This window comes from Burkholderia lata (assembly GCF_902499025.1).
GTDB lineage: Bacteria > Pseudomonadota > Gammaproteobacteria > Burkholderiales > Burkholderiaceae > Burkholderia > Burkholderia lata_C.
Window position 1 is genome coordinate 1 of record NZ_CABVPW010000043.1, and the last position, 56,769, is coordinate 56,769.

54 protein-coding genes are annotated in these 56,769 nt (G+C 65.1%); 13 read left to right on the top strand and 41 right to left on the bottom strand.

Features of this window, described 5'->3' with window-relative positions:
• Positions 1–111: 111 nt before the first annotated feature.
• The 9 genes from BDI24065_RS32900 to BDI24065_RS32940 all read right to left on the bottom strand — a co-directional run bounded on the left by BDI24065_RS32900 (position 112) and on the right by BDI24065_RS32940 (position 7,843).
• Positions 112–1,044 (bottom strand): family 2A encapsulin nanocompartment shell protein, encoded by a 933-nt coding sequence (locus BDI24065_RS32900; protein ID WP_006479760.1) that lies wholly within the window; start codon positions 1,042–1,044, stop codon positions 112–114.
• 136 nt (positions 1,045–1,180) lie between these two features.
• Positions 1,181–1,402, bottom strand: coding sequence for a helix-turn-helix domain-containing protein (locus tag BDI24065_RS32905; RefSeq protein WP_011356215.1), 222 nt, complete (start codon positions 1,400–1,402; stop codon positions 1,181–1,183).
• Positions 1,403–1,410: 8 nt separating this feature from the next.
• Entirely contained in the window at positions 1,411–2,349 is a 939-nt protein-coding gene (gene epsC, locus BDI24065_RS32910; protein ID WP_175034719.1) for a serine O-acetyltransferase EpsC, read from the bottom strand.
• Between the two features lie 28 nt (positions 2,350–2,377).
• Positions 2,378–2,848 carry a rhodanese-like domain-containing protein gene (locus BDI24065_RS32915; protein ID WP_175034720.1) on the bottom strand — a complete coding sequence of 157 codons (471 nt, stop codon included), beginning with the start codon at positions 2,846–2,848 and terminating at the stop codon, positions 2,378–2,380.
• Positions 2,849–3,274: 426 nt separating this feature from the next.
• A complete protein-coding gene (locus tag BDI24065_RS32920; protein WP_175034721.1) occupies positions 3,275–4,675 on the bottom strand; it encodes an amidase family protein in 1,401 nt (466 codons plus the stop codon).
• 76 nt (positions 4,676–4,751) lie between these two features.
• A complete protein-coding gene (locus tag BDI24065_RS32925; RefSeq protein ID WP_175034722.1) occupies positions 4,752–5,543 on the bottom strand; it encodes an alpha/beta fold hydrolase in 792 nt (263 codons plus the stop codon).
• Positions 5,544–5,627: 84 nt separating this feature from the next.
• Positions 5,628–5,954: a DUF4148 domain-containing protein gene (locus tag BDI24065_RS32930; protein ID WP_175034723.1), complete on the bottom strand. Its 327-nt coding sequence runs from the start codon at positions 5,952–5,954 to the stop codon at positions 5,628–5,630.
• Positions 5,955–6,257: 303 nt separating this feature from the next.
• The gene (locus BDI24065_RS32935) at positions 6,258–6,800 is read right to left on the bottom strand and encodes a cytochrome P460 family protein (protein WP_175034724.1); all 543 of its coding nucleotides are present in this window, start codon (positions 6,798–6,800) and stop codon (positions 6,258–6,260) included.
• Entirely contained in the window at positions 6,800–7,843 is a 1,044-nt protein-coding gene (locus tag BDI24065_RS32940; RefSeq protein ID WP_175034725.1) for an alpha/beta fold hydrolase, read from the bottom strand. Before BDI24065_RS32940 ends, BDI24065_RS32935 begins: the two co-directional genes overlap by 1 nt.
• 348 nt (positions 7,844–8,191) lie before the next feature.
• Here BDI24065_RS32940 and BDI24065_RS32945 point away from each other — a divergent pair, with 348 nt between their 5' ends.
• Positions 8,192–8,587, top strand: a complete 396-nt coding sequence (locus BDI24065_RS32945) for a hypothetical protein (RefSeq protein WP_175034726.1) — start codon at positions 8,192–8,194, stop codon at positions 8,585–8,587.
• Positions 8,588–8,606: 19 nt separating this feature from the next.
• On the opposite strand, the gene BDI24065_RS32950 is transcribed toward BDI24065_RS32945, so the two are convergent.
• The 7 genes from BDI24065_RS32950 to BDI24065_RS32980 all read right to left on the bottom strand — a co-directional run bounded on the left by BDI24065_RS32950 (position 8,607) and on the right by BDI24065_RS32980 (position 16,768).
• Positions 8,607–8,861: an RNA-binding protein gene (locus BDI24065_RS32950; protein ID WP_175034727.1), complete on the bottom strand. Its 255-nt coding sequence runs from the start codon at positions 8,859–8,861 to the stop codon at positions 8,607–8,609.
• Positions 8,862–8,890: 29 nt separating this feature from the next.
• Complete coding sequence (locus BDI24065_RS32955; RefSeq protein ID WP_175034728.1) at positions 8,891–10,069, bottom strand: acetate/propionate family kinase; 1,179 nt, start codon at positions 10,067–10,069, stop codon at positions 8,891–8,893.
• A 4-nt stretch (positions 10,070–10,073) separates the two neighbouring features.
• Positions 10,074–11,012, bottom strand: coding sequence for a phosphate acetyltransferase (locus BDI24065_RS32960; protein WP_175034729.1), 939 nt, complete (start codon positions 11,010–11,012; stop codon positions 10,074–10,076).
• Between the two features lie 19 nt (positions 11,013–11,031).
• Positions 11,032–13,380, bottom strand: coding sequence for a DUF3141 domain-containing protein (locus BDI24065_RS32965; RefSeq protein ID WP_175034730.1), 2,349 nt, complete (start codon positions 13,378–13,380; stop codon positions 11,032–11,034).
• 61 nt (positions 13,381–13,441) lie between these two features.
• A complete protein-coding gene (gene fabI / locus BDI24065_RS32970; protein WP_438820042.1) occupies positions 13,442–14,251 on the bottom strand; it encodes an enoyl-ACP reductase FabI in 810 nt (269 codons plus the stop codon).
• Between the two features lie 331 nt (positions 14,252–14,582).
• Positions 14,583–15,860, bottom strand: coding sequence for an epoxide hydrolase family protein (locus BDI24065_RS32975; protein ID WP_175034731.1), 1,278 nt, complete (start codon positions 15,858–15,860; stop codon positions 14,583–14,585).
• 203 nt (positions 15,861–16,063) lie between these two features.
• Entirely contained in the window at positions 16,064–16,768 is a 705-nt protein-coding gene (locus BDI24065_RS32980) for an SDR family oxidoreductase (protein ID WP_175034732.1), read from the bottom strand.
• 134 nt (positions 16,769–16,902) lie between these two features.
• On the opposite strand from BDI24065_RS32980, the gene gcvA reads away from it, so the two are divergent.
• Positions 16,903–17,796, top strand: coding sequence for a transcriptional regulator GcvA (gene gcvA, locus BDI24065_RS32985; protein ID WP_175034733.1), 894 nt, complete (start codon positions 16,903–16,905; stop codon positions 17,794–17,796).
• 16 nt (positions 17,797–17,812) lie between these two features.
• Here gcvA and BDI24065_RS32990 read toward each other — a convergent pair whose 3' ends face one another.
• The 6 genes from BDI24065_RS32990 to BDI24065_RS33015 all read right to left on the bottom strand — a co-directional run bounded on the left by BDI24065_RS32990 (position 17,813) and on the right by BDI24065_RS33015 (position 23,268).
• Complete coding sequence (locus BDI24065_RS32990) at positions 17,813–18,400, bottom strand: pyridoxamine 5'-phosphate oxidase family protein (protein ID WP_175034734.1); 588 nt, start codon at positions 18,398–18,400, stop codon at positions 17,813–17,815.
• A gap of 97 nt (positions 18,401–18,497) precedes the next feature.
• Positions 18,498–18,689 carry a hypothetical protein gene (locus tag BDI24065_RS32995; RefSeq protein WP_175034735.1) on the bottom strand — a complete coding sequence of 64 codons (192 nt, stop codon included), beginning with the start codon at positions 18,687–18,689 and terminating at the stop codon, positions 18,498–18,500.
• 12 nt (positions 18,690–18,701) lie between these two features.
• A complete protein-coding gene (locus BDI24065_RS33000) occupies positions 18,702–19,901 on the bottom strand; it encodes a PLP-dependent aminotransferase family protein (RefSeq protein WP_175034736.1) in 1,200 nt (399 codons plus the stop codon).
• A 318-nt stretch (positions 19,902–20,219) separates the two neighbouring features.
• Positions 20,220–21,188: a hypothetical protein gene (locus BDI24065_RS33005; protein ID WP_175034782.1), complete on the bottom strand. Its 969-nt coding sequence runs from the start codon at positions 21,186–21,188 to the stop codon at positions 20,220–20,222.
• Positions 21,189–21,294: 106 nt separating this feature from the next.
• Positions 21,295–22,938 carry a DUF2334 domain-containing protein gene (locus BDI24065_RS33010; protein ID WP_175034737.1) on the bottom strand — a complete coding sequence of 548 codons (1,644 nt, stop codon included), beginning with the start codon at positions 22,936–22,938 and terminating at the stop codon, positions 21,295–21,297.
• Positions 22,939–22,950: 12 nt separating this feature from the next.
• A complete protein-coding gene (locus BDI24065_RS33015) occupies positions 22,951–23,268 on the bottom strand; it encodes a hypothetical protein (protein ID WP_175034738.1) in 318 nt (105 codons plus the stop codon).
• A 976-nt stretch (positions 23,269–24,244) separates the two neighbouring features.
• Between BDI24065_RS33015 and BDI24065_RS33020 the strand changes: the two genes are divergently transcribed.
• Together BDI24065_RS33020 and BDI24065_RS33025 are read left to right on the top strand one after the other, a co-directional pair.
• Entirely contained in the window at positions 24,245–26,203 is a 1,959-nt protein-coding gene (locus tag BDI24065_RS33020) for a glycosyl transferase family protein (protein WP_254609905.1), read from the top strand.
• Entirely contained in the window at positions 26,200–27,894 is a 1,695-nt protein-coding gene (locus tag BDI24065_RS33025; RefSeq protein WP_175034739.1) for an NfrA family protein, read from the top strand. The genes BDI24065_RS33020 and BDI24065_RS33025 overlap by 4 nt, the downstream gene beginning before the upstream one ends.
• 38 nt (positions 27,895–27,932) lie before the next feature.
• On the opposite strand, the gene BDI24065_RS33030 is transcribed toward BDI24065_RS33025, so the two are convergent.
• Positions 27,933–28,901, bottom strand: a complete 969-nt coding sequence (locus tag BDI24065_RS33030; protein ID WP_175034740.1) for a hypothetical protein — start codon at positions 28,899–28,901, stop codon at positions 27,933–27,935.
• A 419-nt stretch (positions 28,902–29,320) separates the two neighbouring features.
• The gene (locus BDI24065_RS33035) at positions 29,321–31,621 is read right to left on the bottom strand and encodes an NADP-dependent malic enzyme (RefSeq protein WP_175034741.1); all 2,301 of its coding nucleotides are present in this window, start codon (positions 31,619–31,621) and stop codon (positions 29,321–29,323) included.
• 135 nt (positions 31,622–31,756) lie between these two features.
• Between BDI24065_RS33035 and BDI24065_RS33040 the strand changes: the two genes are divergently transcribed.
• Entirely contained in the window at positions 31,757–32,728 is a 972-nt protein-coding gene (locus BDI24065_RS33040; RefSeq protein ID WP_175034742.1) for a LysR substrate-binding domain-containing protein, read from the top strand.
• A gap of 87 nt (positions 32,729–32,815) precedes the next feature.
• On the opposite strand, the gene BDI24065_RS33045 is transcribed toward BDI24065_RS33040, so the two are convergent.
• From BDI24065_RS33045 to BDI24065_RS33080, 8 genes are all read right to left on the bottom strand, one after another.
• Complete coding sequence (locus tag BDI24065_RS33045) at positions 32,816–33,496, bottom strand: hypothetical protein (RefSeq protein ID WP_175034743.1); 681 nt, start codon at positions 33,494–33,496, stop codon at positions 32,816–32,818.
• A gap of 106 nt (positions 33,497–33,602) precedes the next feature.
• Complete coding sequence (locus tag BDI24065_RS33050) at positions 33,603–35,495, bottom strand: SAM-dependent methyltransferase (RefSeq protein WP_175034744.1); 1,893 nt, start codon at positions 35,493–35,495, stop codon at positions 33,603–33,605.
• A 123-nt stretch (positions 35,496–35,618) separates the two neighbouring features.
• Positions 35,619–36,113 (bottom strand): GNAT family N-acetyltransferase, encoded by a 495-nt coding sequence (locus tag BDI24065_RS33055; protein WP_175034745.1) that lies wholly within the window; start codon positions 36,111–36,113, stop codon positions 35,619–35,621.
• 189 nt (positions 36,114–36,302) lie between these two features.
• Entirely contained in the window at positions 36,303–36,509 is a 207-nt protein-coding gene (locus BDI24065_RS33060) for a hypothetical protein (protein ID WP_175034746.1), read from the bottom strand.
• A 75-nt stretch (positions 36,510–36,584) separates the two neighbouring features.
• Positions 36,585–36,959 carry a VOC family protein gene (locus BDI24065_RS33065; RefSeq protein ID WP_175034747.1) on the bottom strand — a complete coding sequence of 125 codons (375 nt, stop codon included), beginning with the start codon at positions 36,957–36,959 and terminating at the stop codon, positions 36,585–36,587.
• Between the two features lie 282 nt (positions 36,960–37,241).
• Positions 37,242–37,628, bottom strand: a complete 387-nt coding sequence (locus tag BDI24065_RS33070) for a hypothetical protein (RefSeq protein ID WP_175034748.1) — start codon at positions 37,626–37,628, stop codon at positions 37,242–37,244.
• A gap of 423 nt (positions 37,629–38,051) precedes the next feature.
• Positions 38,052–38,966: an alpha/beta hydrolase gene (locus tag BDI24065_RS33075; protein ID WP_175034749.1), complete on the bottom strand. Its 915-nt coding sequence runs from the start codon at positions 38,964–38,966 to the stop codon at positions 38,052–38,054.
• An 87-nt stretch (positions 38,967–39,053) separates the two neighbouring features.
• Positions 39,054–39,920, bottom strand: coding sequence for an AraC family transcriptional regulator (locus tag BDI24065_RS33080; RefSeq protein WP_175034750.1), 867 nt, complete (start codon positions 39,918–39,920; stop codon positions 39,054–39,056).
• A 269-nt stretch (positions 39,921–40,189) separates the two neighbouring features.
• On the opposite strand from BDI24065_RS33080, the gene BDI24065_RS33085 reads away from it, so the two are divergent.
• Positions 40,190–40,648, top strand: a complete 459-nt coding sequence (locus tag BDI24065_RS33085; protein WP_175034751.1) for a GNAT family N-acetyltransferase — start codon at positions 40,190–40,192, stop codon at positions 40,646–40,648.
• A 124-nt stretch (positions 40,649–40,772) separates the two neighbouring features.
• On the opposite strand, the gene BDI24065_RS33090 is transcribed toward BDI24065_RS33085, so the two are convergent.
• On the bottom strand, positions 40,773–42,797 hold the full coding sequence (locus BDI24065_RS33090) for an SMI1/KNR4 family protein (protein WP_175034752.1): 2,025 nt from the start codon (positions 42,795–42,797) through the stop codon (positions 40,773–40,775).
• A gap of 77 nt (positions 42,798–42,874) precedes the next feature.
• Positions 42,875–43,981, bottom strand: coding sequence for a NucA/NucB deoxyribonuclease domain-containing protein (locus BDI24065_RS33095; RefSeq protein ID WP_254609906.1), 1,107 nt, complete (start codon positions 43,979–43,981; stop codon positions 42,875–42,877).
• A 547-nt stretch (positions 43,982–44,528) separates the two neighbouring features.
• Between BDI24065_RS33095 and BDI24065_RS33100 the strand changes: the two genes are divergently transcribed.
• Complete coding sequence (locus BDI24065_RS33100; RefSeq protein ID WP_175034785.1) at positions 44,529–45,758, top strand: peptidoglycan DD-metalloendopeptidase family protein; 1,230 nt, start codon at positions 44,529–44,531, stop codon at positions 45,756–45,758.
• Between the two features lie 61 nt (positions 45,759–45,819).
• Here BDI24065_RS33100 and BDI24065_RS33105 read toward each other — a convergent pair whose 3' ends face one another.
• Complete coding sequence (locus tag BDI24065_RS33105; protein WP_175034753.1) at positions 45,820–46,230, bottom strand: GNAT family N-acetyltransferase; 411 nt, start codon at positions 46,228–46,230, stop codon at positions 45,820–45,822.
• A 184-nt stretch (positions 46,231–46,414) separates the two neighbouring features.
• Entirely contained in the window at positions 46,415–47,542 is a 1,128-nt protein-coding gene (locus tag BDI24065_RS33110; RefSeq protein WP_175034754.1) for an aminotransferase class V-fold PLP-dependent enzyme, read from the bottom strand.
• A 365-nt stretch (positions 47,543–47,907) separates the two neighbouring features.
• On the opposite strand from BDI24065_RS33110, the gene BDI24065_RS33115 reads away from it, so the two are divergent.
• Complete coding sequence (locus BDI24065_RS33115) at positions 47,908–49,089, top strand: serine hydrolase domain-containing protein (protein ID WP_175034755.1); 1,182 nt, start codon at positions 47,908–47,910, stop codon at positions 49,087–49,089.
• 103 nt (positions 49,090–49,192) lie between these two features.
• Here the strand turns inward: BDI24065_RS33115 and BDI24065_RS33120 are convergent, their stop codons facing one another.
• The 4 genes from BDI24065_RS33120 to BDI24065_RS33135 form a co-directional block, all read right to left on the bottom strand.
• Complete coding sequence (locus tag BDI24065_RS33120; protein ID WP_175034756.1) at positions 49,193–50,365, bottom strand: NAD(P)/FAD-dependent oxidoreductase; 1,173 nt, start codon at positions 50,363–50,365, stop codon at positions 49,193–49,195.
• Positions 50,366–50,558: 193 nt separating this feature from the next.
• On the bottom strand, positions 50,559–51,710 hold the full coding sequence (locus tag BDI24065_RS33125) for a branched-chain amino acid ABC transporter substrate-binding protein (RefSeq protein ID WP_175034757.1): 1,152 nt from the start codon (positions 51,708–51,710) through the stop codon (positions 50,559–50,561).
• A 419-nt stretch (positions 51,711–52,129) separates the two neighbouring features.
• Complete coding sequence (locus tag BDI24065_RS33130) at positions 52,130–52,321, bottom strand: CsbD family protein (RefSeq protein WP_174915753.1); 192 nt, start codon at positions 52,319–52,321, stop codon at positions 52,130–52,132.
• A gap of 140 nt (positions 52,322–52,461) precedes the next feature.
• Positions 52,462–53,994 carry a helix-turn-helix transcriptional regulator gene (locus tag BDI24065_RS33135; RefSeq protein ID WP_175034758.1) on the bottom strand — a complete coding sequence of 511 codons (1,533 nt, stop codon included), beginning with the start codon at positions 53,992–53,994 and terminating at the stop codon, positions 52,462–52,464.
• A gap of 371 nt (positions 53,995–54,365) precedes the next feature.
• Between BDI24065_RS33135 and BDI24065_RS33140 the strand changes: the two genes are divergently transcribed.
• From BDI24065_RS33140 to BDI24065_RS33155, 5 genes are read left to right on the top strand one after another with little or no spacing between them, the layout of a single operon-like run.
• Positions 54,366–54,530, top strand: a complete 165-nt coding sequence (locus BDI24065_RS33140) for a hypothetical protein (RefSeq protein WP_175034759.1) — start codon at positions 54,366–54,368, stop codon at positions 54,528–54,530.
• Positions 54,531–54,585: 55 nt separating this feature from the next.
• Complete coding sequence (locus BDI24065_RS33145) at positions 54,586–54,936, top strand: BON domain-containing protein (protein WP_175034760.1); 351 nt, start codon at positions 54,586–54,588, stop codon at positions 54,934–54,936.
• Positions 54,937–54,993: 57 nt separating this feature from the next.
• Positions 54,994–55,191 (top strand): CsbD family protein, encoded by a 198-nt coding sequence (locus tag BDI24065_RS33150; RefSeq protein ID WP_175034761.1) that lies wholly within the window; start codon positions 54,994–54,996, stop codon positions 55,189–55,191.
• A 15-nt stretch (positions 55,192–55,206) separates the two neighbouring features.
• A complete protein-coding gene (locus BDI24065_RS41420) occupies positions 55,207–55,338 on the top strand; it encodes a hypothetical protein (protein WP_277396316.1) in 132 nt (43 codons plus the stop codon).
• A gap of 55 nt (positions 55,339–55,393) precedes the next feature.
• Positions 55,394–55,615, top strand: a complete 222-nt coding sequence (locus BDI24065_RS33155; RefSeq protein ID WP_175034762.1) for a hypothetical protein — start codon at positions 55,394–55,396, stop codon at positions 55,613–55,615.
• A 40-nt stretch (positions 55,616–55,655) separates the two neighbouring features.
• On the opposite strand, the gene BDI24065_RS33160 is transcribed toward BDI24065_RS33155, so the two are convergent.
• Positions 55,656–55,961: a hypothetical protein gene (locus BDI24065_RS33160; RefSeq protein ID WP_175034763.1), complete on the bottom strand. Its 306-nt coding sequence runs from the start codon at positions 55,959–55,961 to the stop codon at positions 55,656–55,658.
• Between the last annotated feature and the right edge of the window lie 808 nt (positions 55,962–56,769).

Below are 56,769 nucleotides of genomic sequence, written 5' to 3' on the forward strand. Positions count from 1 at the left end.
GGCGTCGCGAAGAACTCGGACGCGAGCCGCGCGAGCGTCGCCGGGTCGGGCAAGCCGGCCGGCAGCGGCGCATGCGGCAGCGCGTGCACGTCGCCGCCGGCCAGGCCGGGATTAACGGTAGGTGTCGGGATAGTCATGGAACTTGGCGATTTCGACGTCATCGAGGACAGCCAGCGCATCCGGCGAATGGACCGCAAGCGAGCAATACAGCGAGATCAGGTACGACGCGATCGCCTGGTTGTTGATCCCCATGAAGCGCACCGACAGGCCCGGGCCCTGCTCGCCCGCCACGCCCGGCTGATACAGGCCGACCACGCCCTGGCGCTTGTCGCCGACGCGCAGCAGCAGGATCTTGGTCTTGCCGTCCGCGACCGGCACCTTGTCCGACGGGATCAGCGGAATGCCGCGCCACGTGAGGAACTGCGAGCCGAACAGGCTGACCGTCGGCGGCGGCACACCGCGACGCGTGCATTCGCGGCCGAACGCGGCGATCGCGAGCGGGTGCGTGAGGAAGAACGCGGGTTCCTTCCACACCTTGGTCAGCAGCTCGTCGAGATCGTCCGGCGTCGGCGCGCCGGTCAGCGGGAAAATCCGCTGCTCATCGGTCACGTTGGCCAGCAGCCCGTAGTCGGGGTTGTTGATCAGCTGGCTTTCCTGCAGCTCCTTGATCGTCTCGATCGTCAGGCGCAGCTGTTCCTTGATCTGGTCGTGAGGACTGCTGTAAAGATCGGAGATCCGCGTATGCACGTCGAGCACCGTGCTCACCGCGTTCAGGAAGTATTCGCGCGGCTGTTCCTCGTAGGGCACGAAGGTCTGCGGCAGCACGCTTTCGTCCTCGAGCTGCGTGCAGGCGGCACGCACGGCTTCCGGGTTCTTCACCTGGTTGAGCCGATAGATGCCGGCCTCGACCGGCACCCATTGCAGCAGGTGGGTCAACCAGCGCGGGGTGATCGTGGAAAGCTGGGGGACGGTCTTGGTAGCGTTCGCTAGTTGGCGGGCGGCGTGATCGCTCAGCGCGGCCGTGCCGCTTGCAACGGTCGACATGTGTGGCTCCGGGTTCTTAAGATGAAAAACGGGATTGCTTATGACGCTCGGTGATTATCGGAAGCACGCACCTGCCGGCTCAACATGCTATAGCCGTCATGTCGCGTGCAACCGAAAGGGAAACGGAACGGGGGCCTCAGGTGACGTACGCGCCCGGCAGCAGCGTCGAGATCGACACGTCGAACGCGCGCGCGATCTTGTCGGCCGTGACGATCGACGCGATCGCCTCGCCGCGCTCGATCTCGCCGACATACGAGCGGTTCAGCCCCGCATGCTCGGCCAGCTGCTCCTGCGACCACGTGCGCGCTTCGCGCAGCTTGCGCACGTTGGCGCCGAAGTGATGGATGAGGTCGCTCATCGCGCCTCCTAGGCGACGCGCGCCGCCGCGCGCGGCGCGGCGTTCGCTTCGCTGCGCAGCACGGCCTGCGTGACGTTCGCACCGGCCGGCACGTCCTGTGTGAGCCACACGTTGCCGCCGATCACCGCACCGCGCCCGATCGTCACGCGGCCGAGGATCGTTGCGCCCGCATAGATCACGACGTCGTCCTCGACGATCGGATGGCGTGCGAGCCCCTTCTCCAGATGGCCGGCCGCGTCGCGCGGAAAACGCTTCGCACCGAGCGTGACGGCCTGGTACACGCGCACGCGTTCGCCGATGATCGCCGTCTCGCCGATCACGACACCCGTGCCGTGGTCGATGAAGAAGCCCGCGCCGATGCGCGCGCCCGGATGAATGTCGATGCCCGTCTCCGCGTGTGCCTGCTCGGCAATGATCCGCGCGAGCAGCGGCAGGCCGAGCCCGTACAGCTCGTGCGCGAGCCGGTGGTGGATCATCGCGAGGATGCCGGGGTAGCACAGCAGCACCTCGTCGACACTGCCGGCCGCCGGATCGCCATGGAATGCGGCCAGCACATCGCTGTCGAGCAACCGGCGAATCTCCGGAAGCCGCGTGGCAAAGGACTGCACGGCCGACGAAGCGACGACGTCGACGGTATCGACCGGCCCGTCGGTGTGACGCTGGCGCGCCGCATAGCGCAATTCGAGCGTCACCTGCGCGAGCAGCGCGTTCAGCGCCGCGTCGAGCGCATGGGCCACGTGAAAGTTTTCGCTCTCCTGGCGCAGGTCCGGCGGCCCGAGCCGCATCGGGAACAGCACGCCCTTCAGCGCGCCGATGATCTGCGCGAGCGCCTCGCGCGCCGGCAGGTCGCGCCCGCCCGGTTCGAGCGAGCGCCGCTGCTTCTCGCGCCACGCGCGGCGCACGGTCTGCAGCGATTGAACGATGTCGTCGATGTCGAATGCGGCCATGCTGCTTTCTCCCCGTAACGGCCGTGAATCAGTCCTGCGCCCACGGCAGGCCGCGAAAACGCCAGCCATTGCTGCCGCCGCGATGCTGCCGTTCGTCGAGGTCGCCCTCGAACCCTTCGAGCACGTTGAATACCTGCGTAAAGCCCCCTTTCGTCGCAGCCTCGGCCGCCTGCGCCGAGCGGTTGCCGCTGCGGCACAACAGCAACACGACGGCCGTCTTGCCCGTCTTCGCTTCCAGTTCCCGCACGAAGCGCGGGTTGCGCGTCAGGCTCGTACCGGTCGCCCACGGCACATGCAGCGACGCCGGCACGTGGCCGACGAATTTCCGTTCCTCGGCCGTGCGCACGTCCACCAGCAACGCATCGCCGGACGAGAACAGCGCCCACGCCGCTTCCGGCGCGACGCCGCCCGCGTAGGGCGTGCCGGCCGCTGCGGCCGCTGCGCGCGCGTCTTCGAGCGCCTGCTGCGCAGCGGTTCGTTCTTCCAATGCAACCGTCATGACACTTCCTTGCTTTCGTTGATTCGTATGATCAAAGACACCGGGAATGCGGCCGTTGCAGCTTGCGTGCTGTCTATAGCCGTCAGCGCCACTATGCGAGCGCGGCCGGGCAAGCAGAACCAATAAAAATTCATTTCCTAATCAGCGGCGCGAGGAATGCAATAGCAGACGCGCGCTATTCGCGCGGGTACGCTGGCGAGCAAGACGGGAGGATTAACGACCGTTCGATGTCACGCATCGAAGGACTATGAAAGGTGTTGCAGGAATCGATCAACGCGGAAGGCGACGCGTTGCAACGGAATCCGAAATGGAATGCATGCGCGGGCGCGCATGCATGGTCGACTCACGAAATCAGGCTGGTTGTCGGCATGCATCGGCACGATGCCGGATAGGCATCGCCGATGCATTCGCTGGTCCGTCCACCGGTCACACCACCGGATCAACCGGCGCGACCGGCACGCCGCGCGCTTCGATATCGCGCCCCGCGAGCAGGCACAGGTCCTCGCGATGAGGCGCGGCGACCACCTGCACACCGACCGGTATGCCGTTCACGAGCGAAGTCGTGACAGCGAGCCCCGGCAGCCCCATCGCCGGCAGCGCACGCAACGTGAGCTGCGCCTCCCACACGCGATCGAACGCGCCCTGCCCTTGCCTGTCGAGATCGTCGGGAAATGGCAGTTCCGATGAAACAGGCAGCAGCACCGCCGCATACTCGTCGAGAAACAGCCGCCACTGCCGCGTCAGCGTCGTGCGCCGGACGAGCGCGCGGCTGATCACGTCGGCCGGCAAATCGCGCACCTTGCCGCGCACCGCCTCGACCACCGCAGCCGCACCCGGATCGCCGTCTTTCACGACCGCGCCCGTCAACGCGTCGAATCCATCGCCGAGCCAGAGCTGCTCCTGCAACAGTGCGGCCTCGCGCATCGGCGGCGTATCGTCGATTTCGTCGACGGTCCAGCCGGCATCGATCAACCGCCGTGCGGCATCGCGCAATGCAGCCTCGACCTCGGGCACGACCTGCAAGCCGCCCGGCCGCACGCACAGCGCCGCGCGCTTCGGCACCTCGCGCCCGTCGAACGGCACCGCCACCTGCCACGGGTCGCGCGGGTCCGGCGCGGCAAACGCACGCAGCGCGAGCGAGAGATCGTCGATCGTGCGTGCAATCGGCCCCGCGGTCGACATCAGCTGCGCACCGATCGCGCGCTCGGGTGACGATGCATTGAACGCCGGCACACGACCGAGCGACGGCCGGATGCCGTGCACACCGCACGCGTAGGCCGGGTAACGCACCGAGCCGCCGATGTCGGTGCCGACCGCAAGCGGGCCGATCCCGGCGGCCACGGCTGCCGCCGCGCCGCCGCTCGATCCGCCCGGCGTCAGCGACGGGTTGCGCGGATTGCGCGTGTGGCCATGCACGAGATTCGACGTGAACCAGCGCAACGCGAATGTCGGCGAATTGGTGCGGCCGAGCAGGATTCCGCCGGCCTTTCTGATGTTGCCGACCACCGGGCTGTCCGCGTGCGCGATCAGGTTCTCCTGCAGGCGCGTGCCGTTGGTCGTCGCGAATTCCGCCTGGTCGACGTTGATCTTCACGGTGACGGGCACGCCCGCGAGCGGCCCCGGATCGTCGCCGCGCGCGATGGTGCGATCGACTTCGTCTGCCTGCCGCCGCACGTCGTCGGGCCGATGCTCGATCACCGCGTTGATCGCCGGATTGACCGCGTCGAGGCGATCGAGCACCGCGTCGGCCACTTCGCGCGCGGATACTTCACGATGCCGCACGCGTTTCGCGAGTTCAGTTGCCGGCAGTTGCCAGAGTTGCGTCATGACTTCTCCTTGTGGAAGGACATCACAATCACTCATCGCGCCGCGCTTCCCTGCGAGCGCGCGGCGCCGCGTTCACTCACTGCGTATCCTGCTTTGCGCGTTCGGCGGCCGCGATGATCGCGTCGGCCACGGCCTTCGGCTGGCTCAGCATCGACACATGGCTGCCGTTCACGCGCGTGACCGTTGCGCCGATCCGCTTCGCCATCGCTTCCTGCAGCTTCGGATCGATCATCCGGTCCTGCGTCGCGACGACGAACGACGACGGCTTCGCATGCCACGCGGCCTGCATGACCTTCTCCGAGATGCAACCGCTATACCACGGCCCCTGGGTCGCCGCAACGATGCGCTGCTGCGCGGGCGGCAGGTCCGGCGCGAAATCCTGCGCGATCGCCTTGTCCGACAGCGTCGCGAAACCGCCCGCGTCCTTGCGCAGTTCGCCGGCCCACGCAGGCGCCGGCAGCCCCTGCGTGACGTCGGCGATCGACTGGCCGTTGTCCGGTGCGAACGCGGCGACGTACACGAGCGACTTCACCTTGTCGTCGTTGCCCGCATCGCTGATCACGACGCCGGCCCACGAATGGCCGACCAGCACGACCGGCCCCTTCTGCGCATCGATCGTGCGCTTCGTCGCGGCCGCATCGTCGGCGAGCGAGCTCAACGGATTCTGCACCGACACCACGTGCAGCCCGCGCGCCTCGAGCAGCGGAATCACGCGGTTCCAGCTCGACCCGTCGGCGAACGCGCCGTGCACGAGCACGACGTTCGTGCCCTTCAGGTCGTCCTGCGGCGCAGCCTGCGCCGCGACCGCACCGAACAGTCCGCCGACCACCGCGGCGGATACCAGAACGCGTTTCATCAAACCGGCCATCGTCATGCTCCTATTTGTGTCGTGTTATTCAAATGAAGTGCTGCATGGGCGACCGCGCCTCCAGGCAGCAGGCGCGGCACCGGATCACGAATGCGCGTACAGGTCGTCCGCAGCGTTCCGCGCGGAGCGCGACTGGGCCGCGTCGCGATGGCTGGCCGGCGTCGACGCATCGGCCACGTTGTCGCCTTGCGACTTCGACGGGCCGTTCTGGTCGGAGCGCGCCACCTGCAGCGCGGCGGCGATGTCTTCCGGGTAATGCGGTTCGCTGCGTGCCGGGTTGTAGCCGGCCTGTTCCAGGCGGACGAGTTCGGCGCGAACGTCGGCACGCGTGAGACCGTGGCCGGTATCGGCGAACGACAACGCGGGGATGGCGGCGAGTGCGGCGACGGCGAGGATTCGAGCGGCTTTCATGAGGGTTCTCCTTGAAGGAAGGTGGTCAGTCGATCATTCGGCATCCGATCCAGTTCGTCTGGCATCGAACGTTTCCTGCATGTCGACAGTAGAACCCGCGCACGTATCTGCCATGTTTCCGTAACCGGGGCTTTCTGCATGCCAGTTTTTCAGGAACGGCCGCAGATACAGTGCGATACAAACCGGGCCGCCGCATCGTTCACAGCCCCATCTGCCGATGTGCTCCCCCCAAGCCCACCCACCATGAAAAAAGGCGTGCCACACCTGGCACGCCTTTCCGTCGAACACATCGAACCGCATACGTCACGGCGCGAGCCGCGTGAACACGTAGTCGTGGTTCTTCACACGCGCCTGGTGGCACGCAAAGCACGTCTGATGCTGGCCGATATCGGCGGGCACGCCGTTGATGAAGCGCCCGAAACCCCAGCCACCCGTCGACGCATAGCGGCGCGAGTCCTTCACCATCACCTGCACGGTCGTCGCCTGGCCCGGCACCGTCGCACTGGGCAGCTCGTCGGATTGCTTGCGCTTGTACGCGAGCTTCACGAGGATCGTGCCGTCCGGAAACGGCAGCGTCGCCTGTTCGAGCGCCCGGATCGCGACGGGATTACCGAGCACCACGCGCAGTTCGTCGAGCGGTGCGGCCTCTTCGGCCGGCGCGACCATTTCCCACTTCCGGTAGCCGGGCGGGATCGTCACGCCGTAGATCGGCGACGCGGCCGCGGCCGGCTTCGGCTGCTCCGCGAACGCGGCCGGGCCGCTCGCCGACCACGCACCGGCCAGCAGCACGCCCGCGACGAACGCGCGGCGCATGCCGCGACGCGCCACACCCACGCGAGCCCGCATCACAGATGCTCCACTTGCAGGATCGCATCCGCGAACGCCTGCGGGGCTTCCTGCGGCAGGTTGTGGCCGATACCGCCGGTAATTGTCCGGTGCTGGTACTTGCCCGTGAACTTCTTCGCGTAAGCGGCCGGTTCCGGATGCGGCGCGCCGTTCGCGTCGCCCTCCATCGTGATCGTCGGCACCGTGATCGCGGGCCCGGCTGCGAGACGCCGCTCGATGTCGTCGTACTGCGCCTCGCCCTTCGCGAGCCCGAGGCGCCAGCGATAGTTGTGGATCACGACGGCCACGTGATCGGGGTTCTGGAACGATGCCGCCGAGCGTGCGTAGGTTTCATCGGAGAACTGCCACTTCGGCGACGCGAGTTGCCAGATCAGCTTGTTGAACGCGTCGCGATTCGCCGTGTAGCCGAGTTCGCCGCGCTCGGTCGTGAAGTAGAACTGATACCACCACTGGAATTCGGCCTGCGGCGGCAGCGGCTTGCGGTTCGCCTCCTGGCTGCCGATCAGGTAGCCGCTCACCGATACCAGCGCCTTCACGCGCTGCGGCCACAACGCCGCGATGATGTCGGCCGTGCGCGCGCCCCAGTCGTAGCCGCCGAACACCGCGCGGTCGATCTTCAGCGCGTCCATCAGCGCGACGATGTCGACGGCCGTCACGGCCTGCTGGCCGTTGCGCACCGTGTCGGCCGAGCGGAACGTCGTCGACCCGTAGCCGCGCAGGTAAGGCACGATCACGCGATAGCCGGCCGCGACGAGCAGCGGCGCGACTTCCGCGTAGCTGTAGATGTCGTACGGCCAGCCGTGCAGCAGGAACACGACGGGGCCGTTCTTCGGCCCGAGGTCCGCATACCCGACGTTGAGCACGCCCGCATCGATCTGGTGAATCGTGCCCAGCGACGCGACGCCGGCCGTGCGCTTCGCAGGCGGGGCATCGGGCGCCGACTGCGCATGCGCGAGGGCGCTGAAGCCGAGGTCGGCGAGGCTCAGGCTTGCCAGCGTCGTACCCAGGATCAGGCGGCGGCGGGTGTTCACGGTTTCAGGCATGACTCGTTCTCCATTGTCGATCGCTACGGAAGGGGCCCGCGGCACGTGCGGGCGCTCGGGAATTGGCGTTCTCGGCGGCGGCGCCGGCACTGCGCCGCCGTGTGAATCGCTTCACCGGATTTATATCCGATCCATCCAGAGGCTTTGTATCCCAACGTATCTGTGTGCGAACACGACACACGACGATTCAAAAATCGGGCTGGAGATGCGTATTGGCGAGGCGCCGCATGCCCCGTGCCGACACGCGTCGGCGACGACGCGGCCAGGCACGGCCTCTCGCTTCGGCACCGGAACGCGGCGATACTACGCCGCTGGCGCTGACAACCCCCTCGATTTCAGGTGCTCGATTTGGCCGATACCCACAAACAGAACGCCCCCGTACAACAGGCGGGCACGAACAGGCCGCCGCTCTGGCTCGCGACCATCCTGACCGTGTTCGGACTGGCGGCACTTTTGCTCGCGTGGTTCTCCGGATACTCCACCGCGTACTGCGACACCCTTGGCGATGCCGTGGTCTGGGTCGTGCTTTACACGGTGGCGGTCGTTTTTGCCGCCGTCAGGGACTACTGGCATGTTTTGCCGGTCGGACTGATTGCCTGCATCGCACTCGCCGCGGTCGTCCGGCGATTCCAGCGCTTCAAGGTAACGTGGTTTCGATTCTTGATCGCGCTGCTTTGTGTCTATGGCGCCATGACACTTTTCACATGGCTCAGAGACGTGCACGGCACATGCCGGATTGTCTGAAGCTGACGCACCAAACCGTTCAGTCCTTCCGATCCGGCAGGATATGCGCACGAATCGACCGCCCCCGCCACGAAATGTGGTCGATCCGCGCGCGCAGCGTGTAGAGCCCCACCGACGACAGCGTACTGAACCTGAGCAGCGCGATCGGGTTACCGATCCCGGCCGGCACGCGCTCGATCGAGTCGAACAGCGGGAATCCATGCCGTTTCAGGAACGCGCCGACCTCGTCGTCGCGTGCGTGTTCTTCGACATTGACCAGCAATAGTTCGGCCATGACGGCTCCTTTTCCTGTTCGCCCGTCCGTCACCGGATCAGCCGGCGCGTATGGTGCGCGATCATCAGTTCTTCGTTGGTCGGGATCACCCACGCCGGTACGCGACTCGACGCCGTCGTGACCAGCGGCCCGCCCGCGTGATTCGCTTCGACGTCGATCTCGACACCGAGCCACGCCGCACCGCGCATCACGCCTTCGCGAATCGCCGCCGCGTGCTCGCCGATCCCCGCCGTGAAGACGATGGCATCGATACCCTCCATCGCGGCGGCAAGCGACCCGAGTTCGCGCGCGATGCGGTAGATGTACAGCTCGATCGCGAAGCGCGCGTGCGGATCGTCGCTCGCGAGCAGCGTCCGCATATCGCTCGAGATGCCGGACACCCCGAGCAACCCGGAGCGTCGATAGATCAGATCCTCGACGGCGCGCACGTCCATCCCGAGTTCGTCCATCAGGAAGAGCACGACGCCCGGATCCAGGTTGCCGCAACGCGTGCCCATCGGCAGCCCGTCGACGGCGGTGAACCCCATCGTGCTCGCGACGCTCTTGCCCGCAACGAGCGCACACATGCTCGCGCCGTTGCCGAGGTGGGCGACGACCGTGCGCCCGCGCGCCGCCTGGGGCGCAACGTCGGGCAGCACGCTCGCGATGTATTCGTACGAGAGCCCGTGGAAGCCATAGCGGCGCACGCCCCGGCGGGTGATCGACTCGGGCAGCGCGAACGCCTGGGACACCACCGGCTGCGTGCAGTGGAACGCCGTGTCGAAGCAGGCGACCTGCTCGATACCGGGCTGCGCCGCTTCGAGGATGCGAATCGGCGTGAGGTTGTGCGGTTGATGCAACGGCGCGAGCGGCGTGAGCTTTTCCAGCTCGGCCACGATCTCGGGCGTGACGCGCACCGGGCCGCTGAAGCGCTGCCCGCCGTGCACGACGCGATGGCCCACCGCCGCGAGACGGTGCCCTTCCTGGTGAGCCTCCAGGAACGCGGCGATCTGCGCGAGCCCTTCTTGATGGCCGAACGTCTCGCCGCCGGCCCATTGCTGCTCGTGACGTTCCGCGTGATGGTCGACGGCGCTGAAGTGCACGGTGGCCGTGTACAGACCATCGACCTGACCGTGCACGATCAGCCCGAGCGTGTCGCGCTGCACGTCGAATGCGGAAAACTTGATGCTCGACGAGCCGGCATTCAATACCAGAATCACGTCTGCCATGGCATCAACCCGCGCGCGTGGCCGCTTCGCGCTGCACGTTCGCGACGAGCATCGCGACCGCGCATGAAGCCAGCCGGGTGATCAACGAATCGGCGCGACTCGTCAGGATGATCGGCACGCGCGCGCCGAGCACGATCCCCGCCGCGTCCGCGCCGGCCAGGAACGACAGGCTCTTGGCGAGCATGTTGCCCGCTTCGAGGTCCGGCACCATCAGCACGTTCGCGTGCCCGGCCACCGGCGAATCGATCTGCTTGATGCGCGCGGCCTCGGGATCGATCGCGTTGTCGAGCGCAAGCGGGCCGTCGACGAGCGCGCCGGTAATCTGCCGTCGATCCACCATCTTGCACAGCGCGGCGGCTTCGAGCGTCGACGGCACTTTCGGGTTGACCGTCTCCATCGCCGACAGGATCGCCACGCGCACCTGCGGAAATTCCAGCGCATGCGCGAGATCGATCGCGTTCTGCAGGATGTCGACCTTTTCCTCGAGCGTCGGCGCGATATTGATCGCCGCGTCGGTCACGATCAGCGGATCGGCGTGCGCAGGCACGTCCATCACGAAGCAATGGCTGATGCGCCGGCCCGTGCGCAATCCGGCATCGTGCCGCACCACTTCGGCCATGAGCTCGTCGGTGTGCAGGCTGCCCTTCATCAGCGCGGACGCCCGGCCGTCGCGGACGAGTCGCACCGCCGCCGCCGCCGATGCCTCGCTGTACGGCGCATCGACGATTTCATGATCGCGGATCGACAGCCCGAACTCCGCGGCGGTCGCTTCGATCCGGGCACGCGGGCCCACCAGGATCGGTTCGATCAGCCCCTTGCGCGCCGCCTCCAGCGCCCCTTCGAGCGAGCTTCGATCGCACGGGTGCGCGACGGCCGTCGGCATCGGCGCCAGCGTCTGGCAGTGTTCGATGAGGCGGTGATATTTCTCGTGTCTGGTTTCCATCGTGGTTCCTTGCTGTCCGTCACTGCACACGATCGAGTGCCGCCGCCGGCCCCTTGGCCGGCCGCGCGGCAGGCGGCGCCCCCAGCACCGCGCGGATGCGTTGTAGCGCCGCCCACTGTTGCTCGCTCACCGACGCGTTTTGCACGCGCGGGTCGCCCAGCAGCTTGTCCAGCAACGTCAGCAGCCGCTGGCGATCCTCCGGCCGGGCAAGCAGCGCCGGCAGCGTGGCGACGGCCTGTTGCGGCGCGTAAGTCGCGATGATTTCCTGCTCGCCGTAGATGCGCCGCCATTGATCGTGCGGCAGATCCGGCAGGTACTCGGCGTAGGTCTCGGCGAGCTCACGCTCGGTCGCAAGCTGCGCCAGCGGAAACGGTTCGCCGCTGCGTTCGAGCAGAAACGCCGCGCGCGCAACCGCTTCCGTGTAGCCACCCTGGTCGATCGACGCAAGCGCGTCCTTCACGAACGGCAGGTCGCGGGGATCCGTCGCCACCGGCGAAGCGGCATGACGGTCGCGATACTGTTCCGCGAAATGCAGCATGAACGGCTGCGTGTACAGCGTGAAAAACAGCGACTCGGTGCTCGCATCGCGCATCGCGCGGAAAAAATCGAGCGACGCGCTGATGACGTCCGAGCCACGCCGTTCGAGCTTGCGCCACGGCTCGATGTCGTCGGCCGGCTGGCGGCTCGCCTTGACCGTGTCGGCGGCCGGCTTCAGCCAGCCCAGCCACGGGTTCAGGTCCGAAAACGCCCAGCGCTGAAAGCGCAGCGGATGAAAGTCGCGCAACAGGCGCGCCGTGGTTTCGTTCGATGCCTGCTGCACGAACGGCTGCATGAACAGCTCATACGCGCGCTGCGTGAATTCGGACAGCTCGGCGACGGCCTCGAACGCATGCTCGTCCTTGCGCCCGAAGCGGTTGAAGTGTTGCGCGATCTCTTCGAGACGGTGCTCGGCGAAGGTGACGTCGTAAGTGACCTTCCCGTCGGCGCCTTTCACCTCCTCGATCGACATCGCATAGAGGCCGGGCGGCAGCGTTTCGACGGCATCCAGCACGCTGACGATCTGTGCGTGCTCCTTCTTCGCGACCTTGCCCGACACGAAGATGCCGAGATGCCCCACATCCTCTTCCACCAACCCGATGATCACCTGCCCGCGCGACTTGATCTCCTCCGTGCTGCCGTAGATGTCCGCGACCCAGTTGAACGCCTGCTGCGGCGGCGTGATGTTGTCGCCCATCGACGCGAACAGGATGATCGGCGAGCGGATCTCGCGCAGGTCGAACGCCTTGCCCGCCCCGTCCCGCACCTCGCCGGACCAGAGCTTGTTGCCGATGAACAGGTTGCGCGTGATCCATTCGATCTCTTCACGGTTCATCAGGTAGTACCCACCCCACCAGCGCTCGAACTCGAGGAAGCGCGGCGGCTCGGTGTCGATGTTGTCGTACACGTGGTAATACTTGTCCCACAACGTGTTGGCCGGGTTCAGGTTCTCGAAGTTCTGCACGAGATAGGCGCCGTCGAACTTGCCGTTGCCGAGGTCCGACGAGAGCGATGCGAGCCAGGTGCCGCCGAGCAGGCCGCCGGCATAGCGCATCGGGTTGTCGCCGGGCCCCTCGCTCCACGCACCGCTCCAGTACGACATCGGGGCGCCGTTGATCACGATCGGGCCCGTATCGTCCGCCGACGAGCTCGCCAGCATCATCGCGGCCCAGCCGCCCTGGCAGTTGCCGACGATCGCCGGCTTGAGGCTGTCGGGATGCAGCGCCCGCACTTTCCGGACGAACACCTGTTCCGCCGCGCATACGTCGAGCAACGTCTGGCCGGGCTCCGGCTCCTGGAAGAACACGACGAAGTACACGGGATGCCCCGCGTGCAACGCCACGCCGACTTGCGAATCGTCCTTGAAGCCGCCGATGCCGGGGCCGTGCCCCGCGCGTGGGTCGATGATCAGGTAAGGCCGCTTGCCGGCGTCGACGATCACGCCGTCCGGCGGCAGGATGTGAACGAGCGCGTAGTTGACGGGCCGTGCGAACTGCCGGCCGTCGAGCACGACCTCGTAGTCGAAATGCAGCACCGGCTTGAGTCCCTGGGCCGTGCGCTCGACATATTGCGTGCCGCGCTCGCGCAACGTGTCCCAGAACAGCAGCGAGCGCTGTACGGCGTCCACCGCGTAATGCCATGCGCCCAGCGGCGAGAAAAGCGTGGCAAAGGGGGCGGCGCCCGGGTCGCGACTATCGCTGTCGCTGCCTTCGAGTGCTCCGCCCAACCGTTTCCCGTACTGTTCGAGCGCGTGCTGCGTGCGCTTTTGCAGCACGTGGACAATCTCCGCGGCGATCTCATGACTGCGCGCCGGTTGCGTGGCAGCATCCATAACACTGTTCTCCAGAGGGGCAAGGTGAATCTCGACGCATGCCGGGAGCGGCCGCCTCGCGTCAGGCGAGCACGTGCATCCCCGCGTCGACGTAGTGAACGCCGCCGGTCATCGCACGTGCGGCATCGCTGGCGAGAAAGGTGCACAGCGCGCCGACATCGTCGATGTCGAGCGGCCGGCGCAATGGCGCACGCCGTGCGGTGTCGTCGAGCAGGTGATCGAAGTTCGGCAGCCCGGAGGCCGCCCGCGTGGGCAGCGCGCCGGGCGACACCGCATGCACGCGGATACCTGCCGGGCCCAGCTCGACGGCCAGGTAGCGAACGGTCGCCTCCAGCGCCGCCTTGACCGGCCCCATCACGCCGTACTCGGCGATGACCTGGTCGGCGCCGATATAGGTCATCGCCATCAGGCTGCCGCCGGCGGTCATCAACGGCTCGGCAAGCTTCGCCATCCTGATGAATGAATGGCAGGAGGTATCCATCGCGAGCGCGAACCCTTCCGGCGAACTGTCGACAACTCGCCCGTGCAGGTCGGCCCGGGGTGCATAGGCCACGGCATGCAGCAGAAAATCGAGGCCGCCCCACTGCTCGCCGATCGCGTCGAACACCGCGCGCATCTGCTCGGTGCGACTCACGTCGACGGGCATCGCAATCGCCGGCTTCAGCTGTTCCAGCAGCGGCTCGACGTACGGCAACGCGCGGTCGGATTGCCAGGTCACGGCCAGCTCGGCACCGGCTGCGTGAAAGGCGCGCGCGCATCCCCACGCGATGCTCTGCTCGTTCGCCAGCCCGACGACGATGCCCCTTTTGCCTTCTAGCGGCCGCATGCCATTGCCAGGCGCGCGCGATTCGCGCACGTCGTTATTCGTCATCGCGAAACCTCGGGTCGTATTTTTTCACCGGGCGAAACTGCGAAAGGGCCGATTTGCCTTTCTGCCGCGACTCATTGTATTGAGTGTTTCAAACCATCAGATCACTTGCGCGATATATTTTTGATTTTTATCAAAATCGCTTTTGAATCAAATAATTACGATGGAATGTTTCGATCGGGACAGGCGAATTTCATCGATATGTCATTCAACCGTGCGCGAAAACACGGGCGGCTTCTGCAGACAGAAATAAAGTAACCGCTGTTTTGGCGATAAAACAGAAACGAACGCGAGCCGCATGATTGCCCGGCCCGCGTTCGCCACGCCCCGTCGCTTACCCGCGCCGCAACGGCCGGAACCCGGCACGCACTTCACGAGCAAACAGTTCCGGCTCCTCCCATGCCGCGAAATGCCCGCCCTTGTCGACTTCGTTGAAGTAGATCAGGTTGTGATAACTGCGCTCGGCCCAACTACGCGGCGCCTGGTAGATCTCCCCCGGAAACACCGTGATCGCGGCCGGCAGCGAGATATCCACCGCATTGAAGTTGTTCGAGTGATCCTCCCAGTAGATCTGCGCGGCGGACGTCGCGGTGTTCGTCAGCCAGTACAGCGAGATGTCGTCGAGAATCTCGTCGCGCGGAATCGAGCGTTCGGGCACGCCGCCGCTATACGTCCACTGCGAGATCTTGTCGTACATCCACGCAGCCTGACCCGAAGGCGAATCGGCCAACGCATAGCCGACCGTCTGCGGGCGCGTGACCATCATCGCCGAGTAGCCGCAGTTGTCGCGATAGAACGTCGCGAGCTTCTCGTACGCGGCCTTCTCCTGCGGCGACAGCGAAGCCGGCGCAGGCGCATCGGTCGCGAGCAGCGTCGCGATATCCGGCGGCACCGTCGCCGGCATGTTCACGTGTATCCCGGCCAGGCCCTGCACGCGCTGCATCGCCATCCGGTGCGAGATCACCGAGCCGCAGTCGCCGCCCTGCGACACGAAGCGCGTATAGCCGAGCCGCGCCATCAGCTCGCCCCACGCACGCGCGATGTGGTCGGAACCCCAGCCGGTCTGCGTCGGCCGGCCCGAGAAACCGAAGCCCGGCAACGACGGCACGACGACGTGAAACGCATCGTCCGCGCTCGCGCCGTGCGCGGTCGGGTCGGTCAGCGGGCCGATCGCTTTCAGCAACTCGAAGATCGAGCCCGGCCAGCCGTGCGTCATGATCATCGGCATCGCGTTCTCGTGCCGCGAACGCACGTGAATGAAATGAATGTCGAGCCCGTCGATTTCCGTGATGAACATCGGGAAGCCGTTCAGGCGCGCCTCGCCCTTGCGCCAGTCGTAGTCGGTGCCCCAGTAACGCAGCAGCGCCTGCATGCGCGCGAGCCGCACGCCTTGCGATTCGTCGGCGACGGTCTCGCGGCCCGGCCAGCGCGTCGCGGCAATGCGGCGGCGCAGGTCGGCCACGGCTTCATCGGGTATGTGTGCGGTAAACGGGCGTATGCCGCTGGCGCCGGTCGCCGCATGCAGCGCGGTGGGCAGCATCGCCGAGACCCCGGCGGCCACGGAGGTGGCCAGCAGGTGGCGACGCATCGGGGAAAACGGTGTGGAAGACATCGTTCGGCATCTCCTTTCGTGAAGTGGAAAGTGAACATGCCGCGCGCGGGAACGCGCCCAGGCTTTCAATCCGGCGCGCCCTCGTCACGCGGCGTCGCCCATTTGAAAGGTCTGATGTATCCCGGATTTGTCTGATTTGTACGCGTTTGTAGCGGCTGCGCGGCGAGCGGGCCGGCCCGTGCGGCCGCTCGCCGGTGCGACGCTCAGAGCGCCTTGACGATCGCGCCGTCGACGCGAATGTTCTGCCCGGTGATGTAGCCCGCGCCGTCGGACAGCAGGAACGCGACCGTCTTCGCGATCTCGCCGGTCTTGCCGAAGCGGCCGGCCGGAATGCGTGCGACGATCTCCGGCGTTTCCGGCCAGCTGTCGATGAAGCCCGGCAGCACCGCGTTCATCCGGATGTTCTCGGCCGCATAGCGTTCCGCGTAAAGGCGCGTCCACGCGCTCAGCGCCGCGCGCAGCGCCGACGAAACGGGCATCGGCTGCTCGGGCGCGTCCGCCGCGAAGCTCGAGATGTTGACCACCGCGCCGCCGCCCTGCTGCTGGAAGATCGGCGTCACGCGGCGCATCACGCGCACCACGTTCAGCAGGATCAGGTCGAGCCCCGCGTGCCAGTTGTCGTCGGTGATCGCCAGCAAATCGCCCTTCGGCGGATGCCCGGTGTTGTTCACGACCGCATCGATGCGACCGTAGCGCGCGACCGTTTCCTGCACGAGCCGGTCGATGTCGGCTTCTTCCGTCACCGAGCCCTGGATGCCGAATCCGCCCAGCTCCTCGCCGAGCGCCACTGCGCTGCCCGACGGCGACATCAGCGCGACGCGATAGCCCGTCGCCGCCAGTTCGCGCGCGATCGCCGCGCCCATGCCCTTGCCCGCCGCCGTGATCAACGCCACTTTTTCTACAGTCACGATGTGCTCCTCGTTTGAATCCTGCCGCCGCGCAGCCGCCGTTCGGCGCGCCATGGTGGTAATGTAGGCGCATCAATCACGACTGTCGAACCAGTATTTCTGCCTCCAGCCAATAGTTTTTCTACAGCTTGACGATGCCGCCTCGCCCCTCCCGCCTGCCGCCGCTGAATGCGCTTCGCGCGTTCGAAGTGTCCGCGCGGCACCTCAATTTCCGCGCCGCCGCCGACGAGATCGGCGTCACGCAGGGCGCCGTCGCGCAGCAGGTGCGCCACCTCGAGGACGTGCTCGGCCTGAAGCTGTTCGAACGCCTGCCGCGCGGCCTCGCGCTGACGCACGACGGCGCCGCGTATTTCTCCGACGTGCAGCGCGCACTGCACGCGATCGCCGACGCGACCGACAAGCTCGTGAAGCGGCGCGCCGCGCTGACGATCAGCACGACGCCGTCGTTCGCATCGAAATGGCTGATCCCGCGGCTCGCGCAGTTCACCGATGCGCATCCCGATTACGACGTGCGCGTGATCGCCGACCCGCAGATCGCGACGTTCCGCTACGACGGCGTCGATCTCGCGATCCGCTACGGCAAGCCGCCGTTCGGCAAGCATCTCGCCACGCATGCGCTGTTCCCGCTCGACGTGTGCGCCGTGTGCAGTCCCGCGCTGCTGGCCGCGCCCGCGTCGCCGCGCGCGCTCGCCGGCCACGTGCTGCTGCACGATGCGCACGACCTGTGGCCCGAGTTCCTCGCCGCGATGCCCGCGCCCGTCGACATCGATCCGCACAAGGGGCTGCGCTTCAACCAGACGTCGCTCGCGATCGATGCGGCCGTCGCCGGCCAGGGCATCGCGCTCGCCACTGATCCGCTGGTCGAGCGCGACATCGCCGCGGGCAGGCTGTGCAAGCCGTTCGATTTCGCGTTTCCGCTGTCGGTGGGGTTCTATCTCGTGTATCCGGCCGAGCGGCGCGACGACGACGCGATCGTCGTGATGCGCGAGTGGATGGCCGCGCAGGTGGTGTCGGGCGGGCGGCCTTGAGCGGGCCTGGGCAGGGTCAGGGCGCGATCCAGCGGGCTTCGTAGCCGCCTTCATGCAAGTCGAACACCGCGCGGCGATGGCCGGCGCGCGCGAGTTCGAGCCAGTCGATACGCGTCACGGTCACGTGAAGCAGGCAGAAGTTGTCGTAGCCGTCATCCGTCGATGCGGCGCTGTCGACATGCGCGGCTTCAGGCGACTCGACCGGCGTACCCGGCGGTAACGGTGCGCGATACAGCAGCAGCGTATGCGGTCGGCTCGCTTGCCAGACCGCGCGCCGTTGCGCGTCGTCATCGCAGATCGATGCAACGCCCTCGACGCGAATCTGCACGAGCGCATCGAGATCGTTGGCGACGAGCGCGATACGCGGATCGCGACGCAGCTCCGCGACCTTCTCCGAACGCGCGTCGGTATGAAACGACAGCACGCGGTCGGCGCGACTCACCTGACGCAACACGATCGTGCGCACCTTCGGCGCGCCGTCGATGCCGAGCGTCGCGGCCTGCAGCATCGTGAACGGCGAGCGCTGCGCGCTCACGCCGGATTCGAGGCAGGCCCACAGGCGCTCATAGGTTTGCGCGAGCGATTCGGAGGTGGAATCAGGCATGACGAAGCGGCGATCGTTGAGGTTGCGATCGCGCAAGCTTAACCGCTTGCTGCGGCGACGGCACGCGTGCACAGCGCACCGGCCGCCGCCGTACGGCTCAGTTGTAGCCGAGTACGACCGATGCGGCTTCGCCGACGTCGGCCGCCGGCTCCGCGCCGAAGCGGCCGAGCACATCGGCCACATACTGCGGCCCCGCGCTGATCTGCGACGAGCGGTGCGCAACCGGCCGGTTATCGCCCGCGCCCGGCGCAACGCTCATCGATACGGTGTCGTTGACGGTGATAGTCACGTTGATGTCTCCTCAAGCGGCCAGCGCCGCACCATACGCGCGCACGAGGCGCGCAACGCCTTCCCGGATCGCGTCGACGTCCGGCGCGGCGAACGACAGGCGCAGCGACGCCGCGTCGACGTTGTCCGCGAAGAACGCCTTGCCGGGCACGAACACGACCTTGTTCGCGATCGCCTGTTGCAGCAGCACGTCCGACGACACCGCGCCGATCCGCGCCCACACGAACATCCCGCCTTCGGGACGATGGAATTCGATCGCATCGCCCAGGCCGTCGCGCAACGCGTCGCACATCGCATCGCATTTGCGCTGGTACGCGGCCGTGATGCGCGGCAGATGGCGTTCGAGCGCGCCGTCGGCCAGGTATTCGGCGGCGGCCGCCTGCGTCCATGGCGTGCTGCACAGGTCGACCGTCTGCTTCGCGATCACGCAGCGCCGTGCGATCTCCGCCGGCGCGATCGTCCAGCCCACGCGCAGCCCAGGCGCGACGATCTTCGACAGGCTCGCGAAATGCACGATCCAGTCGCGCGCGCCGTCCACTTCATCGGCGAGTGCCAGCATCGACGGCACGGCTTCGCCCGCGAAACGCAGGTCGCCGTACGGATCGTCCTCGACGATCAGGAAACGGTATTGCACCGCGAGACGCAGCAGCTTCAGCCGGCGCTCGCGCGTGAGCGTCGCGCCCGTCGGGTTCGCGAAGGTCGGGACGGTGTAGAGCAGCTTCGGCTGCACGATCGCGCCGGACGCGAGCTGTTCGCCGAGACGATCGACGTCGAGGCCTGCGCCGTCGACCGGAATCGTCACGATGCGCGCCTGCTGCAGACGCATTGCCTGCAGCGTGGCCGGATAGGCCGGCTGTTCGGTCAGCACGACGTCGCCGGGCGCCACCATCACGCGCAGCAGCAGGTCGAGGCCCTGCTGCGAACCGGTCGTGACGAGCAGCTCGGCCGCCGTGCACGCCACGCCGCGACGCCCCATCAGCGCGATCAGTTGCTGTTTCAGTTCGGCAAGGCCGTCGGTCGGGCCGTACTGCAGGCAGCGCACGGGCTGCGCATACGCGCGCTCGGCGGCTGCGTTCAGGCCGTCGACGTCGAACAGGTCGCTGGCCGGGTAGCCGCCCGCGAAGGAAATCATGCCCGGTTCGGACAGGTACTTGAACAGTTCGCGGATCGGCGAGCCGGCGGGATTCTGGAATGAGGAAGTGAACGCGTACATGTCGTCGTGAGCTGGATGGCGCGGACGGCCGGGATAGCCGCCCGATACCGGCCACCGCGGCGCTTCTGGGGCCACGGCGGCGAAATCGAGCCACGATTGTCGATAGTCATTAAGGCTGCGGCAAACGATATCTATGCACTAGGTCTTGCGGTTTGGTCATCAAATGGGGGGATGGCGGGGGAAGCAAAACGCACTAAACGTCAGCGCCTCAACACCAGGTTTCACCCACGCGTTGCCGGCGGAAAGCCAATCCGCCCGATTGTTTCGCTTCGCCGTGCATCCACCCCACCCGCCCCGCTTGGCCGCGATCCGGCCGCATCAGTGCGCCGGCCCCGCGGGCGCGGGCGGCGGCGGCTTGGGCTTCCACGTCGAGAGCGCGCGCGTGAGGTCGTCCGACACGTAGTGCGGACCATCGAACAGATAGACCGAATAGCCGCGATACGCCATCAGTTGCTTGCTCAACTCGTCGGCGCTGGCGGCCCGAAAGCCGCCCCGCTCGGCAGGCCGGAACGCCTCGGCGATCACCCGCACGCGTTGCTTGCCCAGTTTTGAAACGAGTTCGTCGAGGTAGCTGCGCGCGACATACGGCTCGCGGGCATAGACGCCGCAGCCATCCTGGAAGAACACGCCGACGTCCGCGGGCAGCCACGCCGCGAGCCAGTCCGCGAGCGTCTTTCCGCCGACATTGGTCTGGTCGTACACGCTCACCCACAGCGGACGCGGCAGCCGTTGCAGGATCGCGGCGAGCTTGGGCGCGTCCTGCCAGGTCGGATCGATCTCGACCGGGAAGTAGTAACCGGTGACATGCAGCGGGACGGATGCGTGCGCGACTTCCAGGGACTGCTCGGCGAGCGTCGACAGATGGGTGCGCGCCCGTTTTTCGTCCTGATAGCCGGCGAGGCCCAGGATCACGTTCCTGGCCCATGGCTCGCGGCCGATACGTTCCCAGTCGGGAAGGTGCGCGGCAGGCTGGATGCGGGTGTTGGCGATGAACGCGGTGTCGTCGACGACAGTCCATTGAATCAGCAGATCGTGTATGCCGAGTATCTGCCAGTTGCCGACGGGATTCGTCGTCGTGTTGTCCACCTGCCAGACGACGCCGTCCGCGTGCACGTCGTGCGCGGTCCAGCTGCAGGCGGCCACGACGAGCGATGCGCCGATCGCCGCGAGCGTCGCCGCGCGAGGCGAACGCGGCGCGGCGGCGAGCGGGCCCGGTCGCGCTGCGCGCCCAAACCGGCCCATGCGTTGTTGAATCCTGCGCCAGGCCGGGATCGCATACGTGGTCATCGCTGGCTCCCCGGAAGCATGCCTGCGCGTCATCGTAGCCGATCAAATGCAAACGTGCGACCCGCGTTGTCGATGCGGGTCGCACGTTGCTGTCGTTACGCCTGCGTCACTTGGCCGTCGTACCGTCCACCCACTTGTAGCCGAGGTTCGTAATGCCGGTTATGAGGCTCTGGAAGTCCTGGAACGCCGGCAATCCGAGATCCGGTTCAAGCCAGTACGGATGGAAGAAGAAGGACGCGAAACCGTCCCGCACCGCCAGGCCATACTGCGCATTGGTCACGATTTGCTGCCACGTGTACGTGATGCACGAGAACGGGTCGATATTGCAGATGTTGTACTGCACGCTGCCGAGGTTCTCCGGAATGATCCGCTGCCCGTAATAATCGGAGTTGATGATGTACGGGAAAAACTGCCCGGCCGAAAAGTCCTGGTTGGCGGCACCCGTGCCGAGTTGCGGATTGGTCGCGGTGTAATACACGGCCCGCTGGAATGTGGTCGGGAACGTGAGCGCTGTCGCCGACGATGCGGCCGGCGACATCTGGTACTGCGGCGCCGCCCAGCCGACGACCTTGTAGCCGTTGGTCGTGAACTCGAGCAGGCCATCGGCCATTCTGCCTTCCGCCCACGGGATGGAGTCCTCATCGACCGGGCGGTTCTGCACCGCGAACCAGAACTCGTAGTCGCTGCCGCTCACTGCATTCTGCAGGTTCGGCGTCGAATCGTACTGGTGCGTGTAGCCGTGCATCACGACCGAGCCGCCGCGCGCGATTGCATAGTTCAGCGCACTCTTGAGGCCGGTGGCCTGCGCCAAGTGGATCGTCTCCGGCACACCGCCGTTGTAATAGCCGTTCGGGTCCGTATACAGCGGAATGGTGGCCATCGTGAACGGGATCCTCCTCGCGTACATGTAGTTCGTCAGCTGCTGCATCGAACTCGTCGTCGTATACGCGTCGAGGTCCTCCAGGCGGACCAGCGCACGATGATTCACCGGTGCATTGGTCTGCAGGATGTCATGCAGGATGTCGCATATCACCAGGTAGCGATCCGTCGGGCCGATGTAGGAAAACGGCATGTCCGCGAAATACCAGAGGTTGCCCGAACGCATCACGTAGGGCGTGGTTGCGCCGCTCTGGCTGTTCTTGATGGTGACGAGCGCCTGCGCCTTGGCGGAATTCGTGATCTGGGTCAGCCCGACATCCGGATCCGCGCTGATGGTGCCGGTTGACGCGTCATAGGAGTAGTACTTGACCATCGACAGGTTCTTGTACGTGACCGTGTCGTAGAAGCCGGGATTCGGATTGCTGGACGAAGGCGTTGCGTTCATTCCGGCGAGGCCGAGGAAGTTGAATCCGTAGGTCTGGTTGAACGTATAGGCCGTGTTCCATGCCAGTTCCCACAGGTTGTACTTGAACCAGACCACGGTCTTCGTGGCGGTCATCACGTCGCTCAGGAACGCCGTCGGAATCGGGTTGTTGTAGTAGTCGCCAATATAGAACGTCGCGTCGTGGCTCCCGATCATGCCGGACGTATAGTTCTGGATCGGAACCAGATCGACGGTCGTATTGAAGTGACCGAGCAGGTTCCTCAGCATGATGCTGTATATCAGGCCCAGCTTCGAATACGGGTCGTTGGCCGGATTGTCGTACAGCACGAGCGTATGGGCAGTAGTGGCCTGCGCGTGCGCGGTGCCCGGCAATGTCATTTGCGCGAGTCCGGCAAGCAGGGCGATGACGATCAAGATCTTTTTCATGGCCGTTTCTCCCTAGTCACGTTCCACGTTGCCATTGGATTTCTTGACGGAATTCAGGTTGAACTTCGGGCGGCCCGTTTCCTTGTATGCCTTGTCCCAGTCCTCGTCGGACATGCCCGCTTTCACTTTGACCTGAGCCGAGCCGTTCGGCAGCGGAGGCGGCTTGATCTTCTTCTGGCCAGAAGAATTGCCGTTCTGCTGCGCATTTCCGTTCTGCTGCGCACTCGCATCCTGAACGCCGACGGCGACGACGAGCGCGGCGATTAATGCGACGAGCGATCCGGCGGTGCTCAACCCGTTCCGAAAAGATTGATTGCGATGCGAAGGCATGATTTTCATCCTTTGATATGCAAAATAAGTTCATCTCGTTCACGAAACGAGCACGGCCGAACGCGATCCGGATTCGGGGCGTTATGTCGTGAATTTCTGCTGCGCGATTGAAACCAGACGAATAAATCCGGCAGGAGATGGTTTGACTTTCAAGCTAGAACCGTACCATCCGTCGCAAATGGGCATAGCGCCAAGGGGACGAAATTGACGTATCGATGCAGCCCAAAATTGCGTCGATAAAACGTTTCAGGCGTGCAACGCGGCGGTGTCACGAATTTAATCGGACAAACCTGCGAAGCCTGCTCTTACGATTCAGGGAAAACCAGTTAATCGCGGTTCATTGCAGCGATGCGATGCGTCGATCGTCATGGGTGACCTGCATGCGCAATGACGACCGAGGTGCCGTATTTCCGGTTCGACGCCAATCCATCCGGCCGGGCGCCGCTGGAGCCGCGTCACGACTTCCCGATGGCAGCATCCGAGGCCCGGCAAAGGGTCTGAAAACGATGTGTCATCCGGCCGATCTGCCGCGTGTTTCAGCGCTGAAACATTTGGCTCGGATTCACTGGGCCGATCCTGTGCGGCGCCCCGCGATGCCCGCAGGCTCAAGGGTCGCGCAGCGATGGCGCACGACTTGCTAGATGATCCATGTGTTGCGAAGCCAGTGCGCGGGGAGCACTGCGCGTGCGTCGGGCGGAGCGCAGCCGCAAGCGTTGAAGCATGCAGGGACGGAGGTGGGCAGGCGGGAAGCAGGCTGTCAAAAAGTCATCCACTGAACACGTCGCATCGTCCGCGATGCGACGCGGCCACATCGGGAAAGCGCGCGTCCTGCGCAGCGTTTTTTCGAGCGGCGGGAACTCGCGTGGCGCACACCACGCAGTGGACGTGACGGGGGCGGCGAGGACGAATGAAAGCATCGTCTTGCGTCGGTACGAGGGGAAATAATCAAATAAAAGATAACAGCGCGGAAAAAATGATGGATCACATGATTTGGAGTGCGTATTTATATACGCTTAACCTTGTCACCATTGTGACCGCAATCGTCATCCTGGTGAGCACGCTGGATGACCTCACGCTGGATGCCTGCTATTGGTCCTTTGAAATCGGGCGCATCCTGCGCCGCGAAAAATCGCAAACGATCGATATCGGCATGCTGCGCGCGCTGGAAGAGCGCCATCTGGCGCTGATGGTACCGGCCTGGAAGGAATATGACGTCATCGCCAAGATGATCGAAAACACGTTGGCGACCCTCGAGTACGAGCGCTACGTGATATTCGTCGGCACCTATCACAACGATGCCGAAACCACGGCCGAGGTCGAACGGATGGTGCGCCGGTACCCGGGCCGGGTCACGCGCGCGACGGTCATGAACGACGGGCCGACCTGCAAGGCGGACTGCCTGAACTGGATCGTCGAAGCGATCCTGCGCTACGAAGCGGTCCATCACATTCAGTTCGCGGGCGTCGTCATGCACGACTGCGAGGACGTCATTCATCCGGTCGAACTCAAGTACCTCAACCACGCGGTGGCGGATAGCGACCTGGTCCAGCTTCCCGTGCTGTCCTTGCCGCGAAAATGGAACGAGTTCGTCGCCGGCTGCTACCTGGACGACTTCAGCGAAACGCACCAGAAGGATGTGCCGGTGCGCGCCCGGCTGACCGGCATCGTCCCGGGCGCGGGCGTTGCGTCGTGCTACAGCAGGCGCTCGATCGAAGCGGCGATGAAGGAACGCAACGGTTGCCCGTTCAACACCAGTTCGCTGACCGAGGACTACGACTTCAGCTTTCGGCTGCGGGACCTCGGCATGAAGGAAACCTTTGCCCGCTTCCCGCTTTCGGATATCGCGCGAGGCGCCGGCGGCCAGCGTGCGAACGGCAGCGTCGCCAATCGAAACCTGCTGGCCACGCGCGAGTATTTTCCCAAGACATTTCGCACCGCCTACCGTCAGCGCGCGCGCTGGATTCTCGGCATCGCCTTTCAGGGCTGGGAGCAGCTCGGCTGGAAAGGCAACCTGCTCACCCGCTACATGTTCTTCCACGATCGCAAAGGCATCGTGACATCGCTGTTTTCGGTGATTGCCTATGCCGTGCTGCTCAACTTCCTGCTGCTTGCGGCGCTCCAGAGCGCCGGCGTCGTGATCCCTGCCGGCGCCTCGGCCATCATGGCGAGCTCCTGGGTCACGCCGCTGCTGTGGGTGAACACCGCCATGCTGTTTGCGCGTGCCGGGCAGCGCTATCACTTCGTCAGCAAGCTGAACGGGCCGCTCCAGGGGCTGCTGTCGATACCGCGGATGTTCGTCAACAACCTGATCAACTTCTACGCGGTCTGCCGTGCGTGGCGCATCTATCTCGGCCATCTCGCGAGCGGCAAGCCCATCGCGTGGGACAAGACCAGCCATACCTACCTGTCGAACCAGGAACTCGGGAAGGCGCGCCTCAAGATCGGCGAGATCCTCGTCGGCTGGGGCGTGGTCACGCTGGAGCAATTGCAGGCCAGCCTCGAGAAACAACTGGTCTGCGGCAAGCGGCTGGGCGAACTGCTGATCGAAGGTAGCGCGCTCTCGACCGAATCGCTCGCGGATGCGATCGCCGAGCAGGCCGAACTGCCCCGGGTGAGCCTGGGCAACGTCGCGGTGGGCCACTTCGCGGATTCGCTCGCATTCGAGCTGCAGTACGCGTATCGGGCCGTCCCGTTTTCCACGGCGGACGACGGCACGTTGAACGTCGCGGTCGGGCGACCGCTCACGCCGGACGAACAGGATGTCGTGCGTCGCGGCGCCCGGGCGAAAGTGGCCTACTTCATTGCCTGCGATATGGAGATTTCCGCCGAGCTCGCCCGGCACTCGCGCTTCGTCGAACTCACGCGCATGCGCGACGGCGATCCGGCCGCGCACCCAGGTGCTCCCGTGCAAAAACCGTCGGGAGAACAGGCATGAAGCATTCGAAACTCCCGATCGCGGCCAGCCTCAAGCGCTGCGCACGGTTGAGCGCACTGGCGATCGCCGTGTCGCTGGCCTGGCAGGCGCCGGCATCCGCCGCCCAGCAACTGACGCCCAAGGCCTACAAGCTCGCCGACAGTGCCTACAAGGCGATCAACACCGGCGACCTGCCGCTCGCGGAAGTGTATGCGGCGCGCGCCATCAAGATCCAGCCCGGAAGCGAACAGCTCGGGCTGCTGCTCGTCGATGTCTACAGGCGGGAAGGAAAAGTCGACGAAGCCGACTCGATGACCGAATCGCTGATCGTTCGTTTCCCGAAGAGTGCGGCGGTACGCGCGCAGCACGGCTACCTGGCGCAGCGGCAGATGCGCTACGACGTTGCCTGCAGCGATTTCGCCTCCGCCGTCGCGACTGGGAAATGGAGCAAGGAACAGCAACGCAACCTGCGTCTCGCGTGGGCGGACAGCGCACTCGCGGCGAAGCGCCCGCATGAAGCCGGCATTGCGCTGGCGCCGCTGGCCGATGAAAAATCGGCCGTCGTGCAGGTGCGCATCGCGCAGATGAGCCTGCAGGCAGGCGACCGCGACACCGCCATCCGCGTGGCCGACCTGGCGGCCGGCGACGCGACGACCGACGGCGAGCGCAACATGGCCGCGTCGATCGCGGCGCAGGCGCGGCAGGAAGATCAGGCCGCCCAGGATCCCGTGGACAATACCGCGCAACAGAAGCTGCAGGAGGCCTATGACCTCCTGCGCGACCACAAGGATCGCGAGGCGCTCGACGCATTCCAGGAGGGATTTTCCGGCGGGGCCGGCAACGCGATGAACTACGCGGACGCGGGCTACGCCGCCAAGCGGATCGGGCTGAACCAGGAGTCCATCGACCTGTTCGAGCACAGCCTCGACGCCGATGAAAACGAACACACCTTCGATGCGCAGCACAAGTTCGGCTATCGGCGCGAAGTCGAGCAGCTTCAGCGCTCCTGGGGGTTCGTGCTGAGCGCGCCGTACCAGTCGGCCGCGTTCGGCCCGCAAGGCACCATCAGCGTGTTGCAGCCGGGTATTGAAGTGTATTGGCAGCCGCCGAAGATCGGCTATCAGAACGGCCGCATCTTCCAGTTCTTCGTGCGCGGATACGGCACGGCCTACGACGGAACGGGCAACGTGACCGGCATGCCGACCGTGCAGGGTTCAGTGGGCGCGCGCTACAAGCCGCTGCCCGACCAGAACGTCGTGCTGACCGCCGAGCGGCTGTTCCACGTCGGCAGCCTGTCGATGACGGACTGGCTGATGCGCCTGGGGTATTCGTCGGAAGGCGGGACCGACCTGAGGGTGACCGAACCGAGCTGGCGCAGCTGGCAGGCCTACGTCGAAGGCGCTTATTTCATCAGCGCGGGTCGATACATCATTTATTCGGAGTTGCGTTACGGGCACACCTGGCGGTTGCCGATGATCAGCGACCGGCTGACCGTCTACCCGCACGCCGCGGTGGCCGGCGATCACGACAATCGACAGCCGGACAAGACGGCGATCGGCGCCGGGCCCGGTATCCAGTTGCGGTACTGGTTTCGCGAAGGCCGCTATAGCGCGCCGGCGAGCTATCTGGATGTCACGGTGCAATACCGGTTCGGTTTGACGTCAGCGGCACGCGCACGTGGTCTCGTGGTACGCGCGACATTGTGGTTCTGACTGCGACGCTGACGCTTGCTTTTGAATGACGCGACTGCTTAGTTGGGCGACTTGAGCGTGATGATCGTTTGACGCAACAGCTGGAAGTACGAGCTCGTCGAATACGGGAGCATTTGCTCGACGTAGTTCCACCAGAAGAATCCGCCGATGAAACGCGGATCGGTCATGCTGTTGACCATCGGGTAGTACGTCTTGATCAGGTTCTGCTGCACCGACGCCGGCGCGGACGTGTCCGAGGTGCCGATTTCGCCGAAGCCGACCTTCGCGTTCGGGAAGATGCTTTCCAGCGCCGCGAAATCGTTCTTCCACGTCGGATTCAGCCCCGGGCAATCCTGGTACGGGTAGTAGCTGAACAGCGCGTAGTCGGCCTGCTGACGCACCGTCGAGGACAGGAAGGTGGTCGGCCACGTCTTCCAGTAATCCTGCGGCTTCTCCCAGCAGTTGTTGCCCTTGCTGTCGTCGTTGTAGTACAGCGTGATGGCCGTCTTGCCGCCGTTCGATTTGACGATCTGGTTGGCCGCGGCAACCATCTGACCGATCTGCTGCTCTTGCGAGTTGACCACGGCGTTCGTGCCGTCCGGGTTGTTACGCAGCCATTCGCCGTTGATTTCGTTCGCGATCTCCCAGACGTCGACGGTGTTCTTCAGCTGCGACACCAGTTCCTGCGTGCGCGCCTGATACGTGGCGAGATCTGTCGGGAAATAGTAAGAATCGTAGACTTCGCCCATCACGTACGCGACGGCGTGCAGGCGCAGCAGCGGTGCGTAGTAGTCGGCGGCCGACGTACCCGGATCGAACACCACACGCACGGTGGGCTTGTACGGCAGGTTCTGCAGCGACGCGATGATCGCGTCCAGCTTGGTCAGGTCGTCGAGGGTCACGCCATAGACGGGATTCTTCAGAGGTTCGACCTGGGCGTGGGCGGACTGGGATAAAGGCAGGAGCCCAGCATAAGCAACGCATGCGGCAATGGCCGTGCGCGAAAGGTTTTTCGTCAGTTTTTTCAAAACGCTTTCCGTCCTAAAGTAAGAAGAAGCGCGATTTTAGACGAAAATAAAAGCTAATTATCGGATGATATTGAAAGTGGCGAGCCCCAAAAAGATCGTTAGGATCGGTATCGAATGTGGGTGCGGCGGGGTGTCGCGGTCGGGGAGTTGTTACGTGATACTTATTAAATGCACCGCAGCATCGGCGCCGGGATGCGGCGGGTGCGCGTCAGGGTAAAGCCGACGTCCGGGTCTGCGTGCAAACGATTGCCGACGTCCGACGCTGGCCGCAGCCAACCTCGACGAATATGCGCAGCACCGCGACACGAACCCCCAACGCCACCCGCGCATCCGGCGACCGGATAGCGGAACCCGCCACAGCCGGGTTTCCGCTACGCGGCGCCTCGCGGAGCCGCCACGGCCCCGCTTCCATTACCTGCTCAAGCAGACGCGTTCCGATTCGCCTCGATCACCGTCAACGCCGCCATGTTCACGATCCGCCGCACCGTCGCACTCGACGTGAGAATGTTCACCGGCGCATTGACGCCCAGCAGGAACGGCCCCACCGCCACATTGCTCCCGGCCTCGGTCTTCAGCAGGTTGTACGCGATATTCCCCGCATCGACGTTCGGGCAAACCAGCAGGTTCGCCGCGCCCTTGAGCGGCGACATCGGCAGCAGCCTCGACCGCAAGCCCTCGTCGAGCGCGCAGTCGCCGTGCATCTCGCCGTCCGCCTCGATATCCGGCGCCTGCGCCCGGACGATCTCCAGCGCCCGGCGCATCTTCACGCCCGACGCCGCACTGCCCGACCCGAAGTTCGAGCGCGACAGCAACGCCGCTTTCGGCGTCAGGTTCAGCCATTCCATCTGACGCGCCGCGGCAATCGTGAATTCCGCGATCTGCTCCGCGTCGGGATTGTCGTTGACGTGCGTATCCACCAGCGCGACCGTGCGCTGGTCGAGCAACAGGATATTCATCGCCGCATAGGTCGACGCACCCGGCTTCTTGCCGATCACTTCGTCGACGAACCGCAGGTGGTTGTGATACTCGCCCACCGTCCCGCAGACCATCCCGTCCGCATCGCCGAGCCGCACCATCATCGCGCCGATCAGCGTCAGGCGGCGCCGCATCTCGACCCGCGCCATCTCCTTCGAGATGCCATCGCGGCACCGCAGCTCCCAATACGTCGTCCAGTATTGCGGGAACCGCTCGTCATACTCGGGGTTCGTCACCTCGACATCCTGGCCGAGCCGGATCCGCAGGCCGAATCGCTCGATGCGCGCCAGCAGCACCTCCGGGCGCCCGACCAGGATCGGCCGCGCCAGCTTCTCGTCGACGATCACCTGCACCGCGCGGAGCACGCGCTCGTCCTCGCCCTCGGTAAAGACGATCCGCGCCTTGCCGCCGTCGCGCACCAGCTGGCGCGCCGTCGCGAACAGCGGTTTCATGAACGCGCCCGAGTGGTAGACGAATTGCTGCAGTTGCTCGACGTACGCGTCGAGATCGGTCAGCGGGCGCTTCGCCACGCCGCCTTCCATCGCCGCCTTGGCCACGGCCGGCGCGATACGGACGATCAGGCGCGGGTCGAACGGCTTCGGAATCAGGTATTGCGCACCGAACGCCACGTCATACGCGCCATAGGCGGCCGCGACGACTTCGTTCTGCTCTTCCTCGGCCAGCCCCGCGATCGCGTGAACCGCGGCGATTTCCATTTCACGGGTGATCGTCGTCGCACCCACGTCCAGCGCGCCACGGAAGATGTACGGGAAGCACAGGACGTTGTTGACCTGGTTCGGGTAGTCCGAGCGGCCCGTCGCGATCACGACGTCGTCGCGCGTCGCATGCGCGAGTTCCGGGAAAATTTCCGGCGTGGGGTTGGCCAGCGCGAGAATCAGCGGGCGCGGCGCCATCGCCTTCAGCATCTCGGCGGTCAGGATCCCGCCGACCGACAGGCCCAGGAACACGTCCGCGCCGCCGATCACTTCGGCCAGCTTGCGCGCGTCGGTTTCCTGCGCAAAGCGCGACTTCGCCGGGTCCATCAGCGTGGTGCGGCCGCGGTAGACGACGCCCTCGATGTCGGTCACCCACACGTTTTCGACCGGCAGCCCGAGGTCGACCAGCAGGTCCAGGCAGGCCAGCGCTGCGGCCCCGGCGCCCGACGTCACGACCTTCACTTCCGAAATCGACTTCCCGACGACCTTCAACCCGTTGATGAACGCGGCGGAAACGGTGATGGCGGTGCCGTGCTGATCGTCGTGGAAAACGGGGATCTTCATGCGATCGCGCAGCTTCTGCTCGACCGTGAAGCACTCGGGTGCCTTGATGTCCTCGAGGTTGATGCCGCCGAAGGTCGGCTCGAGACCGGCGATGATGTCGACCAGCTTGTCCGGATCGGTTTCGTTGATCTCGATGTCGAAGACGTCGATCCCCGCGAACTTCTTGAACAGCACGGCCTTGCCTTCCATGACCGGCTTGGACGCGAGCGGGCCGATGTTGCCCAGACCCAGCACCGCGGTGCCGTTCGTGATCACGCCCACCAGGTTGCCGCGGCTCGTGAAACGGTGCGCCTGCAGCGGATCGGCGGCGATGGCTTCGCACACGCCCGCCACGCCCGGCGTGTAGGCCAGCGCGAGATCGCGCTGGGTCACGAGCGGCTTGCTGGCGACGACCGAGATCTTTCCCGGGGTCGGAAATTCGTGATAGTCGAACGCTGCCTGCTGCTGTGTCTCAGTCTGTTTCATGTTTTCGATCCGGGCACGGGCGCCAGGCCAGTCCCGGCGCGATCCATGAAGGGGATTCTAGGGATCCGCCATAAGGTGATGATTCTGTTTTAATATCGGCCCATCACTTTTTCATGATGAATACGTGACCAGTCAATGATTTTTGACGCGAACGACGTGGTCAGGCGGCTGGGCGCCCGCCTGAAGATGCGGCACCTGGTGCTGTTGCTGCAGATCCAGCAGCACGGGTCGCTGACGCGCGTCGCAGAGCACATGGCCAGCAGCCAGCCGGCCGTGACGAATGCGCTGTCCGAGCTGGAGAGCATGTTCGGCACGCCGCTGTTCGAACGCTCGTCGCGCGGCATGCGGCCCACCGCGCTCGGCGCGGTCGTGCTCGAGCGGGCGAAGGCGATGATCAAGGATCTCGACCACCTCGCCCGCGAGATGGAGGCCGTCGCCGCCGGACACGCGGCCCACCTGCACATCGGCGTGATTCCGTTCATTTCCGGCCAGATGCTGTCGGCCGCACTCAAGCGGCTGCAGGCGCGCATGGAGCGGCGCCTGACCGTGACGATTCACGAAGGCACCAGCGATCAGCTGCTGCTGCAGCTCAGGGATCACAGCGTCGACATCGTGATCGGGCGCGCGTCGTCGGCGATCGACCTGGGCCAGGTCTCGTTCGAGGTGCTGTACCAGCAGCAGCCGCGCATGATCGCGAGCCGGCGCCTTGCCGCGAAGCTGGCCCGCACCGCGCTCGACTGGCAGAAGCTGCACGCACTCGACTGGATTCTCGGCGCGCCGCATACGCCGATGCGCGAACAGGTGACCGACCTGTTCCTGTCGGCCGGCATCCCCCCGCCCGTTCCGATCGTCGAAAGTTACTCGTCGAAGCTGATCGGCGAGATGATCGCGTCGAGCGACGAGGCCGTATCGATCGTACCCGCCGATATCGCCGAAGAACTTGTGCGGATCGCCGGCGTGGCGATCGTGCCGTACTCGCTGGTCTGGACGCTCCCGCCCATCGCGCTGTTTACCCGCGCCGCCGATTCGCGCTCGCCCGCGCGGGATCTGCTCGTGGACGCACTGCGCGAGGTGTGCCGGGAGACTTACGGGGAAGCGCAGCGATAAGGGTTCACGCGCCGGCCTTGAGCGGCGCGCCGGGTCCGCCGAAAGCCGTCATGCGCTTCGACGGATACCGTGCCGCCCCGTAGCAGGCTACTGGCTGGCGGTGAGGCGACGCAGAATTTCCGCACGCTCGGCGGTCAGCACATGATCCGAGCCCTCGCCGCGGTCATATCGCTTGGTCGTCCGGTAGGAAAACCGCTTCCTGTACTGGCTGGTGGCGGGATCGAACACCCACGCATCGACGACGAACAGGTGCGCCTCGAAATGACTCTCGCCGTCGCCCCACACGTAATCGGCCCGAACGAACACCGGATAGGGCGACACGTCCGGCACCTTCCACATCGCGCGGTCGGCCAGCTCCGTCTGGGTGACTTTCGGCATCAGGTTCTCGATCTTGCCGTTCGCGCCATAACGCAATATCGCCACGCGCTCCAGCATCCCGCTGCCACCACCGAAGAACATCCCCGAGAAGAACACCCACGAGCCACCCGACGCAATCGGCAACCGTTCGGATCGCGGCTTCAGACCGAACTGGTACTGGTTTTCCGTCGAGCCATCGGGAAGCGGCGCGGGCGGCATTTCGAAGCACGGCGCGCGATCGGGGAGCACACAGAGTTTCACACCGGACAGCGGGAACCCCTCGTTGTCCAGCCGGCCCTCCGCCTGGCTAAAACGCGGGAATGCGAGTTCGCTGGATGCGGCTTGAGCCCCTGCGATGCCAACGACGGAAATGCTCAAGATCACGCAGAGCGGCTTGAAATACCTGCGCATGCACCGGCCCCTTCTCTCATGTTTTGTTAGCCGCGAATTGTCGATGATCCGGCCGCTTCTGTCGAATGAACGGTTGCGGCCGGCGACGCGTGCCGGCTAACCCACATCAGACGGTGGCCAGCACCAGACGCCCCGGCGACGCGCCGATATGCAGCCCGTCGGAACGATTCGCGAGATAACGCTGGTTCAACTCGTCCGGCGTCCACGTGCTGCTGTGGCTGAAGCCCAGCGCGGCCAGCCGCCCGGTCAACTCGGCGGGTTCGAAGAAGCTCTTCCACGGTTCGCCGCGCTCGGCGAAGCGCGCCATCATCTGCTCCATCGCGATGCGCATGATCGGCGGCAGGCTCGGCAGCGGGACCACGTATTCGAGCAGGACCGCGCTGCCGGTGGCACAGCCGGCGATGAAGCGCAGCGTCTCGATGACCGCGGCCTCGTCGAGATACATCGTCACGCCAAGCCAGCTGAACAGCGCCGGCGCATCGCTATCGAAGCCGGCGCGCGCCAGCCCTTCCGCGAGCCCGACGCGCTCGAAATCGACCGGCACGAACTGCAGCGACGGCGGCACCGCGATGCCCGCCTCGCGCAAGCGGGCCTGCTTCCACGCCCGCGTCGCCGGCAGGTCGACCTCGAACACGCGCCCCGGCGCATCGGGTCGCCGGTATGCGCTGGTATCGAGCCCCGCGCCGAGCACCACATACTGGCGGATGCCGCGCTCGACCGCATCGGCCCAGACGTCGTCGGCAAGCCGGCTGCGCACGACCACCGTGCTGCGCATGCCCACGGTCATCGGCTGGCGAAACTTGTCGAGGTTGTCGCGCAAGGCCTGCGCCTCGGTCGCGCCGAGCACGGTCAGCGCGACCGGATCGTCGAGCACCAGCGGCCGGTCGAGCAACTGGTGCGCGGCGCGCTGCGTGGCCACCATCAACGCGCTCGGCTTGGGTCCGGCATTCACCGGCGTCGTGTCGTGGCCGACGATATGCGCGCGGTTCAGATAGGCCAGCAACGCGTCGTCGAGGCCGATGCCCAGTTGCAGATCCGGTTCGCGCATCATCGCATCGCGCACGCGTGCTTCCAGCGCGGCGTCGTCGCCGCAGAAGCTGTCGAGAAACAGCTGCTGCCAGCGCTTGACGATGGCCTGCACCGGTGCGGCGCCGGCGTCGATGCCCGCGTCCATGTGCGCTCTCAGTTCGACCACCAGCGCCGGCCACGCGCGATCCTTCAGCGCGGCGAACTGGCGCCGCCGCACCTCGTCGGCCTGGGCCGGATCGAGGTGCTTCGCCAGCAGCGCGCAGCGCGCGTGCGCGAACGCTTCGTCGATCCACGCCAGCATCCCGGCCGTGATGCCGACGATTTGCGGCGCGCGCGGCTCGTCGAGCTGCATCTGCATCAGCTTGGTCGCGAGCGTCGGGTCGTTGCGGGTCATCCGGACCACGAGCCGGATCCAGCGCCAGGCGAGTGCCTGGGCGGCCTCGCTGTCAGGCGGCAGCGCCTGCTGCCACGCAACGCGGACTTCGTCGATCAGTCCGGTCCAGGATGGATCGGTCGGTGCGATCGTGTCCGGCCCGGATGCCAGCAACGCATCGAGTTCGTCGTCATCAAGGTGTTTTTGGATCATGTTCATCCGCTCCAGAGCGTTCAGCCAGTCGGTCGCCGTGGTCTCGTCGCCGGCGGCGATCTGGTCCACGATGTATCGCAGGTGACGACCGAGGCGCTGCGCGCGCGATGCCTGCGCGTCGAGTTCCGCGATCTGGCGCTGCAGAAGCTGAAGCGGTGAGCCGGCCAGTTGGCCGTCGAGGCTGGCCTTGATGTCGGGCAGCGAATACCCGAACCGTTTCAGCGCCTCGATCCGATGCAGCCGGATAAGGTCGTCCCGCCCATACAGGCGCGCGCCGCCGTCGGTGCGCTGCGACGGCGACAGCAGCCCGATTGCATCGTAGTGATGCAAGGCCCGGACGCTCAGCCCTGCCTTCTTCGCCAGATCGCCGATTTTCAGTCGCATGTTTTCCCAGTCGTCGGTGTCGACCATAAAAGCTGACGTAGCGTCAGGTGCAAGGGAAATCGAAAGGGGTCGTGTGGGCGTCGGATGCAACGTCCGGGAGAATTCACCGGGTTCAGTTGAAAGCTAGGCGGCCGGCTTCTCGTACAGTGCCCAGACGATCCCGTCCGATTTCAACCCGACGCGAACGAAGCCAAGCGACTCGTAGTAAGCGCAGAGCGTCACGTTTTCAACCGCGCAATCGAGTCGAACGAAACGCCGGTTCAGGCTGTTCACCTGGTGAGCGCACCAGTCGAGCATGAAGCTGCCGAGCCCTTGCCCATTGAAACCGCGCCGCACACAAAGGCCGTGCACGTATCCGGCGATCGGTTCCTGCGGCCCCCAGTGCGTGTCCTCGTCGAAGCCGAGCGAAAACGTTCCGGCCAACGTGCCGTCCAGTTCGACGACATACACGTCCTTGCGCGAGACGTTGTTGCGTACCCACGCCTCGGAAAATCCGTCGCCTTCCTTGCCCCACACGTGGTCGCCGTGCGTCAGCTTCTTCGCGTGTGCGTCATTCCGGATCTGCGTCAGCGCCGGTACGTCGTCTGCCGTCGCCCTGCGGATGCTTTTCAAGGTCATCGCCCGTTTCCCCATTGAGTCTTCACGTCGCGGCTCGAAAGCCGCCATCCCGCAAACGCGCACTCCCGACAGCAAGCACTCGCTCCGTCAGCCGAAGGCGCGACGCGCTGATGAAGCCAACGGCTGGAACCAGTGCGCCCACGCCGACAACGCTTTGCACACCATGCGCCAGCGTGATCTTCCTGAACGCTAACCAACGGACAAGTAAATGCCGGTGCCGGCATCAACGATGAACAAGAGCGCAATGAGGAGGCAGGCAACTCGCCAGGCACCGCGCAGGCGAGTCGCCCCGAAATACACTCCAACCACGCCGACACAAAGCGTCACAGGCCAGTATTCAATGCCCGCTCCAAGCACGACGAGATAAAAAGGCCAATCAATGGTGATTTCACTCATCCCGGAATGCCCGGTTGCGTGCGTGGCGCATGCGTTCGCTCATGGTTTGAATGGCATCGATCAGTCGCCGGAGGCTCACCCCTGCGCCTGATGACAAACCACCTCGATGTTGTGCCCATCCGGCCCGATGACAAACGCCGCGTAGTAGTTCGCGTGATAGTGCGGCCGCAGCCCCGGCGCGCCATGGTCCTTCCCGCCCGCCTCCAGCGCCGCGCGATGGAACGCGTCGACTTGCTGCCGGTTGTCGGCCACGAACGCGATGTGCAGATGCGCCGGTTTTTCCGTCGTCTGGAACAGGCACAACGAAGGCTTGCCCGGCGGAGAGATCTCGATGCCGTACGAAGGCTCGCCCTCCCCCTGCACCACGACGCCAAGCGGTTCAAGTGCGCTCAGGAAAAATGCCTTGCTGGCTGCATAGTCGCTCACGCCGAATTTGACATGGTCAAACATGACTCCCCCTCGGATGGATGGGTCTGCCGGCACCCGGATCGAATGTGCAAATCACCGCGATGTTGCCACACGTCGCCGTCGCCGGCACACCCGCTCGCGACCGAACAAAAAAAGCCCGACACAGTCGGGCCAACGAGCGAGATACAAGGAGACATCCCGCTCACCCCTCATCGAGCGGTCACACCGTGCTACCTGACTTCATGATGATCCTGGCGATCGCACACGGCGCTGCGACCGATCGTCGATCGACAGGCTTGCCTGGAAGGATTCGAAAAGAAACGACTACTGCGAAACCGGCGTGCCGGATGACCCGTCCGCCGGCATGGTCGGCAACGGAATGGCCGCGCTGTTCGACCCGCTGCCCGTTGCGCCTGCTGAATTCGTGGTGCCCGTTTGTCCGCGTCGGCCGCGGTGCGCGCCACGCGCGACCGGCGGCGCGCTCGCGGCAACCGGCCGTATCGGCGGATGCGCGATGTACTGGAAGTTGTCGTTGATCGCGCCATTGCCCGTGTCGTACGCGCGGTGCACGAATACGCTGCTGGTCACGGGCTCGCTGGCTTGCGCGAACGCCCGCGGCATCGCGGACACCAACGCGGCTGCCGCTGCCGCGCTCAACGCGGCGATCCGCACGAGCGAACCGGTATCGCGGACTGTCGGGCGTACTGTCACGCTACGTTTCCTCCAATGTGCATCCGGCCGGCGATCGTTCGGCCGCCGATGGCGCCCGCCCGAAAAATTGGCCCGCACCTGAGCGCGGGCCAAGCCGAGAACACAACAACACCTTGGGGGGGTATCAAGGCGGGACCAGTCTAGCCCGAGTCGCCGGAAAGAAAATTTCAGGCCGGATTACAGCTATTACTCCATATAACGAAGCCTCGGTCGGCGTCGTGTGCGGCCAGTGGCGATGCATCGTCCGTGAGCCCGTGTAACGACTCGGCGCCTCGAGTCGTTACACGGCGTCGCTTCAGGCGGGTGGCGTGGCGCCGTCGCGCATCAAGCTTCCACTTGCCTTGCAAACGCAGTCGACGTCAAAACCGGCAGCGGCGACCTTCATACAAGCCGTGGACACCGCGAACGCAGCAACGGGCCGGATCAACCCGCGCCGGACAGATGCAGCGTGAACCATTCCACCGCCGCCTGGCTGGTTGCGTCGAAGTGCTCGATATACGGCGTGAAATGTCCGCCCTTGATGACGAGCAGCCTCTTCGGCTCCAGCGCGCTTCCCCACGCGTTGAGGCACAGGTCGGTGGGCGTCAGCAGATCCTGGTCGGCCACGATCATCAGCAACGGGGTGGGCGAGATGCGGTCGACATACTGGCCCGGCTCGTTCTCGCGCGACATCTCGGCGCTGCGCAGCGTCACTTCGTTTTTCCAGTTCGGTGCAAACCGGGCCGCCGACTCGGTGAAGAACCGGTACGCGTCCGCACCGGCCATCGCACGCGCGGTCGCGGGATCGACACTGACGGCCGGCAACATCGCCGGCGCACCGCCCGCGAAACGCTGCCTGCGATCCTCATCGAAGCGAGCCAGCGTCGCCGGCACCAGATCGGAACGCGTGCGGCGCAACGCCGACCGATACCCGCTGATCGTCGGCACCTGCGACACCACGCATTTGACGCGCCGGTCGATTGCCGCGACTTCGAGCACGTGGCCGCCGCTGTAACTGGTGCCCCAGATGCCGATGCGGGCGGCGTCGACGTCCTGGCGGGTGAGCAGATAGCTGATCGCATCGCGATAGCCGCGCTTCTGTTGCACCGGGTCGATCTCCTGGCGCGGGTACCCGTCGCTCGCGCCGAAATTCCGGTGATCGTAGAGCAGCACGCCAAAGCCGCTGGCGGCAAACACCTCGGCGTAGCGGTCGAGATATTGTTCCTTCACACCGGAGAAGCCGTGCGCCATCACGATGGCCGGATACGTTGCGGTATCGGCGATGCGCTGCGCCGGCTCGTAGTACCAGCCTCGCAGCGTGGCGGCTTCGGACTGGAATTCGATGTCATGTCGCGTCATGTCGGCTTACCTCGTTCGGTCCGTGTTATCGATGACCGACACGATAAGCGTGCACGCCAAGCCCCGCGTTTGCTGGAAAGACGTTTGCTACGCGGAATCGGACAGTTTCGCGTAAGCGCTGGGCGTCATGCCGGCAAACCGGCGAAACACGGTCGAGAAGGCGCTCGTGGTTTCGTAGCCGAGTTCGGCTGCGACGGCGATCACGGAGCGGCCCGACGCCAGCAGCGGGCGCGCGGCCGAAATCCGGGCCTGCTGGCGCCAATGGCTGAACGACAACCCGGTTTCGGCGGTGAACAGCCGGGCCAGTGTCCGGCTCGATGCACCGACTTCATCGGCCCATTCCGTCAGCGTTCGCTGATCGGCCGGATTCACCAGAATCGCGTCGCAGACGCGGGCAAGGCGCCGGTCCTGGCCGGACGGCAGCCGCAACGGTTGCTCGGGCGACCACTCGATTTCGGCGAGCATGAGCTGGATCACGAGATCGTCGCGTCCGTCGGGATTGGTCTCGACCGGGAACGAAGACGCGCGCACGATCAACTCACGCAGCAGCGGCGACACGTTGACCAGGCTCGGCTGATCCGGGGTTGCCGATCGGTACGCTTGCGGGTCGACGTAGGCGGTGCGCATTTCGAGCTGCCCGCGGGCACGCATCGCATGCGGCAGGTCGGGCGGAATCCAGAGTGCGCGATGCGGCGGGATCATCCAGAGCGACTGGCAGGCGATGACTTCGGCGATGCCCGTCGTGGTGTAGACGAGTTGCGCGCGCGGGTGCCGGTGCTCTGCGACGACGAAGCCGTCGGGGAAGGCTTTCGGCATGACGGCGGCGATGCCGGGTGCATGCTGGTAGTCGCGCGGGTCGGTGCTCTTCGTGACGGGTGCGATGCCGGCGCGCTTCGGGGCTGCCGCCGCGTTTTGCTCGTTCGCTTTACCGTGGCCGCGCCCTTCGACCTTCATCGCTCGTCCTTTCGTTTGTGCGGAATCGCCAGGTCGTGCGATCCCGGTGAGTCGGACAGATGATACGGGAATGTCGGAATCCGGGAATCCCGGAATGAAGCCGCGAAGCGGTAACGAGATGTCGCTGCCGATTCGCTGTACCGCACACTCGATACGTCGCGTTGAACTTCCGGTCTCGCCGGTTTAAGCAGCATGCTGCGTGATCTTGGAAGTTCGATTCGGCGCTGCTATCGTGATGCACCTTTTGAAGATTTCGGAGCGGGAGATACATGCGGTTGATCTTGCGTCGCGCGATGGCGGCTGATGCCGCGGAGGTAGCCGAAGTCTATCTACGGTCGCGCAATACGCTGGCATCCTATGCGCCGCTCGCGCACGCCGAATCCGCCGTCCGCGATTGGGTGGCCAACATCCTTGTTCCGTCGGGCAACGTCACCGTTGCCGTAAACGATCACCGCATGGTCGGCATGGCTGCGCACGTCGTCACGGATGGCGTGGCATGGCTTGACCAGCTGTATGTGTGCCCCGAATTCAAGCGGCGAGGGATCGGTTCTTCCCTCCTGGAATCGGTGAAGTCGCAGACGGTCGGCAAGCTCCAGCTCTACACGTTCCAGATGAATCGCGATGCCGCTGCGTTTTACGAGCGGCACGGGTTCGTTGCGATTGCATACAGCGACGGAAGCAGGAACGAGGAAGGGTGTCCTGACGTCTTGTACTGCTTGACAAGGTAGCGCACGAAACGCCTGTATGTCGTGCGCAGACAAGCGCGTGTCCAAGGGTCCACCGGCATGGCCCCTGGAGCATGCTCATCAACGTAGCGGCCAACACCCCGCCACCGTCATGCCCGGCGCGTGCTCAGCGTGATTGCCCCGCGTCGGCGACGCGGGCAAGCCACTCCGAAAAACTCCCCGCGATCCGCTCGCGCCGCGCGTCATCATGCCAGACCCGAATCACTTGCCCGGAGGAACCGTCTTCCGCGGGATCGAGGTCAATACACAGATGATTGCCGCTACCGTCGTGCGTGAACGGAATCCACTTCAGGTTGTACCAGTCGTCCCCGATGCCTGGATCCGGTTCCGATTCCACACCGTCGAAAGCGCCTCCGTCGACGAGACCTTTCCAGATTCGCCATTGCGCGAGGATCTCGTGCGCGCTCAGCAGCGCATCGCTTCCGGAAAACTCATCCCCCGCATCGGCCTGGCCATCGTGAATGCGCAGGCTGTCGACGAACGCGTCAGGCAGTCGCGTTCCCAGCGCGGTCTGCAAGGCGGCGATCTCGTCGTCGGACGCCGGCCCGTTGAGGCCACCCGGCAGACGTGACGCATCGGCGGCGAAGGCTGCTTCGAGCCGTTGCCATGTTTCGCGAAGATCGCTGCCGCGTGCGGCGTCGATATCGCGGGTCGTCGTGCGGGCGTCGACCACCGGCAAAGGTTGTGACGTTGCCTCGACGGATGTCGCCGCCACGGGGCGCGGCGGCTCACTGGAGAGGTCGCGGTCGAGACGCAGGAACAGCACGGACGAACCTGCTGCCATGGGACATTCCGCAGCGGGGATCGCGACGAGCACATCGGCACGAACGACGCCGCCGATCAGCCCGTCGCCTTCGGACGGCAACAGGCGGACGACCAGGTTTTCGTCGACGCCGCGATGCAGATTGCCCCATCGCATCGCGTTCAGTCGAGCATCGCGCTCGACGCCGTGGTCGACGATGCCGGACTCCCAATGAGGCCCCGGCGTTGCAGCATGCTCGAGCAAATCGAGCACGCGCGGCATGATCGCGTGCATCAGCATCGCCACTGCGCTCGTGTGGCCCGGCAGGTTGATCAGCGTGGCCTGATCGTAGCTGGTGAGGACCGTCATCCCGCTTTGCGTACCGTCCGGGCGCGTGAACGGCAGCGTGGTTTTCTTCGGCGGCGAGCGATTGTCGCTGCGTCCGAAGTTGAAGCAATCGACCGGCGTTTGCTGGATGTCGACAGTCGTTTCGTCGTAGGAGTACACCAACTGCATATTCAGCCCCAGATTCCGAAATGGCGGCACGGCAGGCAGCCCAGCACCGACGATCAGGTCGTAACGCTGCGCAAGCTCGGCCAGCTTCTTCTTGAATGCATATTCGTTCTGTTGCACCTCGAGCGGCGGCCGTGTCATGTCTGGCGGCTCGATGTACTCGACCGAACCCACCTCGTATCCCCAGCGCTGCAGTACCGCACGGATGTAGGGGCCGCTCGTGTCGGGCCGCTGCCAGCCCTCGCGAGCAGTGCGGGGCGCGCACGGCTCATACCCGACGATCACCACGCCGATGCGCGGCCGTTTCGTCACCTCGATGTCGCGTACGCCTGCGGCCGTCAGCGCGATCTGCCGTTCGGCCGTTATCCGGCTGCCCTTGGGCAGGAGCAGGCTGCCTTGCCGACATTCGCTGCCCGATGCGATCACATGTTGGCCGGCGGAGAGCGGCGCGTGCAGCAGCAGAAAAGATCGAGCGCCACGGTACGAAACCTCGAGGTCGCTTGTCGGGACGACGGTGTCGGCATTTTCCGGCAGCGGGAAATACGGTGGAACATCGACTGCACACTGCGCGCCGATTGCGCGAGCCGCCGGACTGGCGGCCGGCGAGGCCAGCGCGCGTCGGCTGAACTGGAATTCGAGCTCGACCGGTGCGCCACGCGCCGCATGCGCGGTATCGGATGCGCGCAACGCATAGCCTTCGACCGCTGCAAGCGGAACGGGTGGAACATTCTCGAGGGCGAAAACGTCCGCCGCCGTCACGCGCGTCAGCGCATCCTCGACCGCGATCGTCTCGGATTGCATCGCGCCCGGCACGACCCGTCGACAGAGTGCGTAGGGCTGGTTGAACCAGAAGGGGAATTTCTCGTGATCGCTCATGGTGCTTGGTGTTTTCTTGCCGCGGTTCGAAGCTGCCTGCGAACCGCGGCACTGGTACGGTTTTCGTCGGCTATGGCTCAACGTTTTGCCGCAGGCTGCTGAGAACCGACATCGACGTAGAAATTCTCCTTGTCGAGCACGCGCTGGTTCAAATAGAAATTGCCGAGGAAAGCGCCCGCGCGTCGATTATCGCTGGCATCGATACGCTTGACCGAAACTTCCGGATCCGTTGATGCGCCTTCCTCTGTCGAGGCAAACGGATACTCGTCGCAATCGCAATCGCTCGGCGTTTCGTCCGGGTCGCCGGTAAACGTGCACTGGCCAGTGACCGAACCGTATTTCGTGACGCATTGCTTTTTGGACGTATCCCGATTGGCCCGCCGGAGTGTTGCGTCGCGCGTGCGTTTCAGCGGCCTGGACTCAAAGGTATCCGGAAAGATCGTGCCATCGCCCATCGGTACGAACTTGCCGGGACGTCCGGCAGCTTGCGCCTCGCGTATATGGATCGCGGATTCGTCGACGTCGGGATTCGTGGCGACGATGGTACGCAGGACGGCCGGTGCGTCCGCGTAGATGCATCCTTGCGAGTTGCTCTTGACGAGCGCGACGTCGCATCGAATGTCGGGAATATAGCCGACGCCCGCGTAGGGATTCATGCTTGCGCCGTTCTCGAACGAGTCTCCCGATTTGGCCACCCGGTACTCGAGCGTCGGACTGAACCTGAGCGGATTGCCGGATCCCATGTTGGGCGTGATCATCACCGATAGCTCGTTGGACAGCCCGCCAAGGGCAAGCGGCACGCCGGCATTGGGCGCAACCGTGCAATCAGCGCCGCATTCGACGATCGGCTTGATCATCAGGCCGGGCGGATTGCCGGACAGGACGCGCGTGCGGAAGCGGAACGTCACCGGCCATGCGAGCTGGTTCGACGGATTGTCGGAATACGCATAGGCGTCAATCGCCACCCGGCCGATTTCAGTGTTCTGGCCGTCTATCGCGACATAGACGAGCGGTTCGGTTTTCTGGCAGTAACTGGTCCGGCTCAACAGCGCATCCTTGCTCGTTTCGGTCCGGACGGTCGTGCAGACGGGCGAAACGTCCGTGGCGCTTTCCGCGTGGGCAGGTATCGCCATTGCCAGCACGATCGCACCGGCAAACAGCCGGCCAAACAGCATTCGATGCATCACATCCCCTCCTGAAAATTCATCAATCGAAATGATTTATTTTGTCGCGGCTCAATTTGAATCTCGATTCGATTGAAATCAAACTGTTATGTTTGTCAGGAAGATGTAAATGATATTAACAAGACCTTATCGATATCGTTTCTTTTTTATAAACAATCCAATCCAGTTCAACGGCTATCGAATCCTCTGTCGCTCAACGCAGTTCGCCACGAGGCTGGGCATGGATGGCGTCGTAAATCATTTCGTGAGACACGTGCAGGCTCGGATCGCCAGCGAACACGCGGGCAATACATACCGTTCGATCGGGTATTGCGAGCCCGCTCCCGACTGACCGTCACCAGCGCACGGTGATTCCAGATCAATCGACTCCGGTTTCCCGAGTGGTCAAATCACTTCGAAACGATCGCATCGACAATTTCATCTGAAGCGGCCAATTTAAAAACGCATCCAGATATATTTCATTTTCCTTGCAATGACTGGCGAATGATGTAGGCTTGCTGGCGCTGTCATTAACTTCTTGCAAACCCTCTTCGTGGTGCATTCAACAATGCGCAATTTATTAGTTCGTTCTGCCTCGAATTCGATTCAATACGCCATTGGAATCCTGCTGATTGCAGCCAGCCTTGCGGAAATCGCTCAGGCGGCGCCAATCGAGGCGTCGTTGCAACGCTCGATCGGGCAGGCGCTTGAATCCCGATCGGGTGGGACGTTGACGCTGCCGGCCCGGTCGGACGACAGCCTGGTCGAGGCAATCAAAACCGACGACGTTTCCGGATGGGTATTTGGCACTGCGACGCAAATCCTGCGCAAAGACGAATCCGCCGATCCCGTCACGAAGCTGTTCATCGCGCGCAACGTGAATGGCCGATGGATCTCGGGTGTGGAGGGCAGCAGCACGTTTGGAGAATTGCTCGATGCGGCGCCACCCACGCTGCTCGCGGCCGACGAGCGAAAAAATCTCGCGTCAAGGCGCGCATCGCTTGCACCACGTGCGGCGGCATTGCCGCAACCGGGCCTTGCGTTGCCGTGGGAACCGAATGCCGGGTGGTATTGGACGGGCGGTGCACACGGCTGGTCCGGACAAAGCAGGCCGTATAACTCCCTCGATTTCTCGGGTGGCAACGGCCGCGTGCTGGCGGCGCGAGACGGCTATCTTTACAAGAGCTGCGAGCGCGACGGCAGCGCCATCGTGAAGGTGGTTCACGACAATGGCTATGCGACGACTTATTACCACATGGTCCAGCTGACGTCGCTGGACAGCGGTACGCGTGTCCGTCAGGGGGACTATCTCGGCAGCGTCGGAAACGGCCTGCCGTGCGGCGGACAGACGACGGGGCCGCATGTGCACTTTTCTTTGAGCAAGGATGGCAATGACGTGTCCGTCAATGGCATGACGATCGGCGGCTGGCAATTCTTCGAGGGCACTTCGCCGTATTCCGGATACGCCGTTCGCAATCAGCGACGCGTCTCCCCGCAGGCATGGCTGGTCAACTACGGGAGCGCGGATTCCGGCGATCCGTCCACGCCCGTCAGCGCACGAGTACAGGCACCGGGTCCGGCGAATCTGCGCAGCGCGCCTTCATTGTCGGCGCCGATCGTCGGTTCGCTCGAAAATGGGCGCACCGTGCAGCTCGCTTGCCACAAGTACGGCGACACCGTGAATGGCAACTGGGGCGCCACACGGCTTTGGTATCGACTCGACTCGAATCAATGGATCTCCGACGGCTTTGTCTACACGGGCAGCAACGACCCGGTGGTGCCGGAATGCGTGAATTAGCGCGGGCGCACCGGCGCACGCCGGGCCGCCGCCCCGCGACAGGAAAAGCGACGCCCCATCGTTACGCGATGCGCAGGAACATCCCCGCTTTCTCGGGCAACCGCGACGGTTGAAAACCGTAGCGCTCGTAGAACTTCGGCGTCCCGTGATCCGCCATCAGGCTGACATAGGCGGTCGGCGGCGCATGCGCGTGAACGTAGCCCATGAGTGCACGCATGATCAGGTCGCCCACGCCTTTCTTCTGGTGGGCGGGCAACACCGCGATATCGACGATCTCGAAGAAACAGCCGCCGTCTCCGATTACCCGGCCAATTCCGACCGGATCGCTGTCGCAGTAAGCGACGACGCTGAAAAGGCCATTCTTCAACCCGATCGTCGCGGCCTGCTCCGACTTCCTGCTCAACCCTGCGGCTAGACGAATCTCGATGTATGCGGATACCGACGGGACTTCCTGTCGAACGACGTATGCCATGCGAACCCTTCAGGTTAGCCGTACAGGCAGATGGATCGGCCTCGCAGCGCATGAGTCCGTCGAACCGGGAGCCGGAACGCGCGTATCAGACAAGACCATGACCATCCATTCGGCGAGGCAGCAGACCGCAGGCACGCACACCCACCGCCCACCGCCCTCTGCCTCGCCAAATCCACCAAGTACCTTAAAGAATCCGATTCAGCGCGTCGGCAAACCGTGCAATCGCACCATCGACATCATGCAGCTTGTCGAGGCCGAACAACCCGAGACGGAAGGTCTTGAAATCCTCCCCCTCGTCACATTGCAACGGAACGCCAGCCGCGATCTGCAAACCCACGTCGGCAAACTTCTTCCCGGTTCGAATCCCGTCGTCGTCCGTATAGCTGACCACGACACCCGGCGCCTCGAACCCTTCCGCCGCCACGCTCCTGAACCCCTTCTCCGCCAGCAGCGCACGAATCCGCTGGCCCAGCTCGAGCTGCTCCGCCTTCACCTTGTCGAAACCATACGCCTCGGTTTCCTTCATCACGTCGCGCAGCGTCGTGAGGCTGTCCGTGGGCATCGTCGCGTGGTACGCGAACCCGCCGCCTTCATACGCTTCCATGATCTGCAGCCACTTGCGCAGATCGCACGCGAAGCTGGTGCTGGTCGTGCCATCGATGCGTTCGCGGGCAAGCGCGCTGAGCATCACCATCGCGCAGCACGGCGACGCGCTCCAGCCCTTCTGCGGCGCGCTGATCAGGATATCGACGCCGCTGGCCTGCATGTCGACCCACACCGTGCCGGACGCGATGCAATCCAGCACGAACATGCCGCCGACCGCATGCACGGCGTCCGACACCGCGCGCAGATACCCATCGGGCAGCATCATCCCGGACGCGGTTTCGACGTGCGGCGCAAACACCAGATCCGGCTTGTGTTCCTTGATCGCGGCGACCACTTCGTCGATCGGGGCCGGCGCATACGCGGCCTGCCGTCCCGCTTCGACCGGGCGCGCCTTCAGCACCGTCGTTTCGGACGGGATGCTGCCCATGTCGAAGATCTGCGACCAGCGGAAGCTGAACCAGCCGTTGCGGATAACCAGACACTTCTTGTTCGTTGCGAACTGCCGCGCGACGGCTTCCATGCCGAACGTCCCGCTGCCGGGGACGATCACGACGGACTTCGCGTTGTAGACTTTTTTCAGCGTGCCGGAGATGTCGCGCATGACGCCCTGAAAGCGCTGCGACATATGGTTGACCGAGCGATCGGTGTACACCACCGAATATTCGAGGAGCCCCTCGCGGTCAACATCGGGAAGTAATCCTGGCATGCTCGCCTCCGGTGAAAGATGAACGATGGAATCTGGGCGAGCAGTGTCCGTGATGCGATACCGCCCTGCACCCATGCAATTGCGTTATTTTCTCGACGAAAGCAGATTCTAACGAACGCCGCGCGCCGCTTGGGGCATATTTTGTCGGCTTTCCGGCCCATGCCCGACGTGGCGCGGCCGCGAGCCGAAGCGCCGCGCCGCCACGAGGCCGCCGTGGCTCCCGGCCGAATCGCCCGCCCCGTGGCCGTCGACGCTGACCTGTGCAGCGCACGAAGCCCACGAAGCCCTGTTCCATGTATGGATAAATGGCACTTCCGCCGCGTGCCGCCTACCATGTCGGCTCCCCCCTCACGACAGAGTCTTCGATGATCCCCAACCGAGCATCATCACAGCAGCCGTCGGCCGATCCCGCGCTCGCCGAGCGCGTCGATGCGGTACTGTCCCGTCAACTCGAAACGCAACGCCTCGTCGGTGTGGTCGTCCTGATCGCACGCGACGGCGAGCTCGTCTATCGCCGCGCGGCCGGGTTCGCCGACCGCGAAGCGCGCACGCCGATGCAAGAGGACACGCTGTTCAGGCTCGCGTCGGTGACGAAGCCGATCGTCGCGGCAGCCGCCATGGCGCTCGTTGCACAGCACAAGCTGTCGCTCGACGACGACGTCACGCGCTGGCTGCCCGAGTTCCGCCCGGCGCTGCGTGACGGCAGCGTGCCGGTGATCAAGGTGCGCCACCTGCTCACGCATACCGCCGGCCTCGGCTATCGCTACGCGGAAGCCGACGCGACTGGCGCGTATGCGCGCGCGGGCGTCTCCGACGGGCTCGATGGCGCATCGATCACGCTCGCCGAAAACATGCGCAGGATCGCGAGCGTGCCGTTGCAGTACGCACCCGGTACCGGCTGGAACTATTCGCTCGCCATCGACGTGGTCGGCGCGGTGATCGAGGCCGTCAGCGGGCTGCCGCTTGCCGATGCAGTCGATGCGCTGGTGCTTCGCCCGCTCGGTACTCGCGACACGGGATTCGTCGCACGCGACGCCGCGCGGCTCGCGACGCCTTACGTCAACGACACGCCGCAGCCGCACCGGCTCGCCGAGAACGAAGCCGTACCCATCTACGACGGATCCGTCGGCGTGACGTACTCGCCGTCGCGCGCACTCAACGCGGATGCATTCGCATCGGGCGGCGCCGGGATGGTCGGCACCGCCGGCGACGTGCTGAACGTACTGGACACGCTGCGGGCGGGCGGTGGCGCCATTCTGCCGGCCGAGCTGGTCGACGAGATGGGTCGTGTCCACACCGGCGACCTCGAGTTGTACGATCTGCCCGGCGCGGGGTACGGAATCGGGTTTTCCGTGTTGCGCGACCCGCGCGCGGCGCTGTCGCCGGAATCGCCGGGCACGTGGCGCTGGGGCGGCGTCTACGGTCATTCGTGGTTCGTCGACCGCGCACGCGGGCTCACCGTCGTATCGCTGTCGAACACGCTTTACGAAGGGATGAACGGCCCGTACACGCTCGATCTGCGCGACGCGGTCTACGGCGTCGGCTGACACGCGCAATGGCTCGCGCAACAAAAAAGGCCCGACACGGTCGGGCCAATGAGTTGTGACACAAGGAGAATCCCGCCCACCACACCGGGCGGTTTACGCCGCGCTACACGACGTTCTTTTCGACGATCGGCCGGTTTTCCAGCACGCGCGCCCAGCCGAGCGTCGACAGGTCGAGCGTGTCGTAACGCCCGCCCAGAATGAGTTCACTGACCCCGCGCCCCGTCGCCGGCCCTTGCTGCAGCCCGTGGCCGCTATAGCCGTTCGCGAACACGACGTTGTCGAGCGCCGGGTGATACCCGATGATCGCGTTGTGGTCGAACACGTTGTACTCGTAGTACCCCGACCAGCAGTTCTCCACGCGCAGCGCCTCGAATTCCGGCACGCGATTCGCAAGCGTCGGCCAGATCACCTCGTCGAACAGGTCGTGGTCGACTTCGTCGAGCGGCAGGTCGTCCGGGTCGCGATCCGGGCTCGGCGACGTCCCGCAGATATACGTGCGCCCTTCCGGCCGGAAGTACACGCCGGTCGGGTCGATCAGCAGCGGGCAATCCGTGAGCTTGGCCGGCGACGACACGTTGAAGATGCTGCGGCGCCGCGCATACACGGGGATATCGATGCCCATCATCGACGACAGCGTGCGCGTCCACGCACCGGCCGCGTTCACGAGCGTGTCGCACGCATAGCGTTCGCCATCGGCCGTGACCACGTGCGTCACCTTGCGGCCGTCGCGCACCACCTCCTTCACATCGGACGGCACATAACGCGCACCGAGCGCCTGCGCCTTCTTGCGCAGCGCCTGCACGAGCCCGTAGCCGTCAAACCAGCCTTCGCCGCTCACGCCATACGCGCCCGACACGAGATCGTCGACGTTCAGCCACGGAAACTTCGCGCGCAGCGCATCGCAGTCCATCAGCCGGATATCCGCGCCGAGGCTCGTCTGCAGCGCGTGGTTCTCGCGCAGCGTCGCATCGCCGGCCGGCGTCGCGAGGAACAGGTAGCCGCCTTCGTGCAGGTCGATCGACGGCTGGTGGCCGTCCACCTCGAGCCGTTCGCCGATCGTGCGCAGGAAGTCGATGCCGAACAGCGACATCTCGATCGACAGCGGCGTCGAGAACTGCTGGCGAATCGATGCGGCCGACAGCGCCGACGACGATCGCGCATAGGTGGGGTCGCGCTCGATGACGGTCACGGAGACCGTGGGATCGGTGGCACGCAGGAAATACGCGATCGAGCTGCCGATCACACCACCGCCGACGATGACGACTTGAGAACTCACGACTGACTCCAGTTGCACATAAAGGGCGCGGCCAGCCGGCCCCGCCCGTGGGTTGTTCGTGCCGCGTCGCACGCGGCGTCGCGCGGGCAGGCTCGTGCGGCTGCCACACCGGCGTGCGCCGCGATCGCAACCGATCGCTGATGGCATTTCAGCACGTCCGGCAGCGCCGCGAAAGTCCGCGCGCGCGTTGCGTTCAATCCGCCGATTTCGTCGTGACGGGCTGCCACGCGGCGTTCTTCACCTCATACAGCGTCGAGCTCGGGTTCTTCAGGTCGCCCGTGTTCGTGAACGCGATCGTGCCCGTGATGCCGTCGTAGCGCGTGCCCTTCAGCGCACCGTTGAAATCGGCCGGCTTCGTCGAGTTCGCCTTCTGCATCGCGTTGATCGCGATCCACGTCGCGTCGTACGCGAACGGCGCATACGCGAGCATGTCGACACCGTACTTCTGCTTGAATTTCGTTTCGAACTCCTTGCCCTTCGCGAGACGCGACAGCGGCTGCCCGTATTCCCACACGGACGCGCCTTCCGCCGCGTTGCCGGCCAGCTTGATGAAGTTCGCGTTCATCACGCCGCCGCCCGCGAGGAACTGCGCGCGGATGCCGAGCTGGCGCATGCGCTTCACGAGCATCGCGGCCTGCGCGTCGAGGCCGCCGAAGAACACGAGATCCGCGTTGGTGCTCTTGATCTTCGTGAGCTGCGCGCTGAAGTCCACCGCCTTGTCGTTCGTGAATTCGCGCGCGACGATCGTGCCGCCGTTCGCCTTCACCGACTTCTCGAATTCGTCGGCTTCGCCCTGGCCGAACGCGGTGCGATCGTCGATGATCGCGATGCGCTTCGCCTTGGTCACGCTCGCCGCATACGCGCCTGCGTTGCCGGCATTCTGCGTGTCGGTCGCGATCACGCGGTACACGGTGCCGAGCCCGGCGCGCGTGATGTCGGGATTGGTCGCCGACGGCGTGATCATCGGAATGCCGGCCTTCGCGTAGATCTTCGACGCGGGCAGCGTCGTGCCCGAATTGAAGTGGCCGATCACGACGGCCACCTGCGCATCGGCGAGCTGCTGCGCGGCCTGCACGCCGGTGCGCGGATCGCTCTGGTCGTCCTGCGACGCGACGACGAACTTCACGGGCTTGCCGCCCACCGTCGTATGCGCGGCATTCGCTTCGTCGACGGCCATGCGCACGCCGTTCTCGATGTCCTTGCCGTAGGCGGCACCGCCACCCGTCAGCGGGCCGGCCACGCCGACCTTGACGACCGTCTCCTGCGCATGAACCGCGCCCGTCTGGAGCGCGAGGATCGCGGCGGTCAATGCGACGCCGGAAAGCGAACGAATGCGGAACGTCATGACAATCCTTGTTCTGGGGGCCGGGATGCAACGCGCGACTGCCGCACGTCGGCAACCTCTCGCGTGCCGGTCATGTCGTCCGCCGGCGGAGCGTCATGCAACGCCCTTACCGGCCGGTCGATCGCCGCGGCTCCGTCTCCGAAGAGCCTTTCATCGCGAAAGAGGTGAATGGATTGTGGATAGCCAATACCCGTGCAGCAAACGAAATATCGGAACTATGTTGTGAGGATTTATCATCAAGTTCCGCGTTCGCGGCCGCCCCGCGGCCCACGCAACGGTGGGCCGCGGGTAAATCGTTACCGCAGGATGCCGCGCCGGCGCCCGTCCATCAAGGCCGGCCGTGGTCATGCCGGCGGCGCATCATCGTTGCGACGACGGCCCGGCCGGCCCTCGCGACGCCTGCGGCGCCGCGTCATCGGTCAGTGCCGATCGGCGCCCGTCTGCTTGCGCACCGCATCGGCCGCCTCGCCGGCCTGTTCCTGCATCTTGCCGGCCTGCTGTTCGGCGACACCTTCGGCTTCCGTCTTGCGGTCGCCCGTGACCTTGCCGAGCGCTTCCTTGACCGAACCCTTGACCTGCTTGAGCTTGCCTTCGATGCGATTCCTGTCCATGGTCGTCTCCTGCGATGGTGGGGGCGAGCCGGCGATGCAACGGCCCGCGCCGCACCGCCGAGTGGACAGGATCGCAAGCGGGCGCCGCGCGCGGCAGATGCGGATGCACCGGCGCGCATGGTGCATTCGCACCGACCGCGTCAGTCCTTGCCCTTCGCGCCGCCCTTCTCGCCGCGCGCGCCGTTCGCTTCGGATGCGCCGACGATCCCGCGTTCGCGCGCCCACACGATCGCCTCGCCGCGGCTGTGCACGTCGAGCTTCGCGTAGATCGTCGCGACGTGATTGCGCACGGTGTTCGGCGCGAGCCCGAGGCGGCCGGCGATTTCCTTGTCGGCGAGACCGTGGCACAGCAGGTCGAACACGTCGCGCTCGCGCGCGGTCAGGTCCGACAGTTGCGCGCCTGCATCCGGCGCATTCGCGCGCCGCACGTTCGCGAGCTTCTCGATCAACGTGCGGCTGAACCACGACGCATCCTGCATCGCGGTTTCGATCGCGTAGACGAGCTCCATCTCGGTGCGCTTGCGATCGCTGATGTCGAGCAGCGCGACGAGCAGGCAGTCGCGCCCGTGAATCGCGACGGGATCGGCCGACACGACGCAATCGCGCACGTCGCCTTCACGCGTGCGAATCTGCACGTCGGCGTTGCGCACGCTGCCGTCGCGTGCAAGCCGGCCTTCGATGCGCTGCCACGCGCCGCGTTCGGCCCACAGCCCGATCTCGTCCGCGGATTTGCCGAGCAGGTCGTCCTGCGCATGGCCCGTCATCGCGGCGAACGCGCCGTTCACGTCGAGCAATTCGACGCGGTCGGCGGTGACGATCGCGGTGGCGACCGGCGCCATCCGGAACGCCGTCGCGAAGCGTTCCTCGCTCTGCCGCAGCGCGCGTTCGGCCTGCTTGCGCGGCTCGAGATCCATGAACGTGAACAGCATGCAGGCTTCGTCGTTCATGTCGATCGGCTGCCCGGCGACGACCACCGCCTTCGTGCTGCCGTCCGCGCGCTTCAGCACGGCCTCCATCTGCGGGATCGTCGCGCCTTCGCCGAGCCGCTCGATCGCGAGTTCGCGCCGCTCGGCCTGGTCGAGCACGTCGATCTCGTACACCGAGCGGCCGAGCACGTCTTCACGCGCGTGGCCGGTCATGTCGAGAAAGCCCTGGTTGACCTTCACGTAGCGCAGGTCGTCGAGCCGGCAGATCACGGCCGGCGCCGGGTTCGCGTTGAAGGTGCGCTCGAAGCGCTCCTCGGCGCTCGCCCATTCGGTCGCGTCGTGCAGCACGAGCGCGAGGCAGTCGGGCTCGCCGGCTGCGTTGGTCAGCACGAGGCTGCGGATGCGGTGGACCCAGCTCACGCTTTCGTCTGCGGCCGATTCGACTTCGACCGTCACGTCGCTGAACTCCTCGCCCGCGATCACGCGATCCATCGGATAGTGGCCGTCGCGCACCGGGTGGTTGTTCCGGTAGCGCAGCCGGAAGCGCTCGCGGTAATCGGTGACGGTCGCGCCGAGCGCCTTCAGCTCGGTCACGCCGTGCATCGCGAGCGCGGCTTCGTTCGCCCACACGATCCGCTGGTCGGGCTCGACCAGGATCACGCCCTCGGTGAGCCCCGCGATGATCTGGTGCAGCTGGCGCCGGTCGGTATGCGACTTCAGCGCCTGTTCGTTTACCTGGTCGTTCATCGAATGGTTGTCCCTGTCGTCAGCATGACCGCCGGCCCGGTTGCCGCTTCGTCGACACGCGCCGGCCGGCGCGTGTGGCGATGATCGCGTGCCGCAGCAGTGCTGCGACAGGCGCGAATGCACTATCCGCCATAGTACATTCGCGCCACGCGCCGCCACCGTGCGGCACCCCGCCGATCCCGGAAGCATCCACCGCGCCCGCTTTGCGCGCGCCGCGGCCAACCGGCCCGCCTCCTCTCCTTCACGACGCCCCGTGCAAACGCACTAGCCGATCAGGTGAATTTGCGCGATGTCCGCGCACGTTCGCATCGGTACGCTGGTACTGCATCGGCGCGCATGCGCTGCCTTCCGAACCGCAGAGGAGAAGCACGATGAAGCTGCATCAGACACCCGATCCGACGCGGCCCGAACCGCAACCGGACAGCCCGCCCGAACCGCCGCCCGGCACCGATCCGCCGGTTCCGCTGCCGCCCGACATGCCGCGCCCGGACATCCCGCCGCGCGAGCCCGGCTACGACACGCCGATCGTCAGGTAGTGCGCTGCGACGTTCGCATTCATCGATTCATCACGCCAAACGAAGGAGAACATCCATGAACAAGACCCGACCCATTTCGACGCTGCTCGCCGTCAGCGCGGCGTTCCTGCTCGGCGCCGCGCCGCTTGCGAACGCGGTTGCGCAGGACGCATCGACCGGTAACGGCATGAAGGCCGAATCGAACCAGCCCGTCTCCGACACGTGGATCACGACCAAGGTGAAGGGCCGGCTGGCCACCGTCGACGGCCTGAAGAGCGTCGACATCAGCGTGACGACGGTCGACGGCGTCGTCACGCTGACCGGCGTGCTGCCGACGAAGATCGCCGTGAAGAAGGCGATCGCCGTGTCGCGCGCGGTCAAGGGCGTGAAGCACGTCGACGCATCCGGCCTGAAGGCGAAGGCCTGACCTCCCGGCGCGGCACGCCGCCGCGCCTTTTATCCCCTGCATGACAAGGAGCACACGATGAACGAGGACAAGATCAAGGGCCAGTGGAAGCAGCTCTCCGGCAAGCTGAAGGCCAAGTGGGGCAAGCTGACCGACGACGACCTGGCCGTCGCGGAAGGCAATCGCGAGTACCTGGCCGGCAAGATCCAGGAGCGTTACGGGATCGCCCGCGACGTGGCCGAGAAGCAGTTGAAGGAATTCGACCGCGAGCTGTGACGCGATAGCGCATCGATGCAACCGCCGCGGCGCCCACGGCGTCGCGGCCACCAGGACAACGACATGGGCAAATACCTGATCGCCTGGCTGCTCGGCGTGCCGGTCGGGCTGCTGGTGCTGTTCTATCTGATCACGCACGTCTTCTGACCGTGCCCGCTCGATAAAGCCGAACCACACAACGCGTTTTTCACGGAGACGACCGATGAAATTCCTTTCCATTTCGGCAGCCTGCATCGCCTTGCTGACCGCTTCGATCCCGGGATATGCAGCAGGGTGCCTGAAGGGCGCAGCCGTGGGCGGGGTCGCGGGCCATGTCGCAGGGCACCACGGGGCAATGGGTGCCGCTGCGGGTTGCGCAATCGGCCATCACCACGCGGCAAAGAAGGCCAAAGCGGCAAGCGCGGCAACAGCCGCGTCGCAATGAGAGACGACGAGCCCGGCATTCGACACCGGGCTCGCCGCACTTAGTGCCCCTTGTAGAGTTCGAGCAACTGGCTCTGCAACGCCATCATTTCCTTGTCGTGCTGCATTTGCATCTTTGCCATCGCTTCGTTGTGCGCCATTTCCATCGACATCATTTTTTGCTGGATGACGATGGCTTGCGTGCGCTGCTCGGGTGTGAGCTTGTCCATCATCATCATGGTCCAGTCGCTTGTGTGCGACATGTAGGTACCGCTGCGACCAATGCCACCGCCGTCCGCCTGTGCCGCACCGGCGATCAGCAGGAACGGAATGGCGCCACACAGCATGAGCTTGCGAATCGGGTTCATCCGGGTTCTCCTGTCAAGAATGGACGTCTGGAAGCGCCCGTGTCGCATGCACGGGTTTCCTGAGCGCGTGTCATGAACTGCCAGCTGACATCAAGACCTCGTCCAATCAATCGACCGGGTGATCGAAAGGCTTCTCCCAGGCAAGCGCTACGACGAATCGGTTGATGAATGATGGTTCGACTGGCGTGACGTTTGTCGTCCGGTACCGGCGGATGTGACACATCGCGTCGAGAATTTTCTGGCCGCGTAAACCCTCGAGCCCGACCGTCGTGTCAATGGTGGCCTTTCCGCGAGATGGCGGACGCCGCCCTGAACCGCACCGAACTTCGTGGAGGTGCGGCTTCGCGGGAGCACCGAGTCGGGAACAGGAAGGCAAGCTGGTTTTCGACGGACGTCCGGGTGCGCGCAGGGCGTCCGGTACGCGCGCAGCGTAGCGACCAGCCGTCGATGGGGCGGCTGTCGAATCGATCGGGCCGATGCTTTGCTGTACGGTGCCGATGTGCTGCCGGGTTGGGTCTGGCGCGAGGAGCGCCGACCGTGGCGCACGCGATGCGATCCTGCAACCGGAGATCAAGCGTGTCCGGCAGTCCAACGCGCAGGTCGAAAGCGTACCGAGAGTCTGGAGGCAGACGAACCGGTCAGGCCGCCAGCTGAGGCTGAGGCAAACTGCTACGGACAACTCGGAAATGCCGCTGACGTGCCTGCATCGACTCAGGGCAAACCGCGTCCACGATTCCCGAGGCGGTTCAGGTAGCGATTCGTGCATGCGCCGGCCAAGCCGTCGCGGCCGGCGCAGCGTCCCGCTTTC

What these genes read in the sequence shown, in the direction of transcription:
- BDI24065_RS33025 (WP_175034739.1), top strand. Translation starts at nt 26,200, where the DNA reads ATGAAGCATTCGAAACTCCCGATCGCGGCCAGCCTCAAGCGCTGCGCA.
- fabI (WP_438820042.1), bottom strand. Translation starts at nt 14,251, where the DNA reads ATGACGAATAACGACGTGCGCGAATCGCGCGCGCCTGGCAATGGCATG.
- BDI24065_RS33010 (WP_175034737.1), bottom strand. Translation starts at nt 22,938, where the DNA reads ATGAAAAAGATCTTGATCGTCATCGCCCTGCTTGCCGGACTCGCGCAA.
- BDI24065_RS33020 (WP_254609905.1), top strand. Translation starts at nt 24,245, where the DNA reads ATGGATCACATGATTTGGAGTGCGTATTTATATACGCTTAACCTTGTC.
- BDI24065_RS32990 (WP_175034734.1), bottom strand. Translation starts at nt 18,400, where the DNA reads ATGCCTGATTCCACCTCCGAATCGCTCGCGCAAACCTATGAGCGCCTG.
- BDI24065_RS32905 (WP_011356215.1), bottom strand. Translation starts at nt 1,402, where the DNA reads ATGAGCGACCTCATCCATCACTTCGGCGCCAACGTGCGCAAGCTGCGC.
- BDI24065_RS33055 (WP_175034745.1), bottom strand. Translation starts at nt 36,113, where the DNA reads ATGACCTTGAAAAGCATCCGCAGGGCGACGGCAGACGACGTACCGGCG.
- BDI24065_RS33075 (WP_175034749.1), bottom strand. Translation starts at nt 38,966, where the DNA reads ATGACGCGACATGACATCGAATTCCAGTCCGAAGCCGCCACGCTGCGA.
- BDI24065_RS33015 (WP_175034738.1), bottom strand. Translation starts at nt 23,268, where the DNA reads ATGCCTTCGCATCGCAATCAATCTTTTCGGAACGGGTTGAGCACCGCC.
- BDI24065_RS33045 (WP_175034743.1), bottom strand. Translation starts at nt 33,496, where the DNA reads ATGCGCAGGTATTTCAAGCCGCTCTGCGTGATCTTGAGCATTTCCGTC.
- BDI24065_RS33110 (WP_175034754.1), bottom strand. Translation starts at nt 47,542, where the DNA reads ATGCCAGGATTACTTCCCGATGTTGACCGCGAGGGGCTCCTCGAATAT.
- BDI24065_RS32955 (WP_175034728.1), bottom strand. Translation starts at nt 10,069, where the DNA reads ATGGCAGACGTGATTCTGGTATTGAATGCCGGCTCGTCGAGCATCAAG.
- BDI24065_RS33135 (WP_175034758.1), bottom strand. Translation starts at nt 53,994, where the DNA reads ATGAACGACCAGGTAAACGAACAGGCGCTGAAGTCGCATACCGACCGG.
- BDI24065_RS32940 (WP_175034725.1), bottom strand. Translation starts at nt 7,843, where the DNA reads ATGCCTGAAACCGTGAACACCCGCCGCCGCCTGATCCTGGGTACGACG.
- BDI24065_RS33065 (WP_175034747.1), bottom strand. Translation starts at nt 36,959, where the DNA reads ATGTTTGACCATGTCAAATTCGGCGTGAGCGACTATGCAGCCAGCAAG.
- BDI24065_RS32915 (WP_175034720.1), bottom strand. Translation starts at nt 2,848, where the DNA reads ATGACGGTTGCATTGGAAGAACGAACCGCTGCGCAGCAGGCGCTCGAA.
- BDI24065_RS32930 (WP_175034723.1), bottom strand. Translation starts at nt 5,954, where the DNA reads ATGAAAGCCGCTCGAATCCTCGCCGTCGCCGCACTCGCCGCCATCCCC.
- BDI24065_RS33150 (WP_175034761.1), top strand. Translation starts at nt 54,994, where the DNA reads ATGAACGAGGACAAGATCAAGGGCCAGTGGAAGCAGCTCTCCGGCAAG.
- BDI24065_RS33130 (WP_174915753.1), bottom strand. Translation starts at nt 52,321, where the DNA reads ATGGACAGGAATCGCATCGAAGGCAAGCTCAAGCAGGTCAAGGGTTCG.
- BDI24065_RS41420 (WP_277396316.1), top strand. Translation starts at nt 55,207, where the DNA reads ATGCAACCGCCGCGGCGCCCACGGCGTCGCGGCCACCAGGACAACGAC.
- BDI24065_RS33035 (WP_175034741.1), bottom strand. Translation starts at nt 31,621, where the DNA reads ATGAAACAGACTGAGACACAGCAGCAGGCAGCGTTCGACTATCACGAA.
- BDI24065_RS32900 (WP_006479760.1), bottom strand. Translation starts at nt 1,044, where the DNA reads ATGTCGACCGTTGCAAGCGGCACGGCCGCGCTGAGCGATCACGCCGCC.
- BDI24065_RS33060 (WP_175034746.1), bottom strand. Translation starts at nt 36,509, where the DNA reads ATGAGTGAAATCACCATTGATTGGCCTTTTTATCTCGTCGTGCTTGGA.
- BDI24065_RS32935 (WP_175034724.1), bottom strand. Translation starts at nt 6,800, where the DNA reads ATGCGGGCTCGCGTGGGTGTGGCGCGTCGCGGCATGCGCCGCGCGTTC.
- BDI24065_RS33140 (WP_175034759.1), top strand. Translation starts at nt 54,366, where the DNA reads ATGAAGCTGCATCAGACACCCGATCCGACGCGGCCCGAACCGCAACCG.
- epsC (WP_175034719.1), bottom strand. Translation starts at nt 2,349, where the DNA reads ATGGCCGCATTCGACATCGACGACATCGTTCAATCGCTGCAGACCGTG.
- BDI24065_RS33090 (WP_175034752.1), bottom strand. Translation starts at nt 42,797, where the DNA reads ATGAGCGATCACGAGAAATTCCCCTTCTGGTTCAACCAGCCCTACGCA.
- BDI24065_RS32920 (WP_175034721.1), bottom strand. Translation starts at nt 4,675, where the DNA reads ATGACGCAACTCTGGCAACTGCCGGCAACTGAACTCGCGAAACGCGTG.
- BDI24065_RS33115 (WP_175034755.1), top strand. Translation starts at nt 47,908, where the DNA reads ATGATCCCCAACCGAGCATCATCACAGCAGCCGTCGGCCGATCCCGCG.
- BDI24065_RS33125 (WP_175034757.1), bottom strand. Translation starts at nt 51,710, where the DNA reads ATGACGTTCCGCATTCGTTCGCTTTCCGGCGTCGCATTGACCGCCGCG.
- BDI24065_RS33155 (WP_175034762.1), top strand. Translation starts at nt 55,394, where the DNA reads ATGAAATTCCTTTCCATTTCGGCAGCCTGCATCGCCTTGCTGACCGCT.
- BDI24065_RS32950 (WP_175034727.1), bottom strand. Translation starts at nt 8,861, where the DNA reads ATGGCCGAACTATTGCTGGTCAATGTCGAAGAACACGCACGCGACGAC.
- BDI24065_RS32975 (WP_175034731.1), bottom strand. Translation starts at nt 15,860, where the DNA reads ATGTCTTCCACACCGTTTTCCCCGATGCGTCGCCACCTGCTGGCCACC.
- BDI24065_RS33145 (WP_175034760.1), top strand. Translation starts at nt 54,586, where the DNA reads ATGAACAAGACCCGACCCATTTCGACGCTGCTCGCCGTCAGCGCGGCG.
- BDI24065_RS32925 (WP_175034722.1), bottom strand. Translation starts at nt 5,543, where the DNA reads ATGGCCGGTTTGATGAAACGCGTTCTGGTATCCGCCGCGGTGGTCGGC.
- BDI24065_RS33005 (WP_175034782.1), bottom strand. Translation starts at nt 21,188, where the DNA reads ATGACCACGTATGCGATCCCGGCCTGGCGCAGGATTCAACAACGCATG.
- BDI24065_RS33105 (WP_175034753.1), bottom strand. Translation starts at nt 46,230, where the DNA reads ATGGCATACGTCGTTCGACAGGAAGTCCCGTCGGTATCCGCATACATC.
- gcvA (WP_175034733.1), top strand. Translation starts at nt 16,903, where the DNA reads ATGCCGCCTCGCCCCTCCCGCCTGCCGCCGCTGAATGCGCTTCGCGCG.
- BDI24065_RS33100 (WP_175034785.1), top strand. Translation starts at nt 44,529, where the DNA reads ATGCGCAATTTATTAGTTCGTTCTGCCTCGAATTCGATTCAATACGCC.
- BDI24065_RS33000 (WP_175034736.1), bottom strand. Translation starts at nt 19,901, where the DNA reads ATGTACGCGTTCACTTCCTCATTCCAGAATCCCGCCGGCTCGCCGATC.
- BDI24065_RS33080 (WP_175034750.1), bottom strand. Translation starts at nt 39,920, where the DNA reads ATGAAGGTCGAAGGGCGCGGCCACGGTAAAGCGAACGAGCAAAACGCG.
- BDI24065_RS32965 (WP_175034730.1), bottom strand. Translation starts at nt 13,380, where the DNA reads ATGGATGCTGCCACGCAACCGGCGCGCAGTCATGAGATCGCCGCGGAG.
- BDI24065_RS33095 (WP_254609906.1), bottom strand. Translation starts at nt 43,981, where the DNA reads ATGCATCGAATGCTGTTTGGCCGGCTGTTTGCCGGTGCGATCGTGCTG.
- BDI24065_RS33085 (WP_175034751.1), top strand. Translation starts at nt 40,190, where the DNA reads ATGCGGTTGATCTTGCGTCGCGCGATGGCGGCTGATGCCGCGGAGGTA.
- BDI24065_RS33050 (WP_175034744.1), bottom strand. Translation starts at nt 35,495, where the DNA reads ATGCGACTGAAAATCGGCGATCTGGCGAAGAAGGCAGGGCTGAGCGTC.
- BDI24065_RS33160 (WP_175034763.1), bottom strand. Translation starts at nt 55,961, where the DNA reads ATGAACCCGATTCGCAAGCTCATGCTGTGTGGCGCCATTCCGTTCCTG.
- BDI24065_RS32960 (WP_175034729.1), bottom strand. Translation starts at nt 11,012, where the DNA reads ATGGAAACCAGACACGAGAAATATCACCGCCTCATCGAACACTGCCAG.
- BDI24065_RS33040 (WP_175034742.1), top strand. Translation starts at nt 31,757, where the DNA reads ATGATTTTTGACGCGAACGACGTGGTCAGGCGGCTGGGCGCCCGCCTG.